57 protein-coding genes and 1 pseudogene (2 of these 58 cut by a window edge) are annotated in these 56,983 nt (G+C 61.0%); 35 read left to right on the forward strand and 23 right to left on the reverse strand.

Annotation, left to right across the window (positions count from 1 at the left end):
* Nucleotides 1-176, reverse strand: partial view of a heme peroxidase gene (locus tag RHP72_RS13840; RefSeq protein WP_311094795.1) — the beginning only. The gene continues 529 nt to the left of window position 1, outside the view; only the first 176 of its 705 coding nucleotides appear in the window; it begins with the start codon at nt 174-176; the stop codon falls past the left edge of the window.
* Nucleotides 177-368: 192 nt separating this feature from the next.
* Between RHP72_RS13840 and RHP72_RS13845 the strand changes: the two genes are divergently transcribed.
* Both RHP72_RS13845 and RHP72_RS13850 read left to right on the forward strand, forming a co-directional pair.
* Complete coding sequence (locus RHP72_RS13845; protein ID WP_311094796.1) at nt 369-1,208, forward strand: PASTA domain-containing protein; 840 nt, start codon at nt 369-371, stop codon at nt 1,206-1,208.
* 170 nt (nt 1,209-1,378) lie between these two features.
* A complete protein-coding gene (locus RHP72_RS13850; RefSeq protein WP_311094797.1) occupies nt 1,379-2,401 on the forward strand; it encodes a recombinase family protein in 1,023 nt (340 codons plus the stop codon).
* A 471-nt stretch (nt 2,402-2,872) separates the two neighbouring features.
* Here RHP72_RS13850 and RHP72_RS13855 read toward each other — a convergent pair whose 3' ends face one another.
* Together RHP72_RS13855 and RHP72_RS29430 are read right to left on the reverse strand one after the other, a co-directional pair.
* Nucleotides 2,873-3,325: a hypothetical protein gene (locus RHP72_RS13855; RefSeq protein ID WP_311094798.1), complete on the reverse strand. Its 453-nt coding sequence runs from the start codon at nt 3,323-3,325 to the stop codon at nt 2,873-2,875.
* A gap of 363 nt (nt 3,326-3,688) precedes the next feature.
* A pseudogene (locus tag RHP72_RS29430) lies at nt 3,689-3,805 on the reverse strand (DUF2510 domain-containing protein); the annotation flags it as partial.
* Between the two features lie 278 nt (nt 3,806-4,083).
* On the opposite strand from RHP72_RS29430, the gene RHP72_RS13860 reads away from it, so the two are divergent.
* Genes RHP72_RS13860 through RHP72_RS13870 form a run of 3 tightly spaced genes read left to right on the forward strand, consistent with a single transcriptional unit; the run spans nt 4,084 to nt 6,160 of the window.
* Nucleotides 4,084-4,689 (forward strand): hypothetical protein, encoded by a 606-nt coding sequence (locus tag RHP72_RS13860; protein ID WP_311094799.1) that lies wholly within the window; start codon nt 4,084-4,086, stop codon nt 4,687-4,689.
* A 37-nt stretch (nt 4,690-4,726) separates the two neighbouring features.
* Nucleotides 4,727-5,176, forward strand: a complete 450-nt coding sequence (locus RHP72_RS13865; RefSeq protein WP_311094800.1) for a hypothetical protein — start codon at nt 4,727-4,729, stop codon at nt 5,174-5,176.
* Complete coding sequence (locus RHP72_RS13870; RefSeq protein WP_311094801.1) at nt 5,177-6,160, forward strand: hypothetical protein; 984 nt, start codon at nt 5,177-5,179, stop codon at nt 6,158-6,160. It begins immediately after the preceding gene.
* Nucleotides 6,161-6,227: 67 nt separating this feature from the next.
* Here the strand turns inward: RHP72_RS13870 and RHP72_RS13875 are convergent, their stop codons facing one another.
* From RHP72_RS13875 to RHP72_RS13910, 8 genes are all read right to left on the reverse strand, one after another.
* Nucleotides 6,228-6,521, reverse strand: a complete 294-nt coding sequence (locus RHP72_RS13875) for a hypothetical protein (RefSeq protein ID WP_311094802.1) — start codon at nt 6,519-6,521, stop codon at nt 6,228-6,230.
* Between the two features lie 501 nt (nt 6,522-7,022).
* Nucleotides 7,023-7,151, reverse strand: coding sequence for a hypothetical protein (locus RHP72_RS13880; RefSeq protein WP_311094803.1), 129 nt, complete (start codon nt 7,149-7,151; stop codon nt 7,023-7,025).
* A 7-nt stretch (nt 7,152-7,158) separates the two neighbouring features.
* Nucleotides 7,159-8,445: a protein NO VEIN domain-containing protein gene (locus RHP72_RS13885; RefSeq protein ID WP_311094804.1), complete on the reverse strand. Its 1,287-nt coding sequence runs from the start codon at nt 8,443-8,445 to the stop codon at nt 7,159-7,161.
* Nucleotides 8,446-9,248: 803 nt separating this feature from the next.
* Entirely contained in the window at nt 9,249-9,905 is a 657-nt protein-coding gene (locus RHP72_RS13890; RefSeq protein WP_311094805.1) for a Fic family protein, read from the reverse strand.
* Nucleotides 9,902-10,426: a hypothetical protein gene (locus RHP72_RS13895; RefSeq protein ID WP_311094806.1), complete on the reverse strand. Its 525-nt coding sequence runs from the start codon at nt 10,424-10,426 to the stop codon at nt 9,902-9,904. The genes RHP72_RS13890 and RHP72_RS13895 overlap by 4 nt, the downstream gene beginning before the upstream one ends.
* Nucleotides 10,427-10,923: 497 nt before the next feature.
* Entirely contained in the window at nt 10,924-11,112 is a 189-nt protein-coding gene (locus RHP72_RS13900; protein ID WP_311094807.1) for a ParB family protein, read from the reverse strand.
* Between the two features lie 12 nt (nt 11,113-11,124).
* The gene (locus RHP72_RS13905) at nt 11,125-11,457 is read right to left on the reverse strand and encodes a hypothetical protein (RefSeq protein WP_311094808.1); all 333 of its coding nucleotides are present in this window, start codon (nt 11,455-11,457) and stop codon (nt 11,125-11,127) included.
* 49 nt (nt 11,458-11,506) lie between these two features.
* Nucleotides 11,507-11,641, reverse strand: coding sequence for a hypothetical protein (locus RHP72_RS13910; RefSeq protein WP_311094809.1), 135 nt, complete (start codon nt 11,639-11,641; stop codon nt 11,507-11,509).
* A 558-nt stretch (nt 11,642-12,199) separates the two neighbouring features.
* Here RHP72_RS13910 and RHP72_RS13915 point away from each other — a divergent pair.
* Entirely contained in the window at nt 12,200-12,724 is a 525-nt protein-coding gene (locus RHP72_RS13915) for a hypothetical protein (protein ID WP_311094810.1), read from the forward strand.
* Nucleotides 12,725-12,823: 99 nt separating this feature from the next.
* Here the strand turns inward: RHP72_RS13915 and RHP72_RS13920 are convergent, their stop codons facing one another.
* The 4 genes from RHP72_RS13920 to RHP72_RS13935 all read right to left on the reverse strand — a co-directional run bounded on the left by RHP72_RS13920 (nt 12,824) and on the right by RHP72_RS13935 (nt 21,185).
* Entirely contained in the window at nt 12,824-14,830 is a 2,007-nt protein-coding gene (locus tag RHP72_RS13920; protein ID WP_311094811.1) for an ATP-binding protein, read from the reverse strand.
* Between the two features lie 941 nt (nt 14,831-15,771).
* Nucleotides 15,772-17,553: an ATP-dependent helicase gene (locus RHP72_RS13925; protein ID WP_311094812.1), complete on the reverse strand. Its 1,782-nt coding sequence runs from the start codon at nt 17,551-17,553 to the stop codon at nt 15,772-15,774.
* On the reverse strand, nt 17,553-19,688 hold the full coding sequence (locus tag RHP72_RS13930; protein WP_311094813.1) for an AAA family ATPase: 2,136 nt from the start codon (nt 19,686-19,688) through the stop codon (nt 17,553-17,555). The genes RHP72_RS13925 and RHP72_RS13930 overlap by 1 nt, the downstream gene beginning before the upstream one ends.
* A gap of 534 nt (nt 19,689-20,222) precedes the next feature.
* Nucleotides 20,223-21,185: a tyrosine-type recombinase/integrase gene (locus tag RHP72_RS13935; protein WP_311094814.1), complete on the reverse strand. Its 963-nt coding sequence runs from the start codon at nt 21,183-21,185 to the stop codon at nt 20,223-20,225.
* A gap of 571 nt (nt 21,186-21,756) precedes the next feature.
* Between RHP72_RS13935 and RHP72_RS13940 the strand changes: the two genes are divergently transcribed.
* The 8 genes from RHP72_RS13940 to pdxS all read left to right on the forward strand — a co-directional run bounded on the left by RHP72_RS13940 (nt 21,757) and on the right by pdxS (nt 29,790).
* Complete coding sequence (locus tag RHP72_RS13940; RefSeq protein WP_085989954.1) at nt 21,757-22,167, forward strand: TIGR02611 family protein; 411 nt, start codon at nt 21,757-21,759, stop codon at nt 22,165-22,167.
* Between the two features lie 133 nt (nt 22,168-22,300).
* Nucleotides 22,301-24,358, forward strand: coding sequence for a threonine--tRNA ligase (gene thrS / locus RHP72_RS13945; protein ID WP_007732914.1), 2,058 nt, complete (start codon nt 22,301-22,303; stop codon nt 24,356-24,358).
* Nucleotides 24,355-24,909 carry an HIT domain-containing protein gene (locus tag RHP72_RS13950; RefSeq protein WP_003943307.1) on the forward strand — a complete coding sequence of 185 codons (555 nt, stop codon included), beginning with the start codon at nt 24,355-24,357 and terminating at the stop codon, nt 24,907-24,909. The genes thrS and RHP72_RS13950 overlap by 4 nt, the downstream gene beginning before the upstream one ends.
* Before the next feature lie 81 nt (nt 24,910-24,990).
* Nucleotides 24,991-25,668 carry a phosphatidylinositol phosphate synthase gene (gene pgsA, locus RHP72_RS13955; RefSeq protein ID WP_037130749.1) on the forward strand — a complete coding sequence of 226 codons (678 nt, stop codon included), beginning with the start codon at nt 24,991-24,993 and terminating at the stop codon, nt 25,666-25,668.
* On the forward strand, nt 25,665-26,567 hold the full coding sequence (locus tag RHP72_RS13960) for a phosphatidylinositol mannoside acyltransferase (protein WP_030536867.1): 903 nt from the start codon (nt 25,665-25,667) through the stop codon (nt 26,565-26,567). The genes pgsA and RHP72_RS13960 overlap by 4 nt, the downstream gene beginning before the upstream one ends.
* On the forward strand, nt 26,564-27,691 hold the full coding sequence (locus RHP72_RS13965) for a glycosyltransferase family 4 protein (protein ID WP_003943332.1): 1,128 nt from the start codon (nt 26,564-26,566) through the stop codon (nt 27,689-27,691). The genes RHP72_RS13960 and RHP72_RS13965 overlap by 4 nt, the downstream gene beginning before the upstream one ends.
* Entirely contained in the window at nt 27,688-28,710 is a 1,023-nt protein-coding gene (locus RHP72_RS13970; protein WP_118607066.1) for an NUDIX domain-containing protein, read from the forward strand. The genes RHP72_RS13965 and RHP72_RS13970 overlap by 4 nt, the downstream gene beginning before the upstream one ends.
* A gap of 171 nt (nt 28,711-28,881) precedes the next feature.
* Nucleotides 28,882-29,790, forward strand: coding sequence for a pyridoxal 5'-phosphate synthase lyase subunit PdxS (gene pdxS, locus RHP72_RS13975; protein ID WP_003943338.1), 909 nt, complete (start codon nt 28,882-28,884; stop codon nt 29,788-29,790).
* 101 nt (nt 29,791-29,891) lie between these two features.
* Here pdxS and RHP72_RS13980 read toward each other — a convergent pair whose 3' ends face one another.
* Nucleotides 29,892-30,368, reverse strand: a complete 477-nt coding sequence (locus RHP72_RS13980; protein ID WP_050656607.1) for a RidA family protein — start codon at nt 30,366-30,368, stop codon at nt 29,892-29,894.
* Nucleotides 30,369-30,530: 162 nt separating this feature from the next.
* On the opposite strand from RHP72_RS13980, the gene RHP72_RS13985 reads away from it, so the two are divergent.
* The 3 genes from RHP72_RS13985 (at nt 30,531) to RHP72_RS13995 (ending at nt 33,526) form a co-directional block, all read left to right on the forward strand.
* A complete protein-coding gene (locus RHP72_RS13985) occupies nt 30,531-30,953 on the forward strand; it encodes an NUDIX domain-containing protein (protein ID WP_311094815.1) in 423 nt (140 codons plus the stop codon).
* 128 nt (nt 30,954-31,081) lie between these two features.
* Nucleotides 31,082-32,590, forward strand: coding sequence for an HNH endonuclease signature motif containing protein (locus RHP72_RS13990; protein ID WP_058038729.1), 1,509 nt, complete (start codon nt 31,082-31,084; stop codon nt 32,588-32,590).
* A gap of 114 nt (nt 32,591-32,704) precedes the next feature.
* Nucleotides 32,705-33,526: an acyl-CoA thioesterase II gene (locus tag RHP72_RS13995; RefSeq protein WP_003943337.1), complete on the forward strand. Its 822-nt coding sequence runs from the start codon at nt 32,705-32,707 to the stop codon at nt 33,524-33,526.
* Between the two features lie 35 nt (nt 33,527-33,561).
* Here the strand turns inward: RHP72_RS13995 and RHP72_RS14000 are convergent, their stop codons facing one another.
* Entirely contained in the window at nt 33,562-34,185 is a 624-nt protein-coding gene (locus RHP72_RS14000; protein WP_003943324.1) for a hypothetical protein, read from the reverse strand.
* 79 nt (nt 34,186-34,264) lie between these two features.
* On the opposite strand from RHP72_RS14000, the gene tesB reads away from it, so the two are divergent.
* Nucleotides 34,265-35,134 (forward strand): acyl-CoA thioesterase II, encoded by an 870-nt coding sequence (gene tesB / locus RHP72_RS14005; protein WP_007732935.1) that lies wholly within the window; start codon nt 34,265-34,267, stop codon nt 35,132-35,134.
* Nucleotides 35,134-35,739, forward strand: a complete 606-nt coding sequence (pdxT, locus tag RHP72_RS14010) for a pyridoxal 5'-phosphate synthase glutaminase subunit PdxT (RefSeq protein ID WP_007732937.1) — start codon at nt 35,134-35,136, stop codon at nt 35,737-35,739. The genes tesB and pdxT overlap by 1 nt, the downstream gene beginning before the upstream one ends.
* Before the next feature lie 25 nt (nt 35,740-35,764).
* On the opposite strand, the gene RHP72_RS14015 is transcribed toward pdxT, so the two are convergent.
* Together RHP72_RS14015 and RHP72_RS14020 are read right to left on the reverse strand one after the other, a co-directional pair.
* Nucleotides 35,765-36,442 carry a response regulator transcription factor gene (locus tag RHP72_RS14015; RefSeq protein WP_311094816.1) on the reverse strand — a complete coding sequence of 226 codons (678 nt, stop codon included), beginning with the start codon at nt 36,440-36,442 and terminating at the stop codon, nt 35,765-35,767.
* Nucleotides 36,397-37,611 (reverse strand): sensor histidine kinase, encoded by a 1,215-nt coding sequence (locus RHP72_RS14020; RefSeq protein ID WP_231917339.1) that lies wholly within the window; start codon nt 37,609-37,611, stop codon nt 36,397-36,399. Before RHP72_RS14020 ends, RHP72_RS14015 begins: the two co-directional genes overlap by 46 nt.
* Nucleotides 37,612-37,722: 111 nt before the next feature.
* Here RHP72_RS14020 and RHP72_RS14025 point away from each other — a divergent pair, with 111 nt between their 5' ends.
* Nucleotides 37,723-37,923, forward strand: a complete 201-nt coding sequence (locus RHP72_RS14025) for a hypothetical protein (protein WP_218749367.1) — start codon at nt 37,723-37,725, stop codon at nt 37,921-37,923.
* A gap of 1 nt (nt 37,924) precedes the next feature.
* Nucleotides 37,925-38,626, forward strand: coding sequence for a GAP family protein (locus RHP72_RS14030; RefSeq protein WP_065352435.1), 702 nt, complete (start codon nt 37,925-37,927; stop codon nt 38,624-38,626).
* Between the two features lie 13 nt (nt 38,627-38,639).
* Here the strand turns inward: RHP72_RS14030 and RHP72_RS14035 are convergent, their stop codons facing one another.
* Nucleotides 38,640-39,560, reverse strand: coding sequence for a hypothetical protein (locus tag RHP72_RS14035; protein WP_311094817.1), 921 nt, complete (start codon nt 39,558-39,560; stop codon nt 38,640-38,642).
* A complete protein-coding gene (locus RHP72_RS14040; protein WP_003943322.1) occupies nt 39,557-39,913 on the reverse strand; it encodes a GntR family transcriptional regulator in 357 nt (118 codons plus the stop codon). Before RHP72_RS14040 ends, RHP72_RS14035 begins: the two co-directional genes overlap by 4 nt.
* Nucleotides 39,914-40,058: 145 nt before the next feature.
* Between RHP72_RS14040 and RHP72_RS14045 the strand changes: the two genes are divergently transcribed.
* The 10 genes from RHP72_RS14045 (at nt 40,059) to RHP72_RS14090 (ending at nt 51,638) form a co-directional block, all read left to right on the forward strand.
* Complete coding sequence (locus RHP72_RS14045; RefSeq protein WP_311094818.1) at nt 40,059-40,811, forward strand: YebC/PmpR family DNA-binding transcriptional regulator; 753 nt, start codon at nt 40,059-40,061, stop codon at nt 40,809-40,811.
* Nucleotides 40,812-40,935: 124 nt separating this feature from the next.
* Complete coding sequence (gene ruvC / locus RHP72_RS14050) at nt 40,936-41,505, forward strand: crossover junction endodeoxyribonuclease RuvC (protein ID WP_003943325.1); 570 nt, start codon at nt 40,936-40,938, stop codon at nt 41,503-41,505.
* Nucleotides 41,502-42,101: a Holliday junction branch migration protein RuvA gene (ruvA, locus tag RHP72_RS14055; RefSeq protein WP_007732953.1), complete on the forward strand. Its 600-nt coding sequence runs from the start codon at nt 41,502-41,504 to the stop codon at nt 42,099-42,101. The genes ruvC and ruvA overlap by 4 nt, the downstream gene beginning before the upstream one ends.
* Complete coding sequence (gene ruvB / locus RHP72_RS14060) at nt 42,098-43,195, forward strand: Holliday junction branch migration DNA helicase RuvB (RefSeq protein WP_003943304.1); 1,098 nt, start codon at nt 42,098-42,100, stop codon at nt 43,193-43,195. Before ruvA ends, ruvB begins: the two co-directional genes overlap by 4 nt.
* Nucleotides 43,196-43,333: 138 nt before the next feature.
* Entirely contained in the window at nt 43,334-43,681 is a 348-nt protein-coding gene (gene yajC, locus RHP72_RS14065) for a preprotein translocase subunit YajC (protein ID WP_003943339.1), read from the forward strand.
* A gap of 197 nt (nt 43,682-43,878) precedes the next feature.
* Complete coding sequence (secD, locus tag RHP72_RS14070) at nt 43,879-45,600, forward strand: protein translocase subunit SecD (RefSeq protein ID WP_007732956.1); 1,722 nt, start codon at nt 43,879-43,881, stop codon at nt 45,598-45,600.
* Entirely contained in the window at nt 45,597-46,820 is a 1,224-nt protein-coding gene (gene secF / locus RHP72_RS14075) for a protein translocase subunit SecF (protein WP_007732958.1), read from the forward strand. The genes secD and secF overlap by 4 nt, the downstream gene beginning before the upstream one ends.
* Nucleotides 46,821-46,822: 2 nt before the next feature.
* Complete coding sequence (locus RHP72_RS14080) at nt 46,823-48,553, forward strand: ABC transporter substrate-binding protein (RefSeq protein ID WP_311094819.1); 1,731 nt, start codon at nt 46,823-46,825, stop codon at nt 48,551-48,553.
* Complete coding sequence (locus RHP72_RS14085; protein ID WP_007732962.1) at nt 48,550-49,128, forward strand: adenine phosphoribosyltransferase; 579 nt, start codon at nt 48,550-48,552, stop codon at nt 49,126-49,128. The genes RHP72_RS14080 and RHP72_RS14085 overlap by 4 nt, the downstream gene beginning before the upstream one ends.
* Nucleotides 49,129-49,226: 98 nt before the next feature.
* Nucleotides 49,227-51,638 (forward strand): bifunctional (p)ppGpp synthetase/guanosine-3',5'-bis(diphosphate) 3'-pyrophosphohydrolase, encoded by a 2,412-nt coding sequence (locus tag RHP72_RS14090; RefSeq protein ID WP_003943344.1) that lies wholly within the window; start codon nt 49,227-49,229, stop codon nt 51,636-51,638.
* 52 nt (nt 51,639-51,690) lie between these two features.
* On the opposite strand, the gene RHP72_RS14095 is transcribed toward RHP72_RS14090, so the two are convergent.
* On the reverse strand, nt 51,691-52,503 hold the full coding sequence (locus RHP72_RS14095; protein ID WP_371747840.1) for a peptidylprolyl isomerase: 813 nt from the start codon (nt 52,501-52,503) through the stop codon (nt 51,691-51,693).
* Nucleotides 52,503-53,384 (reverse strand): peptidylprolyl isomerase, encoded by an 882-nt coding sequence (locus tag RHP72_RS14100; RefSeq protein ID WP_311094820.1) that lies wholly within the window; start codon nt 53,382-53,384, stop codon nt 52,503-52,505. Before RHP72_RS14100 ends, RHP72_RS14095 begins: the two co-directional genes overlap by 1 nt.
* Nucleotides 53,385-53,579: 195 nt before the next feature.
* Between RHP72_RS14100 and RHP72_RS14105 the strand changes: the two genes are divergently transcribed.
* From RHP72_RS14105 to RHP72_RS14120, 4 genes are all read left to right on the forward strand, one after another.
* On the forward strand, nt 53,580-54,260 hold the full coding sequence (locus tag RHP72_RS14105) for an MBL fold metallo-hydrolase (protein ID WP_311094821.1): 681 nt from the start codon (nt 53,580-53,582) through the stop codon (nt 54,258-54,260).
* A 15-nt stretch (nt 54,261-54,275) separates the two neighbouring features.
* A complete protein-coding gene (hisS, locus tag RHP72_RS14110) occupies nt 54,276-55,547 on the forward strand; it encodes a histidine--tRNA ligase (RefSeq protein WP_003943341.1) in 1,272 nt (423 codons plus the stop codon).
* Nucleotides 55,537-56,166 (forward strand): hypothetical protein, encoded by a 630-nt coding sequence (locus RHP72_RS14115; RefSeq protein WP_007732974.1) that lies wholly within the window; start codon nt 55,537-55,539, stop codon nt 56,164-56,166. The genes hisS and RHP72_RS14115 overlap by 11 nt, the downstream gene beginning before the upstream one ends.
* A gap of 66 nt (nt 56,167-56,232) precedes the next feature.
* Nucleotides 56,233-56,983: the 5' portion of a malate dehydrogenase gene (locus tag RHP72_RS14120; protein WP_221742123.1), read on the forward strand. Its footprint extends 239 nt past the window's final position; only the first 751 of its 990 coding nucleotides appear in the window; the start codon lies at nt 56,233-56,235; the stop codon falls past the right edge of the window.

Raw genomic sequence — 56,983 nt, forward strand, 5'->3', positions numbered from 1 at the left:
CTCAGGACGTTTTTGACGGAGTTGTAGTGTGCGCCGGTGGACGCGATCGAGTCGATGATGCACAGGGCAAGGCTGCACGGGTAGCCATCCGGGCGGAACCACAGGTCAGGATCGCCGAGGTCGGCGTTGCAGCGCTTCGCGAGGAGTTCAAGTCGGTCATCTGATGGCGTGGGCATGTGTGTCCTCTGCTCTGTGCTTCGAATTGGATGACTTCTTAGCGCACTATGCCCGAGCACTCCGACATTGCTGAGTTAAATGGAATATCGGGCGATGCAGTGAGCGGGTTTGCCGCATGATGCAATGTCCGAGAATCCATCGTCCTTCGAAAAACAGTTCCCGAATCTGCCAGCTGACCAAGACAGGTAAAAATGCCGACGAAGCGCACCACCACCACAGCCCTGATTACCGGACTCGCATTTTCTTTCGCGTTGGTGGCATGTGGGAGTGATCCGGTCGAAGTGCCGAAGGTGGCAGGTATTCGACTCGACGACGCCCACAATGTGCTCAAAGACGCGGGTTTCAAGGAATTCGAGGATATCGACGCGATATCGGACCGTCAGCCCCTGATGGATGCCAACTGGGTGGTGGTCGAACAGGTCCCGCCGGCGGGGGATCGGATGGACCAGAAGGACACCGTCACCTTGAAGATCGCGAAACCGGAAGACGAGGGAATTCGGGAAATTCTTCCGGAGGATTCACCCGTCCTGGCCGAAATACGTGAGCGCGACGCAGACACCGAGCGCAGGAATGCCGAATCCGCGCGCAGAGCTGCGGAGAAGGAACGCAAGGATGCGGAGAAACGGCTGGCAGACGCCAAAATTTATGTCGGTAAGGTCGATCCCGCGACACGACTGGCGAAAGCTGCCATCGACGAAGCGCTGGTTTTCGGAGAAGATGTCGGTGCAGGCCGCGCATCAGTTCTCGACATCGTCGGCTACAAGCAGGCGTTTGCGAGCACGATGGATTCCTATATCGCGGTTCTCGAAGGCAGGGACCTTCCGGACCATCTCGAGAGCGCTGTGAACGACATCCGCGAATCTGTCGACGGTTTCGGCTACTACCTCGAAACGCTGTACACGGCAGTCGATTCCACAGCAGAAAGTTCCATTGCCCGCTCCCGGATCGTCTACGCCGATCACAAGTCGTCTTACAACGACGCGGTGGCGAAGATATACGAAGGATCGTCGGTGATTCCTCCGCTGCTGTGAACTGCGGTTGGAGTTGGCGTATCCCCGAAATTCATAGTGGTGAGATACTTCAGAGAGCGATTGTTCCGGTACGCCGGCGAGTTTCTGACTTCGCGCTCCCACGCCTGATCCCGGCAGATGCTGACTACTCCAAACCTCGGAAACCTCTAAAGAAGGGTAGTTTTCGACAGATGTTGTTCGGTTACGCGAGGGTGTCGAGCGCAGATCAGAACCCCGCCTACCAGATCGACGCCTTGGCGCGGGCTGGGATAGAGGCCGGAAACATTCACATCGATCTCGCGGGCGGCGCGAAAGCTTCACGCCCGCAACTCGATGCGGTGCTGGCTCGGATGCGGGGCGGTGACACGTTGGTGAACACCCGGTTGGATCGGTTGGGGTGTTCGGTGTTACATCTGATCACCCTCGGCGCCGAGTTGCGCGAGAGGGGGATCGGATTGAAGGTCCTCGAGCAGGGCATCGACACCGCCACCGCGGAAGGGCGAGCGATGTTCGGGATGCTCTCCGTACTCGCGGAACTCCAACGTGAGTTGATCGTGGCGAACACTCGGGACGGGTTGGCCGCTGCGCGTGCCCGGGGCCGTACCGGCGGTCGCCCGTCGAAACTGTCCGGCGATCGGATCGTGCTCGCCCAGCAGCTTTACGACGCGGGGGAGAAGACGGTGGCGCAGATCGCGGCGATGTTGAGTGTTCCCCGCATTACTGTTTACGGACACCTGAATAAGCGCGCACCGGCGGCGAGCGCGTCGACTGATCCGGTGGACACGGTGGCTGTGGTCCCTGTGGTCCCTGTTGCGATGCGCACGTCACGGATCTGCCCGTCCTGTGGGTACGAGCCGAGCACCAGAGCCGAAGCGGCGCACCAACGCGGTGACCTGGCGGTGATCTGGCTGCATCCTCATACCGACAATCCGCCCGATCCTGGTGCGGTGCTCGCTCGATCGCATTGTCATCAGTGCGAGCCGGGGCCGCCGGCCGTCGATGTCGCATGCACGGTGTGCGGTGACGGCCCAATTCTCGCCGGCGATTTCGCACGGACCGCACGGAGTGGCACCCTGCCGGAACTGGTGCAGCAGTGGCTCACCGCGAGTGGATGGGCCGTCCCCGCAGCACAGCTAGCGGGCAAGACCCGGTCTCACTGGTTGAAGGGTGTGGTGACGTCATGGCTTCACCTCGCGCCCGATTTATCGCCCTGATCGTGTTCCCTGCCCTCGCTTCCTGGGGGTGGCGAGCGGGCAGCATTCATCCGGCAGCTCCGAGACCTGCTCAATGACGATTCGTCAGCGCGCCGTACCGGGATCAAACATGTCACGCCAAATTTGCGCTCAGGTAGCAGTCTCTCCGAGACGCTTCGAGACCGGAAATTCTCGTCACCAATCGCGCATTCTCAGCAACTGACGATGGAGCGGAGTAGGGGGTAGATGAAGGCCCCGTTCGGTTGGTCGTGATGCGGCGCAGGTCGCCACGAATCGATACCCAACTTTGGTACGGCCTCCGCGATCGAAAACCTCGTGAGCTGCCCGTTTGCGGTTCGCACTGCCAGCAATTGCCGATCAGACGGACACGTCGCGAGGTCTCTGATGACCGCTCGAAGGCGATTTCGCGTCAGAGAGCGCCCAGAGAACGTGAGCTAAGTGGTTCCGAAGCTGATCACATGTGGTCTTGTTCTATGAACAATCTCGCTCCCGATATTTCCCGACCCCAGCGTTCCCACCGGTGTACTCGGCGTCGGCTATAAACCCGAACGTCTTCCCGGTTGGCAACAGCGGCAGTTCCTTCGGATCGATTTGGATGACAACATCCTGACCTTCGCGAAAGATCTTGAGGTTTTTAGGTTGTTCGATATCGACACCGTTGTCCTCGGAGAGGAACGCGGCGAACCGATCTTCGAGCCTGACGTACAGGTAGTACTTGTTGAATGCGTAGTTGTCGTTGGTCTTCCACTCGTCACGTGACAAGACGCTTTGCGTCTTGGACAACGTGAGACCAAGGGTAGTGACCGCCGTGCGGAGAACTCCGTCGGTATTCGGCGTCTTGTTTTGTGTCGGGAAGGGGTCGAATCGTGCGCGAAATTCCACCAACGCATCGGTGTTCTCGGTCAAAGTAACTGATTCGATCACGGCGGGCGGCGTCTTGATCGCACTCTTATAGTCACCGGCCCACCAGTCGCATGTGATGGAACGCGGGCCTTGCTCGGTCTGCAACTCCAGCGGATCCGTTCGGAATGCGAAGTAACCGACAGTCGAGGCCGCGGCAAGAAACAAGCACGCAGCGAGCGCGAGTATCGACCACTTGGATCGAATCCAATGCCGGCTAGCGGCCTTTTTTGTGGGTGCAGATGCCTCATCCGAGGACTGCCCGACCTCTTGGGTTTCTTCCCGGTATGGAATGTCGTTCGGCTGCAGCGACTCACTTTGATCAGAAATCAGTGCGGGCCGCGCAGGCGCGCTGGTAGGCGCGGGAGTGAACGCAGGGACGACAGATGCCGGCGCCCATTTATCGACCCACATCTGACCGTCCCACCAACGAAGAGAGGGTGATTGCGGATCTGGATACCAACCTGGAGCAAGGTTGGGTCGTCTGGCGTCATGTTCAGGCACTGGTAGATGGTAGATGTCGGCTTCGTGCGGCTATACGGATTCCGGATGTCAACAAACTCACAAGGTGACTTTGTAACGAATTTCTTGGCAGGTAGCCGTCTATACGCAGGTCCGCACGAGGAACCCGATCGAACCGAGTTTCGCCATGGTGCGACTCCTGAAGCACCATGGATCTCTAATCCGGTGACGCAGGATTTTCGCTGACTCACAAGCGCGTCGATGCACTAAAGCGCGTTGGCACGATGTTCGTTTGTCTCACTCGATGATATGAATTTCCTATGTCCTCTGACTTCGAAAAGATGTTGAGCTCAGCCATCAACGGCCGTGATGGCGCGGCCTCAGATGCTGAGCAGGCGGCGACAACAGGTGTTGTGGCCGCGACTGCGGCATATGCAAAGTTGACTGGACTCGGCCGACGGGCATACCAGGCGCTAGTCGATTCGGGGTCAGAGGTGTTTGTTCTTCGACAAGGTAATTATGGAAAGAAATACGACACCCGTGCCGTTTGGTTGATGACGATTAGTCGTGGCGAGCAGCAGAACAAACACATACTCATTCAAGAGGACGGCCGGTTAGTCGACTGCCCTGATGAAGTGCAGTCCTACACCCAAACATCCTTGTTCAAACGGGCAACCCGCGTCGATCGCCTGATCAACGGTCATCGCGTGTACGGGCCGTACGAGTTCGTTACGGTGTCAGTTTTCAACAGTTATCCCGGGAAAATCGTCGCTGAAATGCCTCAATCGGGAGGGGCCGGACAGTGTCCACCATATGCGAGAGTCGCACTGGACACAGGTATTGAATCTGCCGAGATCGATACCGCAGTTCGGGTCAGTTTCGAGGAGTTATTCGTAGACGCAATTGCGCGACAGAAACGACGGTAACGACGGAGTGCGGTCGATGGAGTGAGATACTGCACGAATGAATTCTCCTTCTGCATGGGTGTGCGACAAGTGTTCGGACGACGTAACTGTCGAGAAGGGACTCGTGGCCGCGCGACGAGACTCGCATGGGCTGCTCCAAGACTGGAGGATTGTCCACAACGGGGATTGCGCTCCGGCCGAGAACGCTGGATATACGTTCAGCGTTGAGCTCGAGCGCATGGTGGGACAAGACGGCCTGAGCCATCTTCTGTCGTTCTTGTCGGCGGGCCCCCTTCAGGTCCAGGATCCGGCATCCCCGAGTCCGTCGGAGGAAATCGGGAATTTCGACGCGTACGTCGACATCTTCCGGCGCCTCCAGACACCGTTCTACGAGAAGGCTCGTCGTCGGTTCGAGGATCCTGAGGTGCAGGAGCAGTTCTACGAGGCGAACTCTGCGCGCACATATGAGGTGGCGAACCTGGAATCGATCGCGAAGGGTCTCCACTAAGTGACTGCTGTTCCTGGCACGACCTCCGGCGACGACTCACGCGGCGTCGCCGCATGGTCTCGACTAAGGCACATCGGAGCACATGAAGGCAGTGTCGGCACCAGACCAGATCTTGCCGAAACAGGAATGGATGAGGTCGACCGCATCTGTGTCCGTGCATGGAAGTACAGCCGGGCGGAGTACGAACCCGATTGGACCGCTGAATTGAAAAGTAGCCAATGGCGCGAAACCTCCGCGCTCGCTGGTTCATCCGCGGAATCCCTCATGCTTGGCGCAGCGGCATATGTCGAAGCAGTCTGGCATGAGCGGGCACTCAAAGCCGAGACAGAACCGAAGGGTATGGCTCTCGCTCAACGCTATCTAGCCGACGGCGCCATCGAGACAGCAATCGCCGTCGGGCATCGCCTGGCGAACTTCGTTGTCCGTGTGGCCCGAACGTCGGCCAGTGCGCAGGTGGAGATCGCGAAGCTCACAAAGCGAGGGACGCTCGGACCCGGGTATGTCCCGTTCGCCACCGATGACATCGACGCATGGCTTTCTCTCAACGCGCGGACAGTTGAAGACCTGAGGAAAACTCTCGATACCTCACTTCACGCTGCTTCGGTGGCTGCACTCGGAGATCTGGTGGATTCACCTGAGTGGAAGGAGGCGTTTCGCATCCGGGCAGAGAACTTCCACCGATGGCGCAAGGAAAATGAGTACGTGACCGGGGTCGATGCCGATTCGGGTAACGCTGAGGATCTGTACGACGTGAATGATAATCACGTCGGTCGCAGGGTGGGTGGCTTCGGTAAGCGCCACAAGATCAGCGATGGTCTGACAGCAGGCACCACGGAGGCCGCCGGCGATGTCATCCGGCGGGTGGCAGTGGCTTTCGACTTGATCCTCACCAACACTGTCGCAACGGTGCTCCCCACACAGCACGGTGGAATGACGATAGATATCGACAGAGCAAAGGGATTCCGTATCCATCGACTCCCGTGAGGGTTCTGAAAACGAAGCGCCGTCTCGTGGATACGAGACGGCGCGGGGTACTGCGGACTGAGTCCGATCAGCGAGGGCTCAGAACGCTGTGTCCGATGACGAACGGTCCGAAGAAGGTTTCGCCTCCGAGGAAGTAACGCTGCCCCTGAAAGTCGACGAATCCGCCGCCGGGAACATCGACGATCGGAAGATTCAAAGGTCCGACAGGCGAGAACAGAACCAGGTTGTTGCCCTGGACGCTGGCCGGAGCGCTCGACGGGATGCCGAAGTTGACGGTGGTGAAGGTGTATTCGCCCGGAGTCACTGCAGCCGATGCCGTGGGCGCGGCAATGTTGAAACCGAGGTGGCCTACGACGACCAAGTGATGTGGTGACCCGAGGCGGTCTCCGCAGTCCAGGCCAGCACCTGGCCGCGCGCCCGAATCTCTTCGCAGCGCGCTGCCATCGGGACCAAGGCGTCCGGTCCCTGCGCCTCGGTTGTGACAGTCGTGTCGAGCGAAGTTTGGTTTGTTCATATAACGACCTTGGTCTCAACAGGTCAACGCACCACTACTGGTGAGATGATGCGCGACCGTGGAGTCGCTGCGATCAGTAGGCTATCGCGTCGGCGTCATGGACGAGTTGCTATGACCGCTTCGCGGACGTGGTCAGCATCAAGTGAGGAACGGCCAGGTTTGATCCCCCGGGTTTGAGCGACCTGCCGCACTATCGCTCGGGAAGTAGTTCCCAGCGGAATCTCTGTCGGTCGAAGCCTGACTCAACCTCGGAGAAGCCGAGACCTGAATCGCACACGAGAGTGGCGAGCTGAATGTGCGCGGCCATTCCGAATTGGTTCAGTCCCAACAGTCGGTCGCGACACAGCATCATCCGAAGTTGCCCTCGGTGTCGGCGCCCGGCTGGTTGCCTGAAATGATCGCAGCGGTCTTGATGAAGTGCGGCTTCTCGCCCGCTTGGGTTTGGGGCAAGGCATCGGGTGCTAGCCCTAGAGCCATGTGACTCTCAGCCGGCGGCGCCGAACTCCCAGCGGTACTGCAGCGCGGTGAGGGTGCCGGTGTCGGGTTCGAACGACATTATTAGCGTCTCGCCTTCCTCTTGATCGACCTCGCCGTCGTAGGTGAACCGCATCCCAGACCAGATTCCGATGACGCAGTCGCCGGGGTGTCGGCGGGCGTGCTCCACCTCTCCGCGGGTCAGGAAGACTGCATCGCCGCTGCTCTGGGTTCCCTTCGCCTCGAGGTAGAGCATCTGTCCGTTCTTTGTCGCGACGGCATCGTAGGGTCCGCTGTACCGCGTGTCCCGAACCTTCCAGCCTTCGTCTCTGTAGTGCTGCATCAGCCAGTTCTGAGCTGCGTCTTCGATGGCTTTGCGCTGGGCCGCGTTGACTGCGAAACCCTGGCCTCTACCCGATGCCCGGCTACCGCCGACGTGCTCGGACCACAGCACTTCGAACCTGTCGATGACGGCCGGCCTGATCTGGGTTCCGCTCGCTTGGGGGCTCCAGTTCTGCTCGGGGAACCTCGCTTTCACGTCGTCGATGAGGAGGATGTCGTCGGGCTCGACGAGTCGGTCCCACAGGACATCGACATAGTTGGCGGTCGTGCCGGTGCCGTTCCAGTGCGCGTCGGTGTAAATGATTTCGTCGCGGGGGCCCGCGTCGCCGGAGAAGTCGACGGCTTCGCCGCTGGCGACGATGCCGCGACCACGTTTGCCTTGGCGCAGCAGGAACACGAGGTCACCGGGGTGGATACCGGTCTTGGTGGAGCCTGTCGACCAGCGTCCGTCGATCGTGCCGTCTTCTTGAGTCGCGAGGACGCACTGTGCGAAGTCCGCCCACTCGTAGTTGTCGGGATTCCACGTGAGCAGGAACGCTCGGCGCGCGATCGCGCCGTCGGCGTCGTTGTGGATCGGATTGTCCGAGACGTAGTTGACGGCATTGCGGCCATTGTGGATTGCGGGACTGCCGACCAGACGCTGGCGAACCGGATCGGTTGAGGCCAGTGGCCTGCCGAGCAGCGCGACTTTACTGCTCTTCGGTCCGGGGTCGGAGACTCGCTCGTGGCCGTGGATTTCGTACACCGCAACGATCCGATCGTCGTGGACGAAGGTCGCGTACCGCTCCTCAGCGATCTTCGCCTCGTTCAGGATCCAGCGACCTCGGTTGTGCTCCCACAACTCTTCGTCGTTGACCGTCGGGTCGTAGCCGCGCCACGAGCGGTTGAGGGAGTCGCTTTCGATCTCCTCGGACGTATGGTCCGTTCGGTCGCTCAGTCGGATCTGGATCACCATGCTGGCGAGTCTCGCAGATCTCGAATACTCGCTGCGTCCGAACGGGACTGCTTCGGTGATGACTCACCCAACTACCTCGACCTGGAGTAAATCCGAATGTGTGTAGTGCGCCCCTGATGCATCAGGGCGGCGAAAAACAAGAACCCGCACCTGCCGGGGAGGCAAAGTGCGGTTTCTGTAGTTGTGACCTTTCGATCAACCTTCGACCCAGTCGGGTGTTCTCGGTTGTCGTCGAGCACCCAAGCTACGGGATTCGCCGTCGGTGAGGGTCGGCTCGGTGAGAGAGCAATGCGGGAGTGTATGTCACCGTTGCCAGGCACCTGGCGTGAATGTGACAACGAAATGCGTGTCGCTACGGACGACCTCTCCAGCTGAGGGCCCGATTGCGAATACCCGCCAACTTTGAGGCCGGTCGATTCTGGTCGTCGACACGTCCTTGAAGGCCAACACGACATCGGTGAAACCTAGCTTCTTCAGTTCATCGACGACGATCCCGCCGTTGCGCCCGTACACCTCCGGAACGGTGACATAGACCGATGGGACTGCGGACGTAGTCCGAAGAAAGGTTGCAACGTCAGGCTCAGGGGAGCACAGCCAACACCCCCAAGTGCCGCCGAGATGGCCACCACCGCAATGATTTTCTTCATCAGTTTTCCTCTCGGTAGTTCTTGCTCGGTTATGTCGGATGGAATTGGCCGTCTTGATGCAGCCTGCGAAAAAGAAGAACCCGCACGTGCCGGGGAGGCAGAGTGCAGGTTCTTTTGTACTGGTCAGCTTTGCGCAGTCTGGCGGCTTCGCCGAATTCAGTGCGGTAGGTCGATGAGTCCGTGGTCGCGCAGCAGATCCTTGATGGCGTCGTGCTCGTCACGGATGTATGCCTTGGCAAGCAGATCGTTGAAGGTGTCGGACAGTTGCGGATCGTTCTCGTCGACGGGGACAACGAGCATCCGGCCGCCGCCGATGAGCAGACTGTTCGCCGCGAACAACGCTGTGCGCTTGTTCCCGTCTTCGAACGGTTGAGCTTTGGCGAGCTCCACGAACAGGTCCAACGCAGCCTCTGTGACGTCCTCGCAGCTCAGCGAGTTGATGAGCTGCTGCAGGCCGTCCTCGGTCAATGCTGGAGGAGTGTGCCGCCCGTACCGGGTGCGGACGCCGATCTGCTGGTCCTCGGTTCGAAGCTGTCCCGGACGCAATGCGCCGGACCGGACGATCTGAGCGTTGATGGCGCGGACGTGAGCGGAGTCGATCGGCTGATCGTGGTGGTCGATGATGAAGTCTGCGACGTCCCGGAGGTCTTCAAGCAGTACAAGGTCGGCGCGGGAGAAGGTTCCGGCCAGGCTTCCTGATCGCAGGAAGTTCTCGGTGCCCCGGCGGCTGGTAGTGAGTCCGTCGAACACCTTTCCCGCGGAGTAGACGGCGCCGGCCAGGTCGGTGATGTTGATCGAGACGTCTCGGCTCACGCAGCCCACCGCTGCGCGTCGGCGCGGGCCAGCGTCAGGGCTGGATCGACGGGGTGGCCGCCTGTGATCCAGTCGGCGGCGGTGCGGTCGCCGAGATCTTCCTGTGGGCTGCGCAGCCAGATTGCGCAGGTCCACGGGTCGGCGCTTTCACGAAGCGTCTGCCACAGGGTGATCAGGTGCGGGTGCACCGTTCGGGAGTCTGTGAACTGCCAGGTGGGATAGACCCACTGCCCACCTTCGAGCTGGCAGGCGATCACAGTGCCTGCAGAGACTGCCTTGTTGATGGCTTGGCGGCTCACGCCTCGCCACTGGGTGAGGCTGGGAGTGTCGTAGAACGGGCCGACGAGTTTGTCGTAGACGTGACTGCTGGGCAGTGCCGCAGTCATGGAACGGGCGATCGATTCGACGTCGCCGAAGACTTCGGCGGAGGCGCCGGCAGCGCGGGCGTCGGCGAAGGTTTGGTGGACGCGGCAGGTGATGAGGGCCATGAGCTTGCGTTCTTGCTCGACGAGGGCGTTCATGTTCGTGTCGATGAGGCGTCTCCGAAGGAAGTTCGTGCGGATTAACAGGGTACGGTTGGTTCTTGTCAGCCCCTAGTCAGCTAGCACCCAGTGCCGAGTCACTGGGGGCAACTGCTCTATATGGGCATGTCTCCCGCTCCATCTTCCCTGGAAATGGCTGATGGAGAAACGAAGAAGGGGCCCGATCTGCATACCGATCAAGATCGGCAGAGGCGGAACCGGGCCCCTTCCGCATGATGCATTGAGCATCAGAGGCGGTCGTAGCGCAAAGGTGGCATCTGCGTTCGTTAAATAGCGTTGCGCGGGTATCTACAGTCCGGTTCGAGCCATTCCTATCCAGACCCGCACGCAGGGGCGCGGTGGTGCGAATCGACTCGCCGCACTTGCGAACTGTGCAAGTAAATCTCTGTTTCTAACAAGTTATTAAGTTAGCTGATGGTTTGTCAGAGAACTGGGGATCATGTGGTCGACTTCCAAAACGGGCCTTTGAATCGTACTCAGTGGTCGGACAGTGGGCGGCCTGGAGAGAATGGCGCATCGACCCCTTCGAAGTCCTCTCCGCAGTTGTGAAGTTCCGCCCGGCGCCGGATTTCTCCGGCGATGGCTTTCTCCACGAAGTGGGACCAACTGCGGTCTGCTTCAGCTGTGCGTGTGGCGTTGAAGGCAAGACGGGCCTGGGTGTACACCGCCGGCGAGATTTACACCGTGACAGGCTTGTTGCTCTGCTTCTTCTCAGCCGGCGAGGCCTGCTGAGAAGTCTGCAGGTGCGAGGGCGGCACAACAGCCTTGTCGATGGCTTTGCGGCTCACACCCCACCACTGTGTCGGGCCGTTGGTGTCGTAGAACGGTCCGATGAGCTGGTCGTCGGCGTGGTTGGTGGGCAGTGCTGCGGTCATGGAGCGGGCGATCGATTCGACGTCGTCGAAGACTTCGGCGGGGACGCCGGCGGCGCGCGCGGCGGCGAACGTCTGGTGGACGCGGCGGGTGAGAAGGTCCATGAGCTTGCGTTCCTGCTCGACGAGGGTGTTCATGCGATCTCCTAGTTGGTCAACCAGGTCAACCGTAATGTCCTCGGCGGCGTCAACCGGCGATGAGCCGTCGTTCACTCGTGGTCTTGAGTGCCGCAAGTTTCTCGATCTCGGGCTTGGACGTTCTCTTCAGCTTCTTGTCGATAATCAACTTCGTCCGAGCTGCATTGACTCGCGCGTCAGTCACACGTGACGGTTTAAATGGTATCGAGTTCGTCAAGAATGATCCTCCTCTACGCAGTCAGTATTGCCTCTTGCGAGCGCTCCGTCGACATCAGTAGCAGCGCCGGAAAGAACTCGATGGACCGTACCTACCGAGACCCGCACGCCAGCCGCTATGGTGCGAATCGACTCGTCGCGATCGCCTGTTTGTCGGTGCTCACGCGTACCAGTCCGACGAGCGCCACGGCTGCGTCCGTTCAAAAAGGTGTTCATCTTGTGTGGTCCACGGTATCAATTTTTGAACGGGTTTTTGAACATGGGCAACGGTAATTCGGACTCCATCTGAGCAGCGTTCCTCCTGTTCAGTCAACGACCGTTTGTTGAACAAGATCACTCGGACTGTCGAGGCCCGCGACGGGGGCGAATACTCGACCCTTGAACCGGCCGGGAAACGTGTCCACGAGATTCGAACGCGGACCTGTTGTGACGGCTGATCCAATATTCGGCGGCGTCGTGCCTGGGAGTTACCCGGAACGACAACTGATTCCGATGTTCGCGTCGGCGAGGGGCTATGGTGCCAGCGATGTCATACACAAGACGAGTCCTCGTGATCAGTCCCGTCCCGTCGAAGTTGTCGGCGTGGGCAGCCAATGTCGTTGGGTGCGAGGTGGTTCCGCGGGGTCGGACCGAGAAACAAATGGAAGCGGCGGTCAAGGCGATGTCCAGACCCGCGGACTTGATCGTGCTCGATGGCCATGGGTCGGGGATCGAGGCCATCTACACCAGTAGTGGGCGCGAGACACAGGTCAGGATCTCGTTCGCTCCAGAGATGCTCGGCGCTCCGAGAGTGATCATGAGCATCTGCTACGGACTAGCGGAACACTACATCGAGAAGTTGACTGACTGCGACAAGGAGATCGAGGTGATCGGTCCTGTCGGGACGATCAGTAGTCGGCACTATCTCGGCGTGGTCAGTCACCTTATCGAGCGATTCCTGGACGGAGAGGATCTGATGGCTGCGCTCGATGGCGCTCGACGGCTCGAATTGGGGCAGATCGAACGCTGGGGTCGGAGTGGCCGTGAGGATCGTGTGGCCGAGACCGATTGAGATTCGGTTGTCGGGAACGCTCAGCTTGCGGACGTAGGATTCGAGGAGTGGCTGCCTGGCCTCCCGCCATGCAGTTCGGCTTGCGGCGCTCATGTCCGATCAGGTTCGCATGTCGTCGTCGGAGTCGTCAGGATCGAGTACGGGCGATACCTCGTCTACCAGCAACCCTTCGGGGATGACGTCGCCGTGGTTGCGACGGAGGTAGTCCCTAGCGTCATCGAGCGACGGGTCGTGTTGAAGACTCTTCTGGAAGTAATCGAGCCTGTGCTTTGCGTCATCGATGATCTGGCCCCAGTCCCTCACCCACACCCGAACTCTGGCTCCAGGAGCCTCTGGCAGGTCGGGCTCGAACACAATGCCCTGCTCGCGGCCACGCTGATTCGCTTCCTGCCGAACATCGTCGTCGATTTCACTGGTGACGAGCCAAAAGTCCCACTGTGTCGCGCTGCTGGCGAATCGAGCGTCCTTCGCGACAGCCTTCGCGTAGGACTTGATCTGGTTCAGCTCGGTCAGAGTTGCGACGACTTTGGGGGCCTTCAGTTCGACGACGAGGTGCCGGTTGCGGTCGTGCTCGGTCGCCGCGGCGGACAGGAGCAGGTCCAGGCGCCCGACGGTGCCGTCGAGTCGCTTCACCGGGATCTTGTCGGTTCGGTCCTTCCCGAGGAGCTTGAGGTGACGGTCCAGGGCCGCTGTGAGTCCCCGCTCGCTGACCATGAAGTTGTACTGCTCGCCAAAAACCCACAACTCCCGCTCTAGGATGCGGTGCAGGTGCTCGCGCTCGCCGACCATCTTGTTGGCATCAGGGTCGAAGACCATCAGGTCGAGGGCGCGCAGAAATTGCAGGCGGTTCGTGACGTCTGTCGAAGCCTGGATCACCCGCGATAGTCCGGTGTTGCGTAGGAGCCGGTCGAGCTGCTGGCGCTCGTCTTCTGGCAGACCGACGTACTCGTCGAGCAAAGCTGCCACGTCGCCCGGGCGCTGCTGAATTGAGTCCTTGAGTAGGCCCAGTGTGAGACGCTTCTTCCTCTTGTCCCTTGGGATGTGTCGGCGGATCGCAGTCGCAACTACGTCGAACGTAGCGCGCTCGACCTTCTCCTCCTCCGAGGACGGCTCGCCCTCGTACGGATAGACATTGCCGGATTTCCACTCCTCCACCAGCTCGCGCCGCCGCTCGGCGCGACGGGCGTCGAGGTAGCTGCCTAGTACCTGGTCGAGTTCCTTGAGTAGTGCGCCGAGCACGGTTGGCATCGCCTCCATCCGGGCGAGGGGCCACTGGTCCTGATGCTGGGGCATTTCGTTCCACAGCAGGTACGCCGAATAGGTGAAGTCAGGACCCGGCGCAGAGTCGAGCGTGTCAACTACGACCGCTTCGGCGTCGCATAGGTGGATTTCGCGCTCTTTGGACTTGATCCACTCAATGATGCGCAGCTGGGCGCGGTGGACGGTGCCATTGTGCTCCCACTCGACCGGAAGAGTTGCATCGCTGCTGATGTTGTCGGTGGGCTGAATGCGTCGGCGGTCGTATGTAACCTCGATCCCGGTGTGGGTGATGAGGTATGGCGCCAAGGTCGTACCAAGCCTCTCGGCGGCGGTGTCGCGGGCGAGCAGGTCGAGTGACTCTTTGCCTTCGCCGACGAATCGCGTCCCCGTGACGTTGCTGGTCTCGATGGGGTCGGATACATCGACGTCCTTGCGGCTGGTGGCACGTGCGCGGATGACGGTCTGCAGCTGCTTCCCCTCGATGCTGTCGCCGACGGTATTCCATGTGACCTGGGTGCCGAGCGCGAATGCTCGGAGCCGACCCTGACCGAGTCGTCCGTGCAGCGGGCGCTCCTCGCCTTTGCTACGCAGGGCGGTTCGCTTCCACGAGTTGCCGACCCACTTGAACTCGGTAGCGATGTCTTCCGGTGTCATTCCGTGGCCGTCGTCGGTTACCTCGACGCCGACCACGACGTCGGTCTCGCTCCGGTGCAGTGTCACGTCAACGTGGTGTGCATCGGCGTCGAGGCTGTTCCAGACGAGTTCGATCACGGCCCTGACCGGGTCATTCTCGTGGGCGAGCTTCTGGACGTGGTCGTCGCCGGCTTCGAGTCGATACGTCTTCACTCGGACATCTTGTCAGTCAGCGCCGATATACGCTGCGCGTTGTCGCAGATAGGCCACCCGTCGGCGATGAAAATGCATCAGTCAGGCTTTTGGTTGGTCGCCTCGGCCAACAGGCAGATCACTTCGAGCGGTTTTGTTGTGCGTCCAGCGCCCTCCGCGCAGCTGCAAGCGCATTCTGCGCGAAGCAATCGTTGGCCTACTCGATAGCGGGTCGATCAATTCGCAGACGCCTGCCGCTTCTGCCTGCGGACAACGGAAATCGCCAGTCTGAGACCTCTCGGAGCGTCCTCCCACACAACGCAGCCCGGACTCGGCCAACGTGAAGTGGTCTGCCCAGAATGGGGGCCTTCGGACCGTGTTCACTGGTGTGGTGATCGAGTCCATGATGGCGTCCAAGGACCTGACAGGGCAGATTCTCCAGCGAGGCCAACGCCCGGACCCTCCTCGACTCGTTGCGGCCAGGCACCCACAGAGCCTCCAGCTCCGCTGCGCGTGGGGATGTGCAACCCGAGGCGGCGTATATGCCGCACGAGCTGGTCCGAGGGCAATAGTTGATGGACGCAGCATCGTGATCAACGCGCGGGAACGATGCCGGGTTGACGCCACCGGCGCGCCATCAACCCCACAGCGAACAGTCGTCCGCGGTGTCCACATTTCGCCCAAACTTGCCCACGAGTCCCCGTAATCATCGGTCATTCCGAGTGATGTGTTTTCAGAGTTCAGAGCATTTTTGAGGCTCTGGCCTCAGAGGCGCATGAAAGTCCAAATCCCTCCGCTCCCACCAAAGTGATTTTCATTTGTAATAATCGAGGTGTGTTGAGTTCGAAGATTTGATGTCGAACTCGGCGCTCTTTGTTCTACCGAGGTCAAATTGGTCCAAATCTCGTTTTTCTATTTGAAGGTTGGCGCCAGATAGATATCGCTCTATGCAAGGTCTTCATTTAGTTTGTATCATAGATGTAACTAATGTTCTTTAAAGGCGAGGATGTCTCATACGAACCAAATCGGCGAGTTCTACGCTCGGCAATCAGGTGTAGATTTTTTCGTGCGCGTGAGCTTAATACATAAAGTAACTTATTTGCGCTATCTATGGGGCTTGGATCGGCGAAATGTGGGACTATATCATGGAGTAGTCCATAAGCGATAACTGTATCGAACTCTCCTCCCTTGACTCCGTGAATTGTCGAAACCGTGATTCCTGTGCGGTCTCGAAACACTCGACGGAATACTTCGATATCCTGTACGTAAGCATTACCCTCGTTAACTAGTTTATTCACCCTGGCTTCCGAGCTCGCGAAGAAAGCGCTGTGTTGATTTGTGAGTGTTGTGAAGAGGCGGTAATCGATTTTCAGTAACTGCATTATGGATTCAAAGTAGGTCCGCAAGTAGGCAATGCCGTTATTTTCGTCGAGGTCCAGCGAGTTCGAAGCACGCAGGTAGTCACGCCCGTGCAATCCCGAGACATCCGCACCGCACGCGTCAAGTTCCGAAAGTACGTCGTTTGCCCATCTCAGTCTGCGCACGTACATTTCTGGCGACGCATGGGTGAGCGCGATTTTGGCAACCTTGTACCAAAAGTTATCTCGGTCTCTGTCAAACGGCACGAGGCCAGGTCCGTCGAATTCATATTCGGGTAGGTTTTGGACTAGCGTTCGAGTCATTGATGCCAAGTGTATCCACCATGGGGCAAGTATGCAGATCTCACTTTGTTCGATACCGAGATCTTTCACACTGTGATTCACCAACCTAGCGATCTCGCCGGCTAAATTGTCAACTTCAATAGTTTGGTTTAGGGTAATCTCGCTGGGATAATCTCTTTCGGGCGAGGCTGCTACCATGGTCGTACTTTCTGTACTGAAGTTCTCGAAGTACGACACAATCCTCGCAGATGATCTAAAATTCTTGCTCAGTTTGAGAAGTGTATACGGCTTTTGTGTAAGAGTGCTCAACTCTTTGGAATCCATCGCATAGCCGCCCAGCGACGAGAAAATCTCCTGGTTCGGATCGCCTACGATGAATGAACGCGGTGTCTCCTGCCCGGCGCTAATGATTGAGGCTAAGATTTCGTACTGTATCAGCTTCGTGTCCTGATATTCGTCGACTGCTATAAACTCAAATATACTGCTCAAAATCTTTGCGATTGACGGGTTGTTCTGCATTAATTCATGGGCGTACTTCAAAATTGATTCAAAATCTAGTTGATTGGTGAATTTCAGCTCTTCGAAATACGTGGCTAGAACCGCTTTTATCTTCGCGTGTTTACTTTGATCAAGGCATGCAAGTTCATAGCCTGAGCCGGTGTAGTAGAATCCACAGTCGTAGATGCTCAATCCCTTTTTGGAGCACAACTCTTTAATTATCTCTTCGGATTCGTAAGAATTTATTACGCTGAAACCACCGGCCAGATCTGGATGATAAACACTATAGGGTTTGATTATCCATTCAAGACAGAATGAGTGAATAGTACCTATCCAAAGTTGTTCTGTGTCTACGCCTAGTGTTGCGATCCGATCTTCGATCTCGTAGGCAGCCTTATTGGTATATGTAATAGCTATAACGAACTTCTTTCGCGAGTCCAAATCGCTCAGTTCGCTAGCGACCTTGTATGCAAGGGTCCTAGTTTTACCGCTCCCGGGACATGCAACCAGGAATACGTTGCCGGGCGTTTCGATCGCCAAAGTTTGTTCGTCGGTCAATGCTCCGATCTCCCATGTCAATGGCATCAGTACACCTCAAGGAGATTATTGATCACATCGCCGCTCAAGAGCGTGGCAGTGTGTGTTCTTATCGACCTGAAATCAATTTTGCCGGTATGAAACTCATCTAGGTGGTCTCTATAGGTCGTGCCATCTTCGGCAGTACATGTTCCGTTTCTCAAGGAAATATTGAGACGATATGCCAGAATATTGTACAATGTCTGCGCCGAGAATTCTGGATGTGCAAACTTCAACGCTTCAAGAATGTACTTGGGAATAACAGAGTGTTCGTCTACCTCGCCACCAAGCAAGATTGCAAACCAGCCTTTCTTAGCATTGTTGGCCATCCGCAGAGCGCGTCGTCCATATTTGGCCACATCCGCACTCCCTAATTCGAATTTGGCCAGTTTGATCGTAGCTGGTTTGTCGTATATATCCTCGACTATCTTTGTAAAGAGTTCTGAATTTCCTGCTTTGACTAGATCGACTTCGAACGTGTGGTCGGCGTAGAAGGCTTTAGTCCACTGATTTCCAGAAATGAACGCCTCCATTTCCGCATGTCGCTCTTTGCCACTTTTGTGAGAAGCTGCCACTCTTTGTTTATATTTTTTAGTGGCCGAGTCGTCAGTCGGATCCGATGTAGTGTCTAGTATCGCTGCATCCATATCGGTAATGATTGAGCAGTTCTTTCGTACGCGCTTGTCGTCGAAGATCGAGGCAACATTTTCGAATCCAGTACTTCGAATGTTAATCAAGCTCACACCAAGTTCGTCGAGGCTGATGCCCAGTACTTTTCTGACCAAGATCGGAATAAGAATCTCTTCTGCGTCGCCCTCAACGAGCAAGACGCTTTTCGCGAACAACAAATTGCTACGTATCGCGTCTAGGTAACGCTGAAGGTTTCGCACTTGTTTCGCGTTCAGACCATTAGCGGGTTGATACGCCTCACATGTCTTCCCCTCTCGCCCAAGGATGTTCATGCTGCTAATATTGCTCACATCCGAAATTTGCGTCGAATGTGTCGAGTATATTACTTGCGTATCAGGATAGTTTAGTCGGTCGAACAGGGTGCGCTGGATATGGGTGTGAATATGTGCTTCAGGCTCTTCTACTAACAAGAAATTAGCAACAGATTGGTTAGCTTTTTGGTATTTAAATTCGAGCAGCTTTAAGGTTAAGTAGATCAGGTTCGCCGCTCCTAGACTGAGGTCATGAACTGCGCCTTCGTGTTCTTCTCCGTGCTCACCAACGAACAGCTTCAGCGATTGAAATAGCCGATCGGCGTCACCGGGAAGTTCGGATGATATCGACAGTGATGAGGGTGAGTACGCCACTCCTACTGTGTCCAGGATCATATTCTGTACGTCAGTGCGAACTTCGCCGACATCAGGCCACTTTTCAATCTCTTGGTTTAGTTCGATCACCTTATCAGTGATAGATTTGAAATCGGTTGGATCGATCTCCCCGCTTTTGTGTTTGAGGAGAGTTTTTAACGGATTCGTTCGATTGTTCTGAAAGTCCGAGACTACGTCACGGAGTGCTTGTATGTGCGTGAAGGATATTTCTCGTGCCACGGAAAGTTGTTTCGGTAGTTGCACCCCGACTAAATCTGCATTACTCTGATCGTCGAATTTAGCTAGGTCAAAATCGCCTACGATTTTTTTGTATACCTGGGGGTCGTTGAAGTCTGCTGTACTGCGACCTGTAAAGACGGTTTCGTAATCCTCGGCTGTAATATTACTTCGAAAAGCTTGCAGTGCAGATATGTCGCCTTCGGTGATTTCGGACAGCTTGATCCTGATTTCTTTTTTCGGTCGGTATATCAAGTTGTATGCGGCGCGCTCGATGGGGGTGGTCCCTAGCCTTCCTGTGCCATGGACGAACAAGGCCTGAATCGACTCATCCGCTGAGACATCCTCAAATTCAAGGCTGATGATTATCCAGTGTCCCCGCCAGTCCGACAGGCCACGGTGGAAGTCATCCTGGTTGATTCGGTACGCCGAAGGTAACATGTTAGCGTCTAGTAGAAGTCGTATAGCCCGAAATGCGTTGCTCTTACCTGATCCGTTCTCTCCAAGAATCGTATTGATTCCCGCGTTGAATGCTAGGTTAGTGTTTGCGAAATTTCGATAGTTTACCAGGCTGAGCTTAGATATATGCATTTCATCTCCGGTTGAAGCGTGTGGGTTTGTTTTTGTTTTTTGACTTGTATGTTTGGAGCGTACGTTATCACGGTGATGTTTGTCCTGAATAGTTTTATTCGGGTTTGATAAGGATGACGATTTCTGCAACAAGGCATGCGTGAAAGTGAGGTGATCAATGACCGGATTTTAGAAAGAGATGGCCAACGAAGAACGAATGGAGCGACACCGCAAGAACGGTCGCTCAGTGGACGCCGAGCACAGTTTCCGCCTGATAGCCGAGCGAACATAACCATGACTTCACGATCGGTTGCGTTCAGGAGATCTAGACAAGCAACTGTCGATGCCCACCGACGCCCAGCCCACATAACGCCTGGACAACCGAACCCGCGCCTGGCGCATCACGTTGACTATCGACCCGCCGAAAGGCGCCCACATCGAAGCGTCGGAAGTACGCACTGAGCGTTCCACCCTGCCCTAAGGCGCGCAGGTGCTGGGGCGCCGTGACGGTGCAGAAACCACCTTGCGCTGATGTGGTGCGGGTGCTGGCCGGTGCTACCGGCGTGAAGCGCGTCTGGCGAGTTCGTCGTCACGGGTGCCGGCATGCTGGTAGCGCATCGCGGCCTTAACGCTGCTGTGTCCCAGTCGCGCCATAGTTTCGGCCACCGTCGCGCCGGTTTGCGCGTAGCGAGTTCCTGCATAGTGGCGCAGCGAGTGAAACGCCAAGTCGGAGCGGCCAGCTGCTGCCCGAGCCTTTCGCCAGTGGTTGTTCACTGTGCTTTGTGACACGTAACCACCGCTACGGTCTGTCCACAACAGTGCGCCCGGTTTCACGGCTTCGACGTGGGCGGCCACGATCCGGGCGTCGTGGCCGAAAATAGCGATGATTCTTCGCCCTGCGGCGCTCTTCGGAGGTCCGGCTACCTTGGCGATGCCGTTGCCTTCGACGATGCTGCGCACGACAGCGATCCGCACCGCGTCCACCTCGCCATCGCCATCGCGCTCAACGGCGACATCGGTTCTGGTCAGGCCGATAATCTCACCGAATCGCAGGCCACCGGCGGCGGCGATGATCACGAATGGTTTGTACCTCGGCACGATCTTTTCGATGACGATGTCCAGCTCGACCTCGGTCGGTGGTGTTGTGGACTTCCCCGTGGTGGTAAGCGAGCCACCCTTGATTTTGCAAGGGTTTGCGCTGATCAGGCCATCTTCTACGGCTGTTTTCAAGATCGACTTCATTAAGTCGTAGGCCCTCGCGGTGGCCGTGGCCTTGCCCGTTGCGAGTAGTTCAGATCGCCACTCGCGCACTGCCTCGGCGCGTATTTCGTTGATGGGTGTTGCCGCCCAATGGAATAGCGATCCGGTGGTGCCAAGCATCCGCTCGTATTCCTTGCGGGTTCGTGGGCGTAGCGGCTCGCCCTTGCTATTGGCCCTGGTGGCGACCCACTTCTCGGCGTATACACCGAACGCGACAGCTTTACGTGCCTTCTCGGCCTGAGTGGCCTGCCGTGCCACGGCAGCGTCGTTTGGATGTACCCAGGTTCCCCCGGCGATTGCGTCCTGCTGCGTGTTCAGCCAGGTCTGTGCCGCGCCTTTCGTGCTGAACGTGCTGGGTGCAGGGATACGTTCCGCACTCCCAGGAGTGGGGTCGGGGTGGCGGGCTCGGTACCGCCCCGACGGCAACTTTTCAATGCGTCCGAAGACTTTTCTGGCCATGCAGCTGTTTTCCTTGATTTCGTGGGCCCTCCGTGGGCCCTAGATTGTCAGAAGTTGGCATTTTTTGGCATGGTGTGGCACTCCTTAGTTCCTCTGACCATAGGGTTAGCGGCTCTGAACAGGAATATCACATCTGGTTCGATCCCAGCCGGGACCACAGAAAAATACTGAAGGCGTTCCCGATCATCGGGGACGCCTTCAGTCGTTTGAGAGCACAGCTGTTCGAGGGCACGGTTATTTCGGGATGCAGACCGTCGTCGCAGGTCGCCGGGCGACGATTTCGGTAGCCTGGTCGAAGAGACATTTCGCGACCGAAAAGGTGACTGCTTTGAGTACCGAAAAGGTCGATTCTTCCGTCGACGATTCAGACCTGTCCGTCTTCCAGGACGCAGAGTCCCGCTGGGAGCGGTGGCGCGCGGGAATCGCCGCGCGGCCCACCCTCAATCTTGCGTACCGCATCGGCGTCGGAGTCGTGGGCACGATCGTGTTCGCCGCCGGCATCGTGGCTATTCCGTACCCCGGGCCCGGTTGGCTCATCGTTTTCGCCGGCCTCGGCATCCTGGCGTCGGAGTTCGCGTGGGCACATCGACTCCTTCATTTCGCGAAGGCCCGATACGACCGGTTCATGGAATGGTTCGGCAAGCAGTCGCTGTTCGTCAAAGGGTTGGGCGTTCTGTTCACCACAGTGATCGTCCTGGCGACTTTGTGGGTGCTCGGCACTTTCGGCCTGATCGGGACATGGGTGGGCCTGGACTACTCGTGGCTCGAGTCGCCGCTGTGAGTTGAACGCGGCCCGGTTTCCTTCACTCGGTTGTCTCACCATGTCGGTAGGGCCGATAACATGATCGTGCGCGTGCTCGCAGTGGGTACGACGCCTGTCTAACTTGTCGCAATACCTTTAGGAGCACATCGCCGTGACCAGTCCCGCGCCAGAGCACTCAGCCGCCCCACTTCGGGTGCCCGCGGGGACGACCGCCGGGACTGCAGTGCGCGAAGCCGGATACCCCACGAAGGGGCCCGACGTGATCGTCGTTGTCCGCGATGGCGAGGGAACGCTCAAGGATCTGTCGTGGACACCTGAGGTCGATGTCGACGTCGAGCCGGTGGCAGCATCCACCGAGGACGGCCGCAGCGTCATCCGGCACTCCGCGGCCCACGTCCTCGCGCAGGCGGTTCAGAAAGAATTCCCCGACGCGAAGCTCGGCATCGGTCCGCCGATCAAGGACGGCTTCTACTACGACTTCGCGGTGGACCGCCCGTTCACTCCGGAAGATCTGGCCAAGCTCGAAAAGCGTATGAAGCAGATCATCAAGGGATCACAGCGCTTTTCGCGTCGAGTCGTCGATTCGATCGAGGACGCTCGGGTCGAGTTGGCCGACGAGCCCTTCAAGCTCGAATTGATCGACGACAAGTCCGGTATCGACGATCCCGAGATCATGGAGGTGGGCGGCAACGAGCTGACCATCTACGACAATCTCGATCCTCGTACCGGCGACAAGATCTGGTCCGATCTGTGCCGCGGCCCGCACATTCCGACCACCAAGCACATCCCGGCCTTCAAGTTGACCCGAAGCTCCGCCGCCTACTGGCGTGGCAACCAGGACAACGCCGATCTTCAGCGTGTCTACGGCACCGCGTGGGAGTCCACCGAGGCTCAGGACGAATACCTCGAACTGCTCGCCGAGGCCGAGCGTCGTGATCACCGCAAGCTCGGTACCGAACTGGACCTCTTCAGCTTCCCCGACGAGCTCGGTTCGGGTCTGCCGGTGTTCCATCCCAAGGGCGGCATCATCCGCACCGAGATGGAGAACTACTCGCGCAGCCGCCACATCGAGGCGGGCTACGAGTTCGTCAACACTCCGCACATCACCAAGGGGCATCTGTACGAGGTTTCCGGTCACCTCGACTGGTACCGCGACGGCATGTTCCCGGCGATGCACGTCGACGAGGAACTGAACGAGGACGGCACCGTGCGCAAGCCGGGCCAGGACTACTACCTCAAGCCGATGAACTGCCCGATGCACAACCTGATCTTCCGTGCTCGCGGACGCTCGTACCGTGAATTGCCGTTGCGGCTCTTCGAATTCGGCTCGGTCTACCGCTACGAGAAGTCCGGCGTCATCCACGGCCTGACCCGCGTGCGCGGCATGACCCAGGACGACGCTCACATCTACTGCACCCGTGAGCAGATGCGCGACGAGCTGACCACCACGCTGCAGTTCGTGCTGAACCTGCTCAAGGACTACGGCCTCGACGACTTCTACCTCGAGCTGTCCACCAAGAACCCGGACAAATTCGTCGGTAGCGACGACGTCTGGGAAGAGGCAACTGCAACCCTCGCCGAGGTCGGCGAAGCTTCCGGCCTGACTCTGGTGCCGGATCCGGGCGGAGCCGCCTTCTACGGTCCCAAGATTTCCGTCCAGGTCAAGGACGCCCTCGGCCGCACCTGGCAGATGTCGACCATCCAGCTCGACTTCAACCTGCCCGAGCGGTTCGAGCTCGAATACACCGGCAACGACGGCGTCAAGACTCGTCCGGTCATGATCCACCGTGCGCTGTTCGGCTCGATCGAGCGGTTCTTCGGTGTCCTGACCGAGCACTACGCGGGCGCGTTCCCGGCGTGGCTGGCGCCGGTGCAGGTTGTCGGAATCCCGGTGGCCGAGGCGTTCGCCGATCACCTGTTCGACGTCACGAAGAAGCTCAAGGCTGCCGGTGTGCGCGCCGAGGTCGACTTCAGTGACGACCGTATGCAGAAGAAGATCCGTAACCACACCACGCAGAAGGTCCCGTTCATGCTCCTCGCGGGCGAGCGTGACGTGGAGGCCGGCGCGGTCAGCTTCCGTTTCCGTGACGGCACGCAGATCAACGGCATTCCCGTCGACGACGCCGTCCGGATCATCACCGAGTGGATCGGCCGCCGCGAGAACGCCTCGCCGACAGCCGAACTGGTGCAGCCAAGCGTGGCGCAGTGAGCGCCCCCGGTGACGACGGTCCGGGTTCGCTGATCGACCACGGCGTCGGTGACCCTGACCATTTGCAGCGCATTTGGTCGCCGCATCGGATGTCGTACATCACCGAGGCGCCCAACACCCCGGGCACGACAGGTGAACCGTTCATCGACATTCCGAAGATGTCGGACGAAGAAGGACTGATCGTTGCCCGCGGTGAGCATGTCTATGCGGTTCTGAACCTGTATCCGTACAACCCGGGGCACCTGATGGTGGTTCCGTACCGCAAGGTCGCGGCACTCGAAGACCTGACGCCGGAGGAGAGCGCCGAGTTGATGGCGTTCACCCAGCAGGCGTTGCGGGTGATCAAGAGCGTGTCGAATCCTCACGGATTCAACGTCGGCCTGAATCTCGGTGCCGCTGCGGGCGGTTCGCTGTCCGAGCACCTTCACCAACACGTAGTGCCACGTTGGGGCGGCGACGCCAACTTCATCACCGTGCTCGGTGGGGTCAAGGTGATGCCGCAATTGCTGCGGGAGACCAGGGGACTACTCGCCGGTGCCTGGCAACAATAGGTTGACGCATCCGGCTTCATGGCAGGATGCATTGCTGCAACGAGTTCCGAACCGGAACTCACGACGGGGAGGGTTCCTGCGGTGTTGAGCTTCTTCGGGCGCGCATCGGTGTCCAAGGTGACGGCACCTATGGGGAAGGCGCTGGTCAAGACCGGTCTGACGCCGGACTCGGTGACGGTGATCGGCACGGTGGCAAGCGTCGCCGGTGCGGTGACGCTGTTTCCGTCCGGACATCTGTTCTGGGGAACCATGTTCATCTGGTTCTTCGTCATGTTCGACATGCTCGACGGCGCAATGGCTCGTGCTCGCGGCGGCGGAACGCGGTACGGGGCGGTACTGGACGCGACCTGCGACCGCGTCGCCGACGGCGCGATTTTTGCCGGCCTGGCCTGGTGGGCGGTCTACCACGAGAACAGCAAGTGGCTGCTCGTCGCGACGCTCATCTGCCTCGTCACCTCGCAGGTCATCTCGTACGCGAAGGCGCGCGCGGAGGCGAGCGGGCTGACTGCGGACGGCGGGTGGATCGAGCGCCCGGACCGATTGATCATCGTGTTGGTCGGATCCGGCCTGACGGGTATGGGTCTTCCGTGGGCAATCCACATCGCGATGTGGGTACTTGCCGCCGGAAGCATCGTGACGGTCTTCCAGCGAGTGCTCGCGGTGCGCAATTCCCCTGGCGCCCGGGAACTTCTGCCGATCGCCCCGGCCGCATCCACGGTCGAAGGTGCGCCGAACACGGACGGCGAGGCAGAGAAATGAGCTTTGCCGAGCGTGCAACCGACCTGGGATACGCCGCGGGTTGGCGTCTGGTGCGAAGCCTGCCGGAATCGGTGGCGGTCAAGCTGTTCGACGCCGGAGCGGATTTCGCGGTACGCAAGGGCGGACCCGAACAACTCAGGAAGAACCTCGCGAGAGTTCTGGGCACGACGCCGGAGCAAGTTCCGGATCAGTTGATCAAGGATTCGATGCGCTCGTACGCCCGGTATTGGCGTGAGGCGTTTCGTCTTCCGTCGATGGACCTGGTCGCGACAGGTAAGGCGCTGCATGCGCTGGTCGAGGGCCAGGAGCATCTGGAAAAGGCAATGGCTGCAGGTCATGGCGCGGTATTGGCGCTGCCTCACAGCGGTAATTGGGACATGGCCGGCGTGTGGTGCGTTCAGCAGTGGGGCGGGTTGACCTCCGTTGCCGAGCGGCTCAAGCCCGAATCCCTGTACGAACGGTTCGTCGACTATCGCGAGAGTCTCGGCTTCGAGATCTTCCCGCTCAGCGGCGGGGAGCATCCACCGTTCGTCGAACTCTCCAAGCATCTGCGTGAGAACAAGATCGTGTGCCTGTTGGGGGAGCGCGATCTGGCGAAGAAGGGTGTGCCCGTTACCTTCTTCGGCGAACCTACTCGGATGCCCGCGGGCCCAGCGAAGCTCGCGATCGACACCGGCGCGCCGCTACTTCCGGTCCACTGCTGGTTCACACCCGACGGATGGGGTTTCAAGATCGACCCACCGATCGACGTATCCGGCGGAGTCGGCCCGGCCACGCAAGCACTTGCCGACCGTTTCGCGGTCAACATCGCAGCGCACCCCGCTGACTGGCACATGCTTCAACCGCTGTGGCGCTCGGACCTTTCCGAATCGCGGCTCGCCCGCATGGAGGGTGAATGAAAATCGGCATGATCTGCCCGTACTCCTTCGACGTCCCCGGCGGCGTCCAGGCGCACGTGGTGGATCTGGCCGAGGTGCTGATCGAACGTGGTCACAAAGTGAGTGTGCTTGCGCCGTCGTCCGATGACGACGAGTTGCCGGATTTTGTGGTTTCCGCAGGTAAAGCCGTCGCGATTCCCTACAACGGTTCTGTTGCGCGGTTGTCTTTCGGCCCGACGGCGAACAACCGCCTCCGCAAGTTCATCGCGGAAGGTGACTTCGACGTTCTACATATCCACGAACCCAATGCGCCGAGTCTGTCCATGCTCGCGTTGCGCATCGCGGAAGGCCCGATCGTCGCCACCTTCCACACGTCGACCACGAAGTCGTTGGTGCTGAGCACGTTTCAGGGTGTCTTGGCTCCGTATCTCGAGAAGATCAGCGGCCGGATCGCAGTCTCGGAGTTGGCGCGTCGTTGGCAGGTCGAGTCTCTCGGATCCGACGCGGTCGAGATCCCCAACGGCGTCGATGTCGCAGCGTTTGCCGAGGCCGATCTGTTGCCCGGCTACCCGCGCGAAGGTGGAACCATTCTGTTCCTCGGTCGCTACGACGAACCGCGCAAGGGGATGGCCGTCCTCCTCGGTGCGCTGCCGGAGTTGGTCGAGCGTCACCCGGATCTCGAAGTGATCGTGGTCGGACGCGGCGACGAGGAGAAACTCCGCAAAGAGGCGGGTAAGTACTTCAAGCATCTCCGCCTGCTCGGGCAGGTCAGTGACGAGGAGAAAGCGTCGGCGCTTCGCAGTGCGGACGTCTACTGCGCGCCCAATCTCGGCGGTGAGAGCTTCGGGATCGTGCTGGTCGAGGCCATGGCGGCTGGCACTGCCGTCGTGGCCAGTGAGTTGGACGCTTTTCGCCGTGTTCTTCGCGACGGTCAGGCCGGCTTGCTGGTCCCCATCGGGAACTCCGATGCCTTGGCCGAGGCAATCGATTCCGTTCTCGGTGACCCGGATCGACGACGCGCGCTGGTCAACACCGCGACAAGTGTTGTTGCCGAATACGACTGGCCGGTGGTAGCCGAGCAGATCCTGCGTGTCTACGAGACCGTCACGGTCGGCGGTACCGGCGTACGCGTGGTGGGTTCATGACCTTCTCCGCTCTGACGATCTTCATTCTCGGGCTCGTCGCTGCCGTCGTCCTGGTCGTCGGACTGTGGGCGTACGGGACGGCGAACCGACTCGATCGACTGCATGTGCGTTCGGATCAGTCGTGGTTGGCGCTCGATGCGGCTCTGTCCCGTCGTGCCGCGGTTGTCCGCGCGGCGGCTGTGGACATGAGCGCCGACGACGCCCGCAGATTCGTCACCTTGGCGGACGCCGCCGAACGTGCGGATCGTCAGGATCGCGAGCTTGCCGAGAACCGGCTGTCCAATGCTCTTGCTGCCTATGGCACGACGTCGCTGCGACCTCAACTGGTGGCCGAGTTGGCCGATGCCGAGGCGCGCGTGCTGATCGCCCGGCGGTTCCACAACGACGCGGTGCGCGACACTCTCGCGTTGCGTACGCGTCGACTTGTTCGCTGGCTGCACCTCGGGGGAACGGCACCGCTACCTCATTACTTCGAGATATCGGAGCGCACGACCGCGGCGGCGGTGCCCGAGGGCATCACCGTGGATACGTCACGGACCTCTGCCCGCGTGGTGATGCTGGACGAGGACGATCGGGTGCTGCTGTTGCGCGGCCACGATCCCAAGATCCCGAACACTTACTTCTGGTTCACCGTCGGCGGAGGGCTCGAACGGGGCGAACACCTACGGGCGGCTGCCGTTCGTGAGATCGAGGAGGAGACCGGATTCGTCGTGGCTCCGGAGAATCTGCGAGGTCCGCTCTGGCGTCGTGTGGCGATTTTCCCGTTCGACGGTGAGCTGATCCGTTCGGAAGAGCTGTTCTTCGCTACGCGCACTCACGGCTTCGAGCCGGTCTTCCAAGGCCACACGGAATTGGAACAGCGTGCCATCACCGGCCATCGCTGGTGCAGCGCCGACGAGATCCGCCGACTGGCCAAGTCCGGTGAGCCCGTCTACCCGTTGGATCTGGCAAACCTCCTGGTGGAGGCCGCGACGATTGCGGACGGTTCCGAGGATCCGGAAGTGCGTTCCATCCGCTGATCGTTCGGTCGTTCAGTGCTCGCGGGCAGTTTAAGGCCAGCAATGGCAAATTGGATACGGAATCGAAGGCCGGTTCGTCCTAGAGTTCTGGCCAGAGGCCTCCGCGCGAATGAACTCGTGTGTTCGCCGTGCCTTGTTTCTTTCGTCACGCCACTACTGCAGGAGTTTGCTGTGAGCACCCCCGACTCTGCCCCCACCACCGCCATCGGCACCGCCCGCGTCAAGCGCGGCATGGCTGAAATGCTCAAGGGCGGTGTGATCATGGACGTGGTCACCGCTGAGCAGGCCAAGATCGCCGAAGACGCCGGCGCCGTCGCCGTCATGGCACTCGAGCGGGTCCCCGCAGACATTCGCGCACAGGGCGGCGTCTCGCGCATGAGTGACCCGGACATGATCGACAGCATCATCTCCACCGTCAGCATCCCCGTCATGGCCAAGGCACGCATCGGTCACTTCGTCGAAGCGCAGATCCTGCAGAGCCTCGGCGTCGACTACATCGACGAGTCCGAGGTCCTGACCCCGGCCGACTACGCCAACCACATCGACAAGTGGAAGTTCACCGCTCCCTTCGTCTGTGGCGCCACCAACCTCGGCGAAGCGCTCCGTCGCATCAACGAAGGCGCGGCCATGATCCGCTCGAAGGGTGAAGCAGGCACCGGAGACGTCTCCAACGCCACCACCCATATGCGCACCATCCGCGGCGAGATCCGCCGGTTGACCTCGCTGAGCGAGGACGAACTGTACGTGGCCGCCAAGGAACTGCAGGCGCCGTACGAACTGGTCGTCGAGGTCGCCAAGGCCGGCAAGCTGCCGGTCACCATGTTCACTGCCGGCGGCATCGCCACCCCGGCAGACGCTGCGATGATGATGCAGCTCGGCGCCGAGGGCGTGTTCGTCGGATCGGGCATCTTCAAGTCCGGCAACCCGAAGCAGCGCGCGGAGGCCATCGTCAAGGCCACCACGTTCTACGACGACCCGGACGTGCTCGCCAAGGTCTCGCGCGGACTCGGCGAGGCAATGGTCGGCATCAACGTCGACGACCTGCCTGTCGGACACCGCCTCGCAGAGCGCGGTTGGTGACAGCAGGTTCGACGACCGGGCCCAGTGCCTGAAAGTCCTCACAGACGAAGGGGCGGCGGTTGCGTTGGCAACCGCCGCCCCTTCGGGGTGTGGCAGACCGATCAGATGCTGTCCGATACCTCGAACACGAACTCGACCTCGACGGCACTGTTTCGGGGTAGTTCGGCGACGCCGATCGCTGAGCGGGCGTGTTGTCCAGCCGAACCGAAGATCTCGGCCAGCAGGTCGGACGCACCGTTGATCACCTGGGGTTGCTGCGAAAATCCCGATCCGGAAGCAACAAATCCAACGACCTTGACGACCCGAACGATGCGATCGAGCCCGACTAAGGCATCGACTGCCGCGAGTCCGTTGAGAGTGCACAACCGCGCCGCCTGGGCGGCGTCTTCGACGGAGACGCCCTCGCCCAACTTACCGATGCACGTCGTAGTGCCGTCGACGAGCGGCAATTGCCCCGACGTGTAGACGTATGACCCCGTCTGAACGGCGGGGAGGTATGAGCCTGCGGGGGTGGCAACAGGCGGGAGGGTCAGGTCGAGTGCGGCGAGTCGTGCGGTCCAGGTACTTGCGTCGTTCATCGGTTCCTCAATGGGTTCTTTTGTCCGGGAATGGTGTTCGAGTCTGTCATCGGGAGTCTCGGCAAGTCCAAGTCGTATTTGCGCCCACCCCATCACTTTTGGTGATATTCGCCGTCGTCGGATTCAAAATGGTGTTCGAGTTGGCCACCTAAACTGTGTCGTATGTCGTCAATTCGTAACATCTCACTGGGGATACCTGTCCGTTCCGGTCACATACTCATACTCGACGGCACGGACTCTGTCACGGGGGAGAACTTTCATCGATTGATCGGTGGCGGTATCGAGTTCGGTGAGACGGCCGAGGCAGCGCTGCGGCGCGAGTTCGCGGAGGAACTCGGCGTCACGTTGGGAAGCGTCGAGTTGCTCGAGGTCGTAGAGAACATCTTCGAGTTCGAGGGGCGACCTGGGCATGAGATTGTCCATGTCTTTGGAGTCGACTCGGCTGACATCGATGCGTTTCCGCTCGACGTGCAACTCCGAGTCCTAGACGAAGGTAGTCCAGTCCACTGGGTATTGAGTGGTGGGTCCGACCGCCCTATCTACCCGGGCGAAGCTGCCCGCATTATCAACGCCCTGGTTCAGTAGGGGAATCCGTTGCCGGAACACGAGTGGCCGCAAAGGTTGCTCCGCAACAATTTTCGGTCAATCAGGATTGTTCGGACTGATTCCTGGAAATCATGGATATCGAACGTATATTCGAATAATGTTGAGGAATGTTCGATGACGGAGTAGGAAGTTCGGGTACCGCAGCGCAGCTGTCCGGTGCTGAATCCGACTGCGCCCTCATCGATCTCATCGCCGATCTGCATGCGCGCGAATCGATGCTCGTGGAACGGAAACTGGCTGCCATTGCCGAGTTTTTCGAGCGTCGCAGCGCTGACCACACTGATAACGGTGCTTGGTCGTCTACCGCTCACGAACTGGCTGAGGCCGAGCTCGGCGCGGCATTGACCATGGGCCGTGCCGCAGCGGGAAAGTTGATCGGTCTCGGCTTTTCTCTCAAGACTCGCCTCCATCGCACGCGTGCCGCCATGGCGCGCGGAGAACTGGATCTGTATCGAGTCGGATTGATCGACTCCGCTACGGCCAACGTAGCCGACGATTTGATCGACGAGGTGGAACGGCAACTCCTCGAGAAGATCTCGGCGCCCCCGATGCCTGGCGGTACCGGCTTGACGGGTCGCCGATTGACAGCGGCTATCGACCGGATCGTCGCCGTGGTGGATCCCGAGGGGATACGCGAACGTCGACGCCGCGCCCTGGCTGATCGGTTCGTGGGTGTGAGCGCTGCCGAGGACGGAATGGCGCGGATATTGGGGAGTATTCCGGCGGAGGAAGCACGGGCTTTCGACCGTCGGTTGCGGGAGTTGGCAATGTCGGTGTGTCGACACGATTCCCGTAAGTACGAGCAACGACGAGCTGACGCATTGGGAGCGTTGGTATCCGGATCGACGATTCTGCCGTGCGATTGCGGCCGGCACGAGTGCCCACAAGATCGAAGCGGGATTGTGGTGGTGCGTCGGCCGTTGGTTCACGTGGTCATGCTGGAATCAACGCTTCAGGGCGGTGACGCACCAGGTGCAGACGAACCCGCTCACCTCGACGGTTATGGAGTGATCAGTGCAGAGCATGCGCGTGACATCGCCGCGGGTGCGCTGATTCGGAAGGTGAAGGTACCAGCCGATGCCGCGCTCGAGTCTGCCGGTGAGGGCGAGCCAGTACCTTCGCCCGTCGTTCCTTCTGCGTTCGTGTACCGCCCCGGCGCTGTCCTCGACACCTGGGTGCGGGTGATCGCAGGAAGCTGCCAGTGGTTGCACTGCGATGTCGCTGCATGGAATTCAGATCTCGATCACACTGAACCCTTTGATCATCGCGATCCCACTCGTGGTGGAAAGACCGTGGCCTCGAACTTGAGTGCCTATTGTCGAAACCATCACCGCCTCAAGCACTCCGGTCAGTGGGTGCACACCTCGAACCCGGACCGCAGCGTCATGCTGACCTCGCCGACCGGACATTGCTACCGAACGAGGCCGTCAGGTCTGCTGGCGGGAATGCTCGAGCCTGTACTGCCCGAGGGTGGTCGGCGTCGGCGCACACGTCTGGAAAACAAGGCCGCTCGTGTGTGGGGGGAACGCCGGCGGCAGCGGATACGAATGCACCGGCGGATGAAGAAGGCACAGAGGAGGACCTTCGACGGCGGAGACGATCCACCGCCATTCTGAGTCGATGCGCCCCGTCGCTCAGTGTTTTCGGATGCCCACTTTGGTGGCCGGGGGTGCGTCAGGCATTGTGTGAAGGTCGGTAGACGTCGGTACACGGGAAGATGTGGAGCATCGATGGCGAGGATCGAAGAAATTCTGGAGTTGGAACGCCTCGAGCGGGACATCTTTCGAGGAATCATCGCGGAGACCACCCTGACCCGCACTTTCGGCGGCCAGGTCGCCGGACAGGCATTGGTGTCGGCGGTACGCACGGTCGATCCGGCCTACTCGGTTCATTCGTTGCACGGATATTTCCTGCGTCCGGGAAATCCGATGGAGCCGACGGTTTTTCTGGTTGATCGTGTTCGGGACGGTCGATCGTTCGCGACCCGCTTGGTCACCGGAATTCAAGACGGGCAAGCCATTTTCACGATGTCGGCGTCCTTCCACGTCCAAGACGAAGGCATCGAGCACCAGGACGAGATGCCACCCGTTCCTGACCCCGAGACCTTGGCCATCGCCCAGGATTCGGAGGATCCCGAGACTGCGTGGCTGGCGCGTGAGTGGTCCGATTGGGACCTTCGAATGGTGCCGAAGGCCGACATCGACAAACGTCCGGGCGCTGCCGCGCAGCAGCAAGTGTGGTTCCGTTCCCGCGAGGCACTCCCGGACGACCCGGTATTTCACGTGTGCACGCTTGCCTACATGAGCGACATGACGCTGCTCGGATCTTCTCGCGGCCCCCACATGGACGTCGCCATGCAAAGCGCTTCGCTCGATCACGCCATGTGGTTCCTGCGGCCGTTCCGCGCCGACGAGTGGCTGTTGTACGACCAGACGTCGCCGTCAGCGGGCTTCGGTCGCGCCCTGACGCAGGGACGAATCTTCGACAGCCGAGGAAATATGGTTGCTGCAGTCGTCCAGGAGGGTCTGACCAGGCTGTATCGCCCGAAGTGAGGTCGGCCGACGTGAGATCAATCGCAGTGAGACCTTCACTGGCGAGACCGCACCGCAGGCCGGGCCGGATGGTCGTATCTGACCTCGAAATCGACCTCCTCGGACACTTCTGATCGGTGTTCGAGGAGTGCCTCGACGGTCCACAGATCTGCCTCCGGTGTGTGCCGCCGCATGGCAGGTTCGCTCATGTCCAGGCGGACGCTGACGTCGAACTCCAGCCCGCGCCCGAGCAACATCGGACCGGCGATCACGATGACCGCGCGCTCATGGACGGGGATACGGGTCGACCGAGCCGATCGATCGGTGGGTTCGTCCCAGAGTTTCGGCAAGAACGCCCGTTTTGTGCGGGCTGCGGTGATCACTTCACGATCGAGTGCCGGATAGTCGAACCAGATAGTACGGTAACTCAGCGCATCCTCGTGGCCGAACTCGTATCGCAGCGAAGCCGGCCGCACGTAGTCGTGCAGTGACACAACAGCACTCGGCCTGTTGCGCGACTCGACGGCGGTGCCGACCAGTTCCGCGAGCCGAGACGGCTGTGCACAATCAGGTCCGTCGATCGCTACTACCGCCACCGACGGAAACGATCCGCTCAGCGTTGCAATCTGCTCGGCCAAGGCGAGGGGACTGGACGGGATGAATGTACTCACGCCCACCATGGTGCCGTGCCCGCTCGCCGAGGCGATATTGTGAACCGTCATCGCGCCCATTGCGGCGGTCTATGTTTTCGGAGGACTCATGGTTGGTATCGAGGAGATCCTCGCGCTCGAACACCTGGAGAAGGACATCTTCCGTGGTGCGGTCCATCCCACCGCACTTCAACGGACGTTCGGCGGGCAGGTTGCCGGGCAGTCGTTGGTTTCTGCCGTGAGCACCGTTGACGAGAGCTACCACGTGCACTCGTTGCACGGATATTTCCTGCGCCCGGGCAATCCGAAGATTCCGACGGTCTACCTGGTGGACCGCATCCGCGACGGGCGCTCGTTCTGCACCCGCCGGGTGAATGCAGTTCAGGACGGCAAGACGATCTTCACGATGTCGGCCTCGTTCCACGTCGACGACGAAGGTATCGAGCACCAGGACCGGATGCCCTCCGTTCCGGCGCCGGAGGACTTGCCGGATGCGCAGACCGTTCCGAAGTTGGCTGAATCGCAGTTCTATCAGGAGTGGAAGAACTGGGACATCAGAATTGTGCCCGCTGAGCAGAGCGCGTCAGCGCCGGATCTCGCCGCGCAACAACGCGTGTGGATGCGCTACCGCGAGGCTCTGCCGGATCGTCCGCTGCTGCACATCTGCACCCTCGCGTACCTCAGTGACATGACCCTGCTCGGAACTTCCAAAGTCCCGCACCGCGGCGTGAAGACGCAGACTGCTTCGCTCGATCACGCGATGTGGTTCCTGCGTCCGTTCCGGGCCGACGAGTGGTTGCTCTACGACCAGACGTCGCCGTCGGCAGGTTTTGGTCGCGCGCTCACTCAGGGGCGTATCTACGATCGCGATGGCAACATGGTGGCAGCGGTGGTTCAGGAGGGTTTGACGCGTCTCGAACGCGAACCCGACAGCCATGAGAGCAAGAACAGCCGTGAGAACAAGACAGGAACTGTGTGATGACGCGTCCGTTGATCGGTGTACTCGCCCTCCAAGGTGATGTTCGCGAACACCTTGCCGCACTCGATGATTCGGGAGCGGATGCGGTGGGTATCCGGCGCCCGGAGGAACTCGACAAGGTCGACGGCATCGTGATCCCCGGTGGCGAATCCACCACGATGAGCCGGCTTCTGCAGGTATTCGAGCTGCTGGAACCGCTTCGTGAGCGACTCCGCGGCGGGCTGCCGGCTTACGGATCGTGTGCGGGCATGATTCTGCTCGCCAGCGAGGTACTAGACACCCGGCCGGACGCCGAGCATCTCGGCGCCATCGACATGACGGTGCGCCGCAACGCTTTCGGTCGGCAGGTCGATTCTTTCGAGTCCGACCTGGAGTTCGAGGGCATCATCGGTGATCCCATTCGCGCTGTCTTCATCCGCGCGCCGTGGGTGGAGCGAGTTGGGCCGGGCGTTGAGGTCCTTGCGCAGGTTCCCGCCGCCGCGGGGGAGGCCGCGGGCCGGATCGTCGCGGTTCGGCAGGGCTCGGTGATCGCCACTTCTTTCCATCCCGAGGTTACCGGGGACCGTCGAGTGCACGAGATGTTCGTCGATCTGGTTCGCGGATAACTGGAGTAGTCAGCCTCGGCCGAACCTACAGCTCCAGTTCGCGGGCAAGGATCGCCGCCTGGACGCGTGAGGTGAGGTGCAACTTCGACAGAACTCGCGACACGTGCGACTTCACCGTCGGAGCACCGACTCCGAGTTCACGCGACAGTTCGGCGTTGGACATACCCGTCCCCAACAGCGCGAGGACCTCGCGTTCACGGTCGGTGAGCTCGCTCAATCCCAGCGGTTCGGTGGGTTTGGGTGCGCGCTGCACGAACTCGCCGATCAGTGCGCGCGCCGCACGAGGAGCGAGCACTGCATCTCCGGCCGCGACATTGCGGATAGCGCGGGTCAGTTCGTCCGCGGTCGCAGTCTTGAGCAGGAATCCCGACGCACCGGCGCGCAGGGCCGCGAAGACGTATTCGTCGAGATCGAAGGTGGTCAACACCAATACGTGGCTTCGGGTCGTTCCGACGATCTGACGTGTCGCTTCGATGCCGTCGGTGCCTGGCATCCGGACGTCCATGAGTACGACGTCGGGTTGATGCGTGCGGGTGACGGTGATCGCCGACGCTCCGTCACCGGCTTCTGCAACGACATCGATGTCGTCGTGCTGCCGCAGGATCATCGCGAGTCCGGACCGGATCGCGGCGTGGTCGTCGACCAGGGCGACGGTGATCACTGATCCGTTCCGTTCGGCGCGGGGACCGGTAGCTGTGCGCATACCGTCCATTCTCCGTCGACCGGAAGTGCGTCGAGTGAACCGCCCAGCAGTTCGGCGCGGTGACGCATGTTTGCAAGTCCGTGCGTTCCCGCCCGAAAACTGGATGTGTCGCGACCGACGGGGTTTCGGATCTCGATCTGTAATGCATTGTGCTGGAGAGAGATCGACATCGAGATCGGTGCACCAGGCGCATGCTTGAGTGCGTTGGTCAACGCTTCCTGGGTGATCCGATACGCCGTGTGATCGACCACGCTCGGCAGGTCGGCAGCATCGACGTCGATCGCAACGTGCACAGTGCCGCCGGCTGCCCGAACTGCGTCCAGGACGACGGGCAACTCGGTCAGCCGCGGGGGAGAGGAACGCGGGTCCGGGGTCTCGTCGTCCCCGGCGTGGAGCAGTTCGATCATCGAGCGCATCTCGGAAAGGCCCGCAAGACTGCTCGATCTGATCGCCCCGATCATCTCCCGCAAGCCGTCGTCTGGTTCGCCCCGTTCACCGGAGAGAGCTGAGGTGGACAGTGCCGCCTCCGAGTGGATGGCGATGGCGGAGAGGTGGCTTGCGATCACGTCGTGCAGATCGCGCGCCATGGTCGCGCGTTCGTGAGCGACCGCGGCCTCGCGGTCCAGAGCGGCGAGTGCTTCGTGGACTCTGGAACGCTCGCGTTCGGCCTCGGTCAGTTCGACTTGTCGACGGATGACCAGTGCCCACCACACCGGCGTACCGAAGAACAGAGCGGTCACGACGCCCGCCCCAGCCGCAGCGCGGACGTCCTGGGTGGACAGGTAGACGAGTGCGGTGAGCGCGGCAACCGTCACCGCGGTCAGAGAACACACCACTCGGCCCAGCCGCGCCGTCCCGTACAGAACTGCGGCGTAGGTGAGATCCGAGAGGACCAGCCACATCGGCAGAGTCGGGCCAAGGGCGGCGTCGACCGCGACGATGACGGCCCCCGCCGCCAAGGCCGTTGCCGGACGCACCCGCCGGAACGAGTCGATCGCACACAGCAGAGCCAGCATCCCGATCCGAACCCCGGCGGGAACGTCGGCGACACCTCCGACATCTGTCCACATTTGGTACAGGCCGACCAGGTAGAGGAGTACCCCGATCGCGAACAGGCCGAAGGCGATGAGCGGATCGTTCCACTTGCCGACACTCCGACTTCTGGTCACCACAGACTTATCAGAGCACATCGGGGCGCCTGACTTGTCATACCAAATGATGAGGTCGGCGTTGTTCCGATGGCTGATGTGCGGATTCGAGAGAGAAGACAGGCTCGACGTATGAAGATTCGTTTCGAGTTGATGATCGGCATTCTCTTGGTCGTCGGTGGCGGCTGTCTGTGGCTGTTCGCGCGTGACGCCGAGTTCTTCTGGTTTCGCGGCGGACCACTCGGCGTGATCCTCGCGATCATCGGTGCCTTCGACATCGTGAATGCAGTCCGAACGCGGGAGGAAGCGATACCCGAGCGCCGAAACGACTGACGTGGAACTCGTCCTGCTCACCACGCTGGGCGGGCTCGCCCTGCTGGACAGTACGAGCATCGGAACATTGGTCGTCCCGGTCTGGATGTTGTTGATGCCGGGACGACCGCAGGTTCGCAGGCTGCTGACGTATCTGGTGGTCATCACGACGTTCTATTTTGTTGTCGGGGTGGCCGTCTGGACGACGGCACGGGTAGGCATGCCAGTCGTCGCCCCGCTACTCGACACCCCCGCCGCCCGCGTTGCGCAGTTGATTCTCGGTATCGCGTTGTTCGCGTGGAGCTTTCGATTCGATTCCGAGAAGAGACGCACATCCGGTCAGGCCGATCGAACCCATGTTTGGCGAGAGCGGGTGCTCGGCTCGGCCAGTTCCGCGAGAAGTGTTGTACTTCTGGCGATTGCTGCCGGAACCGCCGAATTGGTGACGATGCTGCCCTACTTGGCGGCGATCGCGATGATCACCGCTGCTGGGCTGTCCTCATTCACGTCTGCGTCGATACTTGCCGGATACTGCCTGATCATGGCCACTCCGGCAGTCCTTCTGTTGTGTGGGCGGATCGTGGCCGGCGACCGACTGGACAAGCCGCTGCGCGGGGTGGATTCGTTCATCTCACGCCACGGCGACAGCGCGATGGGTTGGGTGTTCGGCATTGCCGGCTTCTACCTCGCCGGCAATGCCGCTGCCGTGTTGTTCGTGAATTGACGTTGTTCGTGAATCAACCAGCCTGAACCAACGAATTGATCAGCTTCACACCGTCTTCCGGGTGATCGACGGTCACGGCGAACAGTCGTCCGTTCTCGAGAGTGACCACGATGGCCTCACCCGAGCGGAGAGTGACGGCTGTTCCGCGCGGTGTCATTCGGTAACCCCATCCGCCCCATTCGGCCGGACGTATCGCGTCGACCGATGCGGACTTCACCTTCGAGATGGGGATCTTCTTCCATCGAACGCCCCAGGAACTGATGCCGACACTGTGACGGTCGACGCGCACGGTGACCGACGCGAATGCTGTGACGGCGAGGGTGGACACACCCAGGATCACGGCAACCCACCAATCCGAGTACGCGGCAGTCGCGATCACGAGAACTACGAGGCCGGCGGTAACGATCCACGGCCAGATGCTGCGGACCTGCCCGACCCACACTGCACGTTCGGAGGCCGTGAGTGGAGTGTCGAGCGTCGGGGTCGGCAGTGGCGACTCCGGGCCGCTTCGTTGCTGGTCAGGCAGCGCGTATGCCAGAACTCCTACGAGTACCGCCGCGATCGGCGCAAGAATCCACCAGCCGATACGCGCGGCTTCCGGCGACCCGGCGTCGATCGTCAGGGCGACGCTCAGAATCCAGATCGTCGCCAGTGTCGCACTCGAGATCGAGGTTACGGCGAGAAACAAGGGCGCGTTGTCGCTCGAACGGGCCGCGACGGCACACGCGCAAACGACTGCCACCAGTGAAATCGCCAGCGCGATGAAGAAAAAGGTCGTCGTGGTGCTGAACCCGTCCGGGCTTGATCCGGACCAATGGCTCGCGACGGTCTCGGGTAGGCGGTCACCCCACGCGAAGCGTGCGAGAACCAGGATCAGGGTCGGGATCAGAGTCAGCGAAGCTGCTGTCCAGAGTCGGATCTTGCTGGTCGTCATTGTGTGCTGGTCTCCTTGATGAGGTCGAGCATGTGCGCGGTGTCGAGTCCGAGATTTCGGGCCTGCCGCACGAACTCGCGCGCAGATTCGTTGAGAGCTGTTCTTCCCGAGTCGAACTCGGCGCGAATAACGGCGCCACGTCCGCGTCGGAGGTCGATCAGGCCTTCGTCGCGGAGTGTTGCGTACGCACGAAGAACCGTGTGGAGATTGACGTCGATCGACTCGGCGAGAGCGCGAGCGGACGGCAGGCGGTCACCTGGTCCGATCTCACCGCGGATGACCGAGCCACGAACCCCGGCTGCAATCTGCTCCGCGAGTGGAGTTGTGGAGGCATGATCTATTCGGACCAACATGTTTGCATTCTATGCAAACAATGCGCGGTTTGACCAATTCGTGTCGGGGGATGCAGCGAGTTGTGACGTGGGACGGGTAACATCGGCAGAGCTGAAAGACGCGCATTCGGCGTGCGCAACGCAGCAGGAAAGGGGCTTGAATCGCATGAGCGGCCACTCAAAATGGGCCACCACCAAGCACAAGAAGGCTGTGATCGACGCACGTCGTGGCAAATCCTTCGCGAAGCTGATCAAGAACATCGAGGTGGCGGCACGAACCGGCGGTGGCGATCCCACGGGCAACCCCACCTTGTACGACGCCATCCAGAAGGCGAAGAAGACGTCTGTTCCCAATGACAACATCGAGCGTGCGCGCAAGCGCGGCGCCGGTGAAGAAGCGGGCGGCGCAGACTGGCAGACCATCATGTACGAGGGCTACGGACCCAACGGCGTCGCCGTCCTGATCGAGTGCCTCACCGACAACCGCAACCGCGCAGCCGGTGAAGTTCGCACCGCGATGACCCGTAACGGTGGCAACCTCGCTGACCCGGGTTCCGTCTCCTACCTGTTTGCTCGCAAGGGTGTCGTCACGCTCGAGAAGAACGGCCAGTCGGAGGACGACGTCCTGATGGCTGTGCTCGACGCCGGTGCCGAGGAAGTCACCGATCTCGGTGAAACCTTCGAAATCGTCAGTGAGCCACAGGATCTGGTTGCCGTACGTTCGGCACTTCAGGAAGCCGGCATCGACTACGACTCCGCCGAAGCCGATTTCCGCGCTTCCGTCGAGGTTCCCTTGGATGTCGACGGCGCACGCAAGATCTTCAAGCTCGTCGACGCGCTCGAAGATTCTGACGACGTGCAGAACGTCTACACCAACATCGATCTTTCCGACGAGGTTCTCGCGGCTCTCGAAGGCTGATTGTTTTTCAACTCAACCCGGTCCTGACGTCCGCGTCCGGGCCGGGTTGCGTGTTGATGCGGGGTAGTAGTCCCGCGCACCGCTAAGCTATCGAACAGCTGTTCGGTATGGAGAGGTGTGACAAGTGCGCGTGCTCGGAGTGGACCCAGGCTTGACTCGCTGCGGGTTGGGAGTGGTCGACGGGAGCAACGGCAGGAAAGTGCGCCCCATTGCGGTCGACGTGGTGCGGACTCCGGCCGAGATGGACCTCGGTTCTCGGCTTCTGCGGATCTCCGATGCGGCTGAACTGTGGATCGAGCAGTACAAGCCGGAGGTGGTCGCGATCGAGCGCGTGTTCGCGCAGCACAACGTCAGTACCGCGATGGGGACGGCGCAAGCAGGCGGAGTTGTCGCGCTCGCTGCCGCCAGACGCGGCATTCCGGTGTGTTTCCACACGCCCAGCGAGGTGAAGGCCGCCGTCACCGGCAGCGGTAACGCCGACAAGGCGCAGGTCACTGCGATGGTGACGCGAATTCTGAATTTGAAGACGGCGCCGAAACCGGCTGACGCTGCCGACGCTCTGGCGCTGGCGATCTGTCACTGCTGGCGAGCACCGATGATCGAGCGGATGGCCCGCGCCGAGGCGATGGCCGCTGAACAAATGCGTAAGTATCAGGCAAAATTGGCCGAGACGAAGAAGGCAGGTTCACGATGATCGCGTCGGTACGCGGCGAGGTACTCGATATTGCGCTCGATCACGCGGTCATCGAAGCGTCAGGTGTCGGCTATCGGGTCAATGCCACCCCGGTGACTCTCGGTGCACTGCATCGGGGAAGCGAAGCGCGACTGTTCACGACGATGATCGTTCGCGAAGACTCGATGACGCTGTACGGTTTTTCCGATACCGAGTCGAAGGACCTGTTCAGCCTCCTGCAGACGGTTTCCGGAGTCGGACCGCGCCTGGCGATGGCAACTCTCGCAGTTCTCGAACCGGACGCGCTGCGGCGGGCGCTCTCGGAAGGCAACCTGACGGCGTTGACGAGGGTGCCCGGTATCGGAAAACGCGGCGCCGAGCGCATGGTTGTCGAACTGCGTGACAAGGTCGACGCCGTCGCGACGACGGCTGGCGCGGCGTCCGGTGTCGTCGTCGGCAGTTCGATCCGTGATCAGATCGTCGAGGCTCTCGAAGGTCTGGGCTTCCCGATCAAGCAGGCTGAGCAGGCCACGGATTCGGTTCTGGCGGAATCGCCCGAGGCCACCACGTCGGTCGCACTGCGTTCTGCTCTGTCGCTGCTCGGTAAGACTCGATGAACTTCGACCCGATCGACGATTTCGACGACGAGTCGCAGGTCTCTGCCGAATTGGTGGCGGGAGACGGTGATGTCGAAGCGAGTCTGCGCCCCAAGAGTCTCGACGACTTCATCGGTCAACCTCGTGTTCGCGAACAACTGCAGCTCGTGCTCACCGGAGCAAAACTTCGCGGCAGCACGCCTGATCACATCCTGATGTCCGGTCCCCCCGGGCTCGGCAAGACGTCGATGGCGATGATCATCGCGGGGGAGTTGGGCTCTTCTCTGCGGTTGACGTCCGGACCGGCGCTCGAACGCGCCGGAGACCTGGCTGCGATGCTGAGCAACCTCGTCGAGGGCGACGTGTTGTTCATCGACGAGATTCACCGAATCGCTCGTCCGGCCGAGGAGATGTTGTACCTGGCCATGGAAGACTTCCGTGTCGACGTCGTCGTCGGTAAGGGGCCGGGTGCCACGTCGATTCCTCTGGAGGTTGCACCGTTCACGCTGGTCGGTGCGACTACGCGGTCGGGTGCGCTGACCGGTCCGTTACGCGACCGCTTCGGGTTCACCGCTCACATGGATTTCTACGAACCCGAAGAGCTGCAACAGATTCTGATGCGTTCGGCCGGAATTCTGGGCGTCGATCTCGAAGTTGACGCCGGTGCCGAAATCGCACGACGCTCGCGGGGGACACCGCGTATCGCGAACCGATTGCTGCGCCGGGTTCGCGACTTCGCCGAGGTGCGCGCCGACGGAATCGTCACCATGGACGTCGCTCAGGCGGCCTTGGCCGTCTACGACGTGGACCAGTTGGGCTTGGACCGTCTCGACCGTTCGGTACTGAGTGCTTTGGTGCGTTCGTTCGGCGGCGGGCCCGTCGGCGTGTCGACGCTTGCGGTGGCCGTCGGCGAGGAACCGTCGACGGTGGAAGAAGTGTGCGAGCCGTTCCTGGTCCGGGCCGGAATGATCGCCCGGACGCCGCGAGGACGTGTGGCTACCGCCGCTGCCTGGACTCAACTCGGAATGACACCGCCGCCGGATGCCGCAGCGGGCGGTATCGAGGTTCGTGTCAACGAACCGCAGGCCACGTTGTTCGATCCGAACGGCGAGTGAATTTCGACTGGAAAGGCCTACTTGAACGGCCGATCTGTCAGGAATCCTCAGCAACTAATGGCACACTGGTGTATTGCGTAGGTCCATCCGGGACCATCGCGGCGTAAAACGTGCAACACAACCGAGGTTGATCAACACATGTCGAGTTTGCTTTTCCCCCTCTTGATCCTCGCACTGCTGGTGCCCATGTTCCTGGGCATGCGCAAGCAGAAGAAGGCCTTGGCCGCGACTTCCGAGATGCAGGACTCGCTGCAGGTCGGCGATCGGGTGCAGACCACGGCCGGGCTCTACGCCACGATCGCTTCCCTGGACGACGACACCGTGGACCTCGAGATCGCGGACGGTGTCATCACCACCTGGTCGCGTCTGGTCATCCGTGAGCGCGTCGTCGAGACGACCGAGACCGACGAGTATGACGACGACTCGATTTCCGAGATCGAAGAGTCTGCTGCCGACACCGAAATCCGGCTCACCAAGGAGTCCTGACTTCGTCGAACTGGTACGTGTTCTAGAGTTGTGAACTCGGACACACGTCCAGATCGGTTTGTCCGCTCTTACACCAGCAGCTCAGTTCACCCCGTTGATCAATCGTTGCAGTTCGAACGCCGCAGCTCGGGTGGTCGTCGACCACCCGAGCCGTGCACTTACTGAAGCTCTGCACCTACCGAGGAGACTTAAAGATCGTGGCACCTTCCACCGGAACGGTGCATCCGGTCCGCTACCTGGCCCTTTTCGGGGTCCTGGTAGTGGCACTGTATGCCCTGGTGTTCTTCACTGGAGACAAGTCGGCCACGCCGAAACTCGGCATCGACCTGCAGGGTGGAACGCGCGTCACGTTGACCGCTCGTACCCCGGACGGCAGCGCTCCCAGTCAGGACAGTCTCAAGCAGGCTCAGGAAATCATCGAGACCCGCGTCAACGGTCTCGGCGTTTCCGGTTCCGAGGTCGTTGTCGACGGTGACAACCTCGTCATCACCGTTCCCGGCGACGACAGTGCGCAGGCTCGCTCGCTCGGCCAGACCGCTCGTCTGTACATCCGCCCGGTGACGGGTTCGATCGACGTCGCCACCCGTGACGCGAATCGGACAGCTACGCCTGAGGCGCCGGCGGCCGAAACTCCGGCCACTGATGCACCGGCCCCCGAAGCACCCGCTGACGGGACGCAGACGCCGCAGAACCGTCCGTTCCTGGCTCAGGACCCGACTACTCCCGAAGCAACGCCCGCGCCGCAGACAACGACTCCGGCCCCCACCGGGGACGCTCCGAGCGACGGCACCGACGAAGGCGACGCAGCAGCAGCGGAAATCGCCGCAGCGCGCGCCCTCCGGCAGAGCAGCGATCCGACAGTGCAGCAGCAAGCAGTGGCGAACCTCGACTGCTCCGTCGCGGATCCGCTCCGTGGAAACGACGACCCGACCCTGCCGCTGGTCGCGTGCTCGCAAGACGGACTGAACATCTATCTCCTCGGTCCTTCGATCATCGACGGCCAGGAGATTGCCGACGCGTCTTCGGTCTTCAACTCGCAGCAGTCGCGCCACGAGATCAGCCTCTCGTTCAAGACGACCGGCAGCAACACCTGGGCCGAGTTCACCTCAGCCAACATCGGCAAGCAGGCAGCGTTCACGCTCGACTCGAAGGTCGTCAGCGCTCCCACGATTCAAGGTGCAACGCCTGCGGGTAGCGCCACCTCGATCACGGGCAGTTTCACTGCCGAGAGTGCCAAAGAACTTGCCAACACACTGAAGTACGGTTCGCTTCCGCTCTCGTTCGCAGCCTCTGAGGCCGAGACGGTCTCGGCCACGCTCGGCCTGGCCTCACTGCAGGCGGCATTGATCGCCGGCGCGGTCGGTCTCGTTCTCGTTCTGCTGTATTGCCTCGTCTACTACCGCATGCTCGGCGTCCTGACGGCGTTGTCGCTGATTCTCTCCGGAGTCATGGTCTACGCGATCATGGTTCTGCTCGGCAGATACATCGGCTTCACGCTCGACTTGGCCGGCATGGCTGGTCTGATCATCGGTATCGGTATGACCGCCGACTCGTTCGTCGTGTTCTTCGAACGCATCAAGGACGAAATGCGTGAGGGCCGTAGCTTCCGCTCGGCGGTGCCACGCGGTTGGGCAAGAGCACGCCGAACAATTCTTTCCGGCAACGCGGTGAGCTTCATCGCCGCTGCAGTTCTGTACGTGCTGGCGGTCGGACAGGTGCGAGGCTTCGCCTTCACCTTGGGTCTGACGACCATTCTCGACGTGATTGTCGTGTTCCTCGTGACGTGGCCACTGGTCAGCATGGCGTCCCGTTCGGCGTTCTGGTCCAAGCCCAGCGTCAACGGTCTCGGCGCAGTGCAAGAGGTTGCCCGCGAACGTAAGGTTGCCGCCGCTGCGTCGGCTAAGGAGACACGAGCATGAGCGAGTCCAACAACTCCCCGGTGGGGTCCACCAACAGTTCCGCCGCCGAATCCGCCGATGCGGCGGCCCGGTCGGAGATCACCGACTCAGGCGTCGATCAGGGCGCGATGCCCAAGCACAGCTGGCTCTCGCGGCTGTACACCGGAACGGGTGCGTTCGAGGTCGTCGGCAAGCGTCGCTTCTACTACGGACTGACCGGCGCTCTGGTCGCCATTGCGCTGCTGAGCATCATCCTGCGCGGCTTCACCTTCGGTATCGATTTCGAAGGCGGATCACGCATTCAGTTCCCGGCCGAGGGCGGAGTCGAGACGTCGGCGGTGGAAACCGTCTACTCCGACACGCTCGGGTTCGAACCGGTCAGCGTGCAGACAGTCGGCTCGGGTGCCAGCGCAACCGTGCAGATCCGGTCGGAGACGTTGAACGCGACGCAGATCAACGATCTTCAGTCGGCTCTCTTCGACGAGTTCCAGCCCAAGGACAAGAACGGGAACCCGTCGGCGCAAGCCATCAGTTTTGCGGACGTGAGTGAAACCTGGGGCGGCCAGATCACCAAGAAGGCGCTGATCGCGCTGATTGTGTTCCTGGTGATCGTGAGTATCTACATCGCCATCCGCTTCGAGCGGGACATGGCGGTAGCTGCGATCGTTGCGTTGTTCTTCGACATCATCGTCACTGCCGGCGTCTACTCGCTCGTCGGTTTCGAGGTGACGCCCGCGACGGTGATCGGTTTGCTCACCATTCTCGGCTTCTCGCTGTACGACACCGTGGTGGTGTTCGACAAGGTCGAAGAGAACACCCGCGGTGTTCTGCATCTGACGCGCCGGACGTACGGCGAGCAGGCCAACCTCGCGGTGAATCAGACCTTGATGCGATCGATCAACACGACCGTCATCAGCGTGCTCCCGGTGATCGCTCTGATGGTTGTCGCGGTCTGGATGCTCGGCGTCGGCACACTCAAGGACCTTGCGCTCGTTCAGCTCGTCGGCATCATCGTGGGTGCGTACTCCTCGATCTTCTTCGCGACGCCGCTCCTGGTGTCGATGAAGGAACGCTGGGGACCCGTTGCCGCGCACACTCGTAAGGTGCTCTCGCGCCGGGCTACGCTGGCCGAGAAGGGTACGCAGACGGTTGCCGTCGGCGCACCAGTTGCACGCCGTGCTCCGGTTGCTCCGCAGCCGGGTGCGCGGCCGACCGGAAAGCGAAACAAGAAGGGGCACTGAACATGCTCCCAAGAACACGCACACTGGTTCGATCGATGACGTTCGTTGCGGCCACCGCTGTGGCTGCGGGTTCGTTGGCGGCCTGCTCGGAAAGCGCCGAGCAGGTTCCGTCCATCGGATATGCCATCGACAACTCCATCTCCACGTACAACGCCAACACGACAGCTGGATCGGTGTCCGGGGCGATGGCCGCGTTCGGCCGGGTGCTTCCCGGCTTCACGTTCACCGGCCCGGCCGGAGCACCTGTCTCCGACACCGACATCGGAACGGCGTCTGAGTTGCCCGGTGACGTGCTCACGGTCTCGTACAAGCTCAATCCGGCGTCCGTGTACTCCGACGGGATTCCGATGTCCTGTGACGATCTCGTCCTCACCTGGGCGGCGTCGAGTGGCAAGTTCACCGAAGACGTCGATGGTGCCGTGAAGCCCATGTTCGACACGGCGAACAATCTCGGATACGCGGACATCGACCGGATCGACTGCCAGAGCGGGGCGAAGGACGCGACGGTGTTCTTCAAACCCGGGCGATCGTTCACCGATTGGCGGTCGTTGTTCGGTGCGACTGCGTTGATGCCTTCACACGTCGTGACGCAGCGCACGGGTGTCAGCGACGTGGTGAGCGCGGTGAATGCCGGTGACACCGAAGCGTTGTCGAAGATCGCGGACTTCTGGAACACCGGGTGGAACCTGACTCCAGGTCAGGTGGACACCTCCGTACTGCCCTCCGCTGGTCCGTATCGAATCGACTCGTACAGTACCGACGACGGCCTGGTGCTGGTCGCGAACGAGCGGTGGTGGGGCAACAAGCCTGCGACCGATCGCATCGTCGTCTGGCCACGTGGTGTGAATCTGACCGAGGATCTCGACAAGAACTCGATCGAGGTAGTCGACGTCGCTTCCGGCTCGGCCGGCGAACTCGGTACTCCGTCCGGGTTCGACGTCCAACAGATTCCGTCGCGGTCGATCGAGCAGTTCGTTCTCGCGACCTCTGGTTCGCTGGGCGACGAAGCCGCCCGTCGAGCGTTCGCGCATTGTGTTCCGCGGACAACTCTGTTCGAGAAGTTCGGGCAGACGGAGAATGCGCCGCAGGCGGGTTTGGGTTCCGGCGTGGTCGATTCGCGACTGATGGCGCCGGATTCACTCGTGTACAGCGACGCCGCTGCGGTCGACGGTGATCGGTACGCCAATGCCGACATCGAGGCTGCGAAGACGTCGTTGTCGGAAGCCGACCTCGACCAGTTGACCGTCCGGGTCGGGTACCTCGCACCGGACCCGGTGCGGGCGCAGATCGTCTCCGAAGCGAAAGCCGCGTGTGCTCCGGCGGGAATCACGGTCGAGGACGCAAGTAGCGACAGCTTCGATCCCGCGAGTCTGCAGAGTGGGGGAGGCGACGCCGTGCTCTCCGGCATGGCAGGCAAAGTCGGCGCAGGCGGAACAGCGAGCATGATCGACGCGCGCGGAGCGCTGCGATCGGGCAACGGCGCAAACCTCGGTACGTACGGAAATGCCAGGATCGATCAGATCATCGATCAGTTGAACGTGGATGCGAGCACGAGTGCGCAATTGGGACTCTCGGTGGAGGCGGAGAACATCCTGTGGACCCAGGTGCCTACGATTCCACTGTTCAATCAACTACGAACTGTCGCTGTAGCTCCAGGCATGTCGGCAGTGTTGGTCAATCCGACTCGGGCCGCTACCGGCTGGAACATGGACAGATGGGTACTACGCAGATGAGCGTCTCGAATGGTGTTGCCTTGCACACGACTGAAGAATTGATCGCAATCCACCGGGCTGCCGGGGACGCCGTTGTTCGGCTGACCCGCTGGGCTGACAACTTTCCCGGTCCCGGTGTTCGGTTCGCCGATCTGACTCCGGTGTTCGCCGACGCCGAGGGGTTCGGGGCCGTGCTCGATGCCCTTGTCGCCTGTGCTCCGGACGCCGACACGATCGCCGCCGTCGATGCTCGCGGTTTCCTGCTCGGTGCCGGTGCGGCCGCGAAGATGGGTGCGGGAGTCGTTGCCGTGCGGAAGGTCGGCAAACTGCCGCCGCCGGTGCTCTCTCGTTCGTACAGCCTCGAGTACGGATCCTCGACTCTCGAGATTCCCGCAAACGGCTTCGATCTCACGGGGCGGAATGTTCTGGTGATCGACGACGTTCTGGCTACCGGAGGGACACTCGAGGCGGCGGTACAGTTGGTCGAGTTGGGTGGAGCGAACGTCGTCGGCGTCGCAGTGGTGCTCGAGATCGAGGAACTGCGCGGTCGAGATCGCTTCTTGAAGTACCCACTGACATCACTGGTGAAGGTCTGAGTATTAAAGTTGTCTCCTGGGGGTCGAGTTAGACCTCCAGGGCAATTACCCGATGCAGGGCGGTTGCCTCAACCAACTCGGTGGTAGGAGGTGGCGACATGACGTCGAATCTTGATCGATCACAGAACTCGGGTGCAGTGTCGCAGGAGACGGGTGCAGTTCCGGCTCCGGAGACGACACCATCGAAGTCCGCGGTGCCCGACGATTCGGGATCTGCGCAAACTACCGGCAATCGGGGTGGGCAGAATCTGGCCGTGCCCGCTTCCGCCTCCCGTAGGGTGCGCGCTCGGCTTGCTCGACGCATCACCGGTCAGCGCAACGCCACCATCCGCCCGGTGCTCGAGCCGTTGGTCAGCCTCCACCGTGAGCTGTATCCGAAGGCCGACCTCGCGCTGCTCCAGCGTGCGTACGACGTCGCCGAGGACAGACATTCGAGCCAGCGGCGCAAGTCCGGCGATCCGTACATCACGCATCCGTTGGCCGTCGCAAGCATTCTGGCCGAGTTGGGTATGGACACCACCACCCTCGTCGCAGCCCTGCTGCACGACACCGTCGAGGACACCGGGTACTCACTCGAAGAGTTGACCAAGGACTTCGGTGACGAGGTCGCTCACCTCGTCGACGGCGTCACCAAACTCGACAAGGTCGTTCTGGGCACCGCCGCCGAGGGCGAAACCATCCGCAAGATGATCATCGCGATGGCGCGGGACCCGCGCGTGCTCGTGATCAAGGTCGCGGATCGTCTGCACAACATGCGCACGATGCGATTCCTGCCGCCAGAAAAGCAGGCACGTAAGGCGCGAGAGACTCTCGAAGTCATTGCGCCACTTGCACATCGACTTGGAATGGCGACCGTCAAGTGGGAACTCGAGGACCTCTCATTCGCCATCTTGCACCCGAAGAAGTATGACGAGATCGTTCGACTGGTCGCCGATCGCGCGCCCTCTCGAGACACTTATCTGGCCAAGGTTCGCGCCGAGATCAACTCGACCCTGTCCGCCTCGCGGATCAACGCCATCGTCGAAGGCAGGCCCAAGCATTACTGGTCGATCTATCAGAAGATGATCGTCAAGGGCCGCGATTTCGACGACATCCACGATCTGGTCGGCGTCCGCATCCTGTGTGAAGAAGTGCGTGACTGTTACGCCGCGGTCGGCGTTGTCCACTCACTGTGGCAGCCGATGGCCGGACGCTTCAAGGACTACATCGCGCAGCCGCGCTACGGCGTCTACCAGTCGCTGCACACCACCGTCGTGGGACCGGAAGGCAAGCCCCTGGAGGTCCAGATCCGGACCCAGGACATGCACCGGACCGCGGAGTTCGGTATCGCCGCGCACTGGCGGTACAAGGAGACCAAGGGCAAGCACGCGGGCGACATCGCCGAGGTCGACGACATGGCGTGGATGCGTCAGCTACTCGACTGGCAACGTGAAGCGGCCGATCCGGGGGAGTTCCTCGAATCGTTGCGTTACGACCTCGCGGTCAAGGAGATCTTCGTCTTCACGCCGAAGGGCGACGTCATCACGTTGCCTGCCGGATCGACCCCCGTCGATTTCGCGTATGCGGTGCACACCGAGGTCGGGCACCGATGCATCGGTGCCAGGGTCAACGGCCGACTGGTCGCGCTGGAACGAACTCTCGAAAACGGCGAAGTGGTGGAGGTCTTCACGTCGAAGGCTGCCACCGCCGGGCCGAGCCGTGATTGGCAGACGTTTGTCGTCTCGCCGCGTGCCAAGGCGAAGATCCGTCAGTGGTTCGCGAAGGAACGCCGCGAGGAGGCGCTCGAGTCCGGCAAGGATCAGATCGCGAAGGAGGTCCGCCGTGTGGGACTTCCGTTGCAGCGGTTGATGAATGCCGAATCGATGAGCACGATCGCGCACGAACTTCGCTATCCCGACGTCTCGGCGTTGTACACGGCCGTAGGCGAGAGCCAGGTGTCGGCGCACCACGTCGTGCAGCGACTGGTTGCTCATCTGGGCGGCGTCGGCGCCGTCGAGGAGGAACTGGCCGAGCGTTCGACGCCGTCGACCATGCCGGTGCGCACCCGCAGTACGGGTGACTCCGGAATTCTGGTTCCCGGAGCACCCGGCACGGTGGCAAAACTCGCAAAGTGTTGCACGCCGGTTCCGGGCGATTCGATTCTGGGCTTCGTCACGCGCGGTGGGGCGGTCAGCGTGCACCGTACCGACTGCACCAACGCCAACTCGCTCCACGATCAGTCCGAGCGAATCATCGACGTCGAATGGGCACCGTCAGCGACGTCGGTGTTCCTGGTCGCGATCCAGATCGAGGCGCTCGATCGTCATCGGTTGCTTTCCGACGTCACCAAGGCGTTGGCCGACGAGAAGGTGAACATCCTGTCGGCCTCGGTCACCACCTCAGGTGACCGAGTGGCGATCAGCAAGTTCACCTTCGAGATGGGCGACCCGAAGCACTTGGGTCATGTTCTCAACGTGGTTCGTAACGTGGAAGGCGTCTACGACGTCTACCGCGTGACCTCTGCCTCGTAAACTGCTGTGCGCCTTTATTAACCGCGGGCGGTTAATAAAGGCGCACAGGGGGTCAGGCGACTATTGCAGTCTCGATGGTGATCGGGGTGTTGGGTGCGCCGCCACCGGTTGCTCCCATGCCACCGTCGTCGCCGTCGGCCGCGATCTTCTCGATCGTCGCCAGGCCGGCGTCGTCGATCTTTCCGAAGACCGTGTAGTTGGGCGGCAAGACCGAATCCTCGTAGACGAGGAAGAACTGACTGCCGTTGCTGCCCGGTTTACCCGAGTTGGCCATTGCCAGCGTGCCGCGGGGGTAGACGGCAGGCAAGGAGAGTGCCGGATCGTTAGCCGGGTAGGCAGTGGTCGGGTACTCGTTGTCGAAGCCATAGCCTGGTCCGCCCGTGCCCTTGCCCGAGGGATCGCCGCACTGCAGGATCTGTAGACCGGGTGTGGTGACGAGTCGATGGCACGGGGTGTCGTCGAAGTACTTCTGCTCGGTCAAGCTCACGATGCTGTTGACCGTGCAGGGGGCTTCCGCCCGGTTCAGTTCCATCCCGATCGGGCCGGCCGTAGTCGTGAGCGCGACGTTGACGGTTCCCTCGGTGGACACACCCGTGGAGTTCGGCGGATTGACGGTTTTTGCTGCACCCGCCGCGCTCGGGTACGAGCAGTCGACGGTCGCCGAGGCCGGAGTCGGGACAGGCGGGAGTGCGTCGAACTGTGACATGTCGAGCGGCGGCATGGCAGCCGTTGTCGTCTTCGCCTTGGAGGTGCTGGACGGCGAGTCCGAGCTACCGGAATCACTGGAACAACCAGCCAGAAGCAGCGCCGCGGCGCTTGCGGCGGCAATAACTACAGGAAAGCGCATCACAGGATTACGTCGCATCAGTCGAGCCTTACTGTCTTGATGTCGGTGGTCAGATTCGGCTTGCCGTCACCCTCTGGCGTCGATCCGCCGGCCGCGACCTTGTCCAAAGTGGCGAGCCCGGTTTCGTCGATCGTGCCGAAAACCGTGTACTGCGGGGGGAGTTGTGAGTCGCCGTAGACGAGGAAGAACTGGCTGCCGTTGCTACCGGGTGCCCCGGTGTTGGCCATCGCAACCGTGCCGCGCGCGTAGGTGACGGGCTCCTGCGCTGCCGGGTCGCTGGTGGAATACGCCGTGGTGGGGAATTCGTTGTCGAAGCCGTAGCCCGGTCCGCCGGTGCCGGTGCCCGACGGGTCACCGCACTGCAGCACCTGGAGCGAGGGGCTCGTCGTCAAGCGGTGGCAGGTGGTGTCGTTGAAGTAGTCCTGCTGCGCCAAGCTCACGAAGCTGTTGACGGTGCACGGAGACTTCGTTCCGTCCAGTGTGAGCCCGATGTTTCCCTGCGAGGTCTCGACGCTGATGCTCGGCGTCGCGTCCGGCGCGGTGGTGGGAATCCCGTCGGTACGAGGAGGGTTGTTGGCCTTGGACGCGGTAGCGCCGTCGGCTGGATACGAGCAGGAGACCGTGTCGGCCAGTGGCGTCGACAGACCGGCCGGCATTGCACCCGCGGTCTGTGGCGTGAGGCTCGAGTCGTCGGCAGCAGTGTTGGTGGTGTTCGCGTCGTCGTCACTGCGATTGCTCAGCCAGATGAGTCCACCGACGACGCCGACTACGACGACCACGCCGAGCGCAGTTCCGGCTATCGTCATCTGCTTGCGCTTGCGGGCACGTTCTGCGCGACGTTCGAGCTGACGCTCGAGCTTGCGTTTCGCCGCCTCGCGGCGTTGCTCGTTACTCGGCACTGCTGTAGTCCTCCGTATCGCGGGTGGATCGTGGTCGGCCGGCCGAGCGACACCCTGGGGGTCGGCTTCGGCAAGCGGCTCTACTCGTCGTCAGAGTCTCCCATTGCAACCTGAGAACTTACTGGCGGGGCAGCAGCTTAGGCTGTAACCGACAGCGTGTTGTTTGTTTCCACCCTTCGAAGAGGAGTTGCCCCCGTGCTCGTCACTGGTTTTCCGGCCGGGATGTTCCAAACCAACTGCTACATACTCGCTCAGGACGACGCGTGCGAGTGCGTAGTCGTAGATCCGGGTCAGGATGCAGCTGAGCCGCTCTTCGAATATCTGGACTCCAAGGACATGTCGGTCACGGCGGTCCTCCTGACGCACGGTCATCTCGATCACGTGTGGTCGGCCCGCGAGGTCTGTGAGCGGTATTCCGTACCCGCGTACATCCATCCCGAGGATCGCTACATGCTCAGCGATCCGGCACGGGGGATCGGCCCGACGATGAAGGAATTCATTCAAGGCATGACGTTCGTGGAGCCGGACGAGGTGATCGAACTGGCCGACGGAGACAAGATCACCGAGGCCGGAATGACGTTCGTCGTGGACCACACACCCGGGCACACGCAGGGATCGGTGGTGTTCCGCACCCAGGCGCACACCGAGAGCGGGCCCGTGGATTTGGCGTTCACCGGTGACACCCTGTTCCAGGGTTCCATCGGGCGCAGCGACCTGCCCGGCGGAAATCACGAGCAGTTGCTCGCTTCGATCGCCCGCAAGCTATTGGTACTCGGTGACGAGACAGTGGTCCTGCCCGGGCACGGCGGCAACAGTTCGATCGGCGCCGAGCGAAGCTCGAATCCGTTTCTCGTTGGACTCAGCGCACAAGAATAAGGAAAAGTACCTCTCGTGAGTAAAGCCAGCACCTTCTCTGCACCCAAGGGCATTCCGGACTACGTTCCGCCGCAGTCAGCCGAATTCGTCGCCGTTCGTGACGGTTTGACGCGCGCCGCGAGGTTGGCCGGATACGGCCACATCGAATTGCCGATCTTCGAGGACACCGGCCTGTTCGCTCGCGGTGTCGGTGAGTCGACCGACGTCGTCAGCAAAGAGATGTACACATTCGCCGACCGCGGTGACCGTTCGGTGACGTTGCGTCCCGAGGGAACCGCCGGAGTCATGCGTGCGGTCATCGAGCACAGCCTCGATCGTGGACAGTTGCCGGTCAAGGTCAGTTACGCGGGCCCGTTCTTCCGCTACGAGCGCCCGCAGGCCGGTCGCTACCGCCAGTTGCAGCAGGTCGGCGTAGAAGCCATCGGGATCGACGACCCCGCGCTCGACGCGGAGGTCATCGCGATCGCCGACGCCGGATTCCGGTCGTTGGGGCTCGACGGCTTCCGCCTCGAAATCACCTCTCTCGGTGACGACACCTGCCGGCCGCAGTACCGCGAACTGCTGCAGGAGTTTCTCTTTGCACTCCCGCTCGACGAAGACACGCGTCGACGCGCCGAGATCAACCCGCTCCGCGTGCTCGACGACAAGCGCCCGGATGTACGCGAGATGACTGCGGGCGCACCGCTCATGCTCGATCACCTGTCCGAGAGCTGCAAGGCGCACTTCGACGAGGTGCTCGCGCACCTGGACGCATTGGGCGTTCCGTACGTCGTCAACCCGCGCATGGTCCGCGGCCTCGACTACTACACCAAGACAACCTTCGAATTCGTGCACGACGGACTGGGTGCGCAGTCCGGAATCGGTGGTGGTGGTCGTTACGACGGTCTGATGGAACAGCTGGGTGGACAGCCGCTCTCGGGCATCGGGTTCGGAATCGGCGTCGACCGCACGGTTCTCGCGCTCGAGGCCGAGGGCAAGTCCGTTGCGCCACCGGCGCGTGTCGACGTCTTCTGTGTACCGATGGGTGCCGAGGCGAAGGCGGCACTGGTGAAGATCGCACATCAGTTGCGTGCCAACGGAATTCGTGTCGACCTGGCATACGGAAACCGTGGTGTGAAGGGCTCGATGAAGGCAGCTGATCGTTCGGGTGCCGCGATCGCTTTGGTTCTCGGCGAGCGTGAACTCGAAGAGGGCGTTGTCGTTGTCAAACAGTTGGCAACAGGTGAGCAGGAGGCAGTGGCGCTCGACCAGGTTGTCGACAAGCTCGGGGAACTCGTTGAGCACTGAGGCCGAACCGGTTTCGCTCGATCTGGTTCCCGTGGCGTTGATCGCGCCGCGGCTGAAGAAATTCGCCGTTGTTGTCGTGGTGTTCGGTGTGGTCGTCGGGTTGATCGTCAGTGTGTTCTCGACGGCGACCGTTGGAGTGATCGTCGGTGCCGTCATCGCGGTGCCGACGTCACTGGCGATCCTGATGACGCTGCGCCGGCACATCACGTTGTACGGCAACAGAGTTCGTGCGCAAGCTGGTTTTCGAACCAACGTCGTCGACGTGGCCGAGGTACTCACGGCGGCATTGACGGTGAGATCCGGCCGGATCAGCGAAGTCAGCTTGACGCTCGGCGACGGACGGTCCACCGTGCGGATCCCGCTCGCGCTGTATACCGCGGGGGGTGGGCGCGAGTTGGAGATCCTTGCACTCCGCAAGCTCGCCGACGCGCTGGCGGCCAGCGAGTTGGTACCGGCTGCCGCGTTGTCCTCGGTGCTGATCGAACAGTTGCGTGCCGAAGCCCGCGGCGCCGGACTCGCCGAGCGTCCGCTCTACCGCGCCGTCGAACTCGTGACGGCGGAGGGACGAGTGCCGAGAACCACACTGACAGACCACGAAGTGGCCGGTTTACTCGACTAGCGTGGAAACCGTTCTTACAGCGTTGTAGAACGGACAGTCGTGAAAACGGCAGGTGAGGAGTCGGCAATGAGTATTGCGCCCGTAACCGTCACGGTAACCGGAGCGTCGGGTCAGATCGCATACGGAATGCTTTTCCGCATAGCTGCGGGGGAGATGCTCGGCGCTGACGTCCCGATCAAACTTCGACTGCTCGAGATTCCTGCCGCCGTGTCCGCTGCCGAAGGCGTTGCGATGGAACTCGAAGACGGCGCATTTCCGTTGCTGAGCTCCATCGACATCACCGACGATCCCGATGTCGCCTTCTCCGGCGCGAACGTCGGGATGCTGGTCGGCGCACGTCCGCGGAGCAAGGGGATGGAGCGTGCCGACTTGCTGAGTGCGAACGGCGCGATTTTCACAGCCCACGGGAAGGCGATCAACAACAACGCAGCCTCGGACGTCAAGGTGCTGGTCGTGGGAAACCCGGCCAACACCAACGCGCTCATCGCGATGAACAATGCACCGGACGTGCCCGATACTCGGTTCAGTGCGCTGACACGTCTCGACCACAACCGAGCGATCGCGCAGGTGGTGAAGAAGACCGGGGTTCGTGCGTCGTCGGTGCGCAAGGTGTCCGTCTGGGGAAACCATTCGGCGACGCAGTACCCGGACCTGTCCCACGCGACTGTCGCAGGTGAGCCTGCACTCGCGGTGATCGACGACCGCGACTGGGTGGAGAACGATTTCATCCCGACTGTGCAGGTGCGAGGCACCGCCATCATCGCTGCGCGGGGATCGTCCTCTGCGGCGAGTGCGGCCAGCGCGTCGATCGACCACG

The organism is Rhodococcus sp. SG20037, assembly GCF_031763325.1.
Lineage (GTDB): Bacteria > Actinomycetota > Actinomycetes > Mycobacteriales > Mycobacteriaceae > Rhodococcus_F > Rhodococcus_F qingshengii.

Bases quoted from the DNA above. Each gene is read 5' to 3' on its own strand.
- RHP72_RS13960 (WP_030536867.1), top strand. From the start codon at position 25,665: ATGAGCTTTGCCGAGCGTGCAACCGACCTGGGATACGCCGCGGGTTGG.
- RHP72_RS13915 (WP_311094810.1), top strand. From the start codon at position 12,200: ATGTCATACACAAGACGAGTCCTCGTGATCAGTCCCGTCCCGTCGAAG.
- RHP72_RS13845 (WP_311094796.1), top strand. From the start codon at position 369: ATGCCGACGAAGCGCACCACCACCACAGCCCTGATTACCGGACTCGCA.
- RHP72_RS13970 (WP_118607066.1), top strand. From the start codon at position 27,688: ATGACCTTCTCCGCTCTGACGATCTTCATTCTCGGGCTCGTCGCTGCC.
- RHP72_RS13895 (WP_311094806.1), bottom strand. From the start codon at position 10,426: ATGAACGCCCTCGTCGAGCAAGAACGCAAGCTCATGGCCCTCATCACC.
- RHP72_RS14025 (WP_218749367.1), top strand. From the start codon at position 37,723: ATGAAGATTCGTTTCGAGTTGATGATCGGCATTCTCTTGGTCGTCGGT.
- tesB (WP_007732935.1), top strand. From the start codon at position 34,265: ATGGTTGGTATCGAGGAGATCCTCGCGCTCGAACACCTGGAGAAGGAC.
- RHP72_RS13925 (WP_311094812.1), bottom strand. From the start codon at position 17,553: ATGCCATTGACATGGGAGATCGGAGCATTGACCGACGAACAAACTTTG.
- RHP72_RS13885 (WP_311094804.1), bottom strand. From the start codon at position 8,445: ATGGTGATCCAGATCCGACTGAGCGACCGAACGGACCATACGTCCGAG.
- RHP72_RS13905 (WP_311094808.1), bottom strand. From the start codon at position 11,457: ATGAACACCCTCGTCGAGCAGGAACGCAAGCTCATGGACCTTCTCACC.
- RHP72_RS14095 (WP_371747840.1), bottom strand. From the start codon at position 52,503: ATGCGACGTAATCCTGTGATGCGCTTTCCTGTAGTTATTGCCGCCGCA.
- RHP72_RS13860 (WP_311094799.1), top strand. From the start codon at position 4,084: ATGTCCTCTGACTTCGAAAAGATGTTGAGCTCAGCCATCAACGGCCGT.
- RHP72_RS14015 (WP_311094816.1), bottom strand. From the start codon at position 36,442: ATGCGCACAGCTACCGGTCCCCGCGCCGAACGGAACGGATCAGTGATC.
- RHP72_RS13865 (WP_311094800.1), top strand. From the start codon at position 4,727: ATGAATTCTCCTTCTGCATGGGTGTGCGACAAGTGTTCGGACGACGTA.
- RHP72_RS13930 (WP_311094813.1), bottom strand. From the start codon at position 19,688: ATGCATATATCTAAGCTCAGCCTGGTAAACTATCGAAATTTCGCAAAC.
- RHP72_RS14000 (WP_003943324.1), bottom strand. From the start codon at position 34,185: ATGGTGGGCGTGAGTACATTCATCCCGTCCAGTCCCCTCGCCTTGGCC.
- RHP72_RS14040 (WP_003943322.1), bottom strand. From the start codon at position 39,913: ATGTTGGTCCGAATAGATCATGCCTCCACAACTCCACTCGCGGAGCAG.
- RHP72_RS13990 (WP_058038729.1), top strand. From the start codon at position 31,082: ATGTTCGATGACGGAGTAGGAAGTTCGGGTACCGCAGCGCAGCTGTCC.
- RHP72_RS13850 (WP_311094797.1), top strand. From the start codon at position 1,379: ATGTTGTTCGGTTACGCGAGGGTGTCGAGCGCAGATCAGAACCCCGCC.
- RHP72_RS14080 (WP_311094819.1), top strand. From the start codon at position 46,823: ATGCTCCCAAGAACACGCACACTGGTTCGATCGATGACGTTCGTTGCG.
- RHP72_RS14085 (WP_007732962.1), top strand. From the start codon at position 48,550: ATGAGCGTCTCGAATGGTGTTGCCTTGCACACGACTGAAGAATTGATC.
- secF (WP_007732958.1), top strand. From the start codon at position 45,597: ATGAGCGAGTCCAACAACTCCCCGGTGGGGTCCACCAACAGTTCCGCC.
- RHP72_RS14035 (WP_311094817.1), bottom strand. From the start codon at position 39,560: ATGACGACCAGCAAGATCCGACTCTGGACAGCAGCTTCGCTGACTCTG.
- RHP72_RS13995 (WP_003943337.1), top strand. From the start codon at position 32,705: ATGGCGAGGATCGAAGAAATTCTGGAGTTGGAACGCCTCGAGCGGGAC.
- RHP72_RS13880 (WP_311094803.1), bottom strand. From the start codon at position 7,151: ATGGCTCTAGGGCTAGCACCCGATGCCTTGCCCCAAACCCAAGCGGGC.
- RHP72_RS14045 (WP_311094818.1), top strand. From the start codon at position 40,059: ATGAGCGGCCACTCAAAATGGGCCACCACCAAGCACAAGAAGGCTGTG.
- pdxT (WP_007732937.1), top strand. From the start codon at position 35,134: ATGACGCGTCCGTTGATCGGTGTACTCGCCCTCCAAGGTGATGTTCGC.
- RHP72_RS13980 (WP_050656607.1), bottom strand. From the start codon at position 30,368: ATGAACGACGCAAGTACCTGGACCGCACGACTCGCCGCACTCGACCTG.
- RHP72_RS13985 (WP_311094815.1), top strand. From the start codon at position 30,531: ATGTCGTCAATTCGTAACATCTCACTGGGGATACCTGTCCGTTCCGGT.
- ruvA (WP_007732953.1), top strand. From the start codon at position 41,502: ATGATCGCGTCGGTACGCGGCGAGGTACTCGATATTGCGCTCGATCAC.
- RHP72_RS14090 (WP_003943344.1), top strand. From the start codon at position 49,227: ATGACGTCGAATCTTGATCGATCACAGAACTCGGGTGCAGTGTCGCAG.
- RHP72_RS13965 (WP_003943332.1), top strand. From the start codon at position 26,564: ATGAAAATCGGCATGATCTGCCCGTACTCCTTCGACGTCCCCGGCGGC.
- ruvB (WP_003943304.1), top strand. From the start codon at position 42,098: ATGAACTTCGACCCGATCGACGATTTCGACGACGAGTCGCAGGTCTCT.
- yajC (WP_003943339.1), top strand. From the start codon at position 43,334: ATGTCGAGTTTGCTTTTCCCCCTCTTGATCCTCGCACTGCTGGTGCCC.